Below are 55,704 nucleotides of genomic sequence, written 5' to 3'. Positions count from 1 at the left end.
GACGGCGACCCGTGGGCATCGTTCGTCACCTACGGACTGCTGGCCGGTGCACCGGTGCTCTGTGTGTCGAACATGGCCGAGCACGGCCGCAACCTCGCCGGCGACCCCCGGGCCAGCATCTCCGTCGTCGCCCCCGACAACGGGTCAGATCCGTTGGCCGGCAGCCGCATCACGCTGGCCGGTGTCGCCGAGCGACCCATCGGCGACGAGCTCGCCGCGGCCCGCCAGGCCCATCTGGACGCGGTCGCCGCCGCCCGCTACTACATCGACTTCAGCGACTTCTCGCTCTGGGTGCTGCGCGTGCAGCGCGTGCGCTGGGTGGGCGGATACGGCCGGATGGACTCGACCACCGGCGAGGCCTATGCGGCCGCCGGACCCGACCCCGTCGCACCGCACGCCGCCGGTGCGATCGAGCACCTCAACGCCGACCACGCCGATTCGCTGGCCGAGATGGCCCGTGCCCTCGGCGGCTACCCCGACACGACCGCGGCGGTGTGCACCGGCGCCGACCGCTACGGCCTGGATCTGCGGGTCACCACCGAGCGCGGGATGGCTTACACCCGAGTCGGCTACGCCGCACCGATCAGCTCCTTCGGTGAGTTGCGGGCGGCCACGGTCGAGTTGGCCCAGCGCGCTCGGGCTTGATCCGCGCACCGCGCCGGCTGGGCCCGCGACCCCGTCAGGCCGTGCAATACGATCGCGGGTATGCCTGAGCGCCCGGACACCTGGCAAGCCGCCTTCGACCTGATCCGCACCCGCGGCTACGAACACCGCGAGGAGCCGTTCCGGCTGGCCAGCGGGCAGCTGAGCCACGACTACATCGACGGCAAGTTCGCCATCGACACCGGCGAGCGGATGGCCATCGTCAGCCGCGCGGTCGCCGATCTGGCCGCCGCGAGCGGTATCGAATTCGACGCCGTCGGCGGGCTCACCATGGGCGCCGACCCGCTGGCCCACGGGGTCGCGATCGTGACCGGCAAGGCCTGGTTCTCGGTGCGCAAAGAACAGAAGTCCCGCGGCCGCGAGCAGTGGATCGAGGGCACCCGGCTCGCGCCCGGTACCCGCGTGCTGCTGGTCGACGACGTGATCAGCACCGGTGGCTCCACCGAGATCGCCTACGAACGCGTGACCGCCGTCGGCGCCGTCGTCACCGGCGTCATCCCGATGGTCGACCGCGGCGACGTCGCGACCGGGCGGTTCGCCAAGCGCGGGGTCCCGTTCGCGGCGCTGGTCACCTACCGCGATCTGGGGATCGAACCGGTCAAGGACGTTTAGGGCAGAGAACCAACCGCCGGGAGCCTCACGTTCGTAACGCCATGGCGGTCCCGGGCGGGATTTTTCGCCATGCTGTTACGAACGCGAACCAGTCGGACCGGGCACGCTAGATCACCAGGACCGGCGCCCGCTCCAGAGCAAGGTTGACGACGACGCCGGGCCCGAAGGCCCGGGCCCGCGAGCTGGGCAGCTGCGCGTGGATCAGCGAGCCGTCGGGCAGTGAGATGTACACGTGCGACGTCGGGCCCAGGAACGACACGGATTCCACCACCGCGGGCCCGTCCGGATCGGCGCGCACCCGGATCGATTCCGGCCGCACCATCGCGATACCCGACCCGGAACTGATCGATCCGGGCAGCGTCGGCAACTCGGCGCCCAGCAGTCTGGCCCGTCCGCCCGCCACCCGCGCGCGCACCTTGTTGTGCAAGCCGACGAATTCGGCGACGAACGGCGTCGACGGGCGAGCGTAGACCACGGCAGGGGTGGCGAGCTGCTCGAGTTTGCCGTGACTCATCACCCCGACCCGGTCCGCAACCCCGAGGGCCTCCTCCTGGTCATGGGTGACGAACAACGTCGTGATGCCGACTTCGAGCTGCACCCGCCGGATCTCGTCACGCAGTTGCGAGCGCACTTTCGCATCGAGTGCCGACAGCGGCTCGTCGAGCAGCAGCACCCTCGGCTCGATCGCCAGGGCCCGGGCCAACGCGACCCGCTGCTGTTCGCCCCCGGACAGCTCGCTCGCATACTTGCCCTTGTGCGCCGCCAGGCCCACCAGATCGAGCATGTCTGCAGCTCGAAACAGCCGGTCCTGCTTGGACTTTCCACGCATCTTCAAACCGAATGCGACGTTGTCCAACACGGTCAGGTGCGGGAACAGGCTGTAGGCCTGGAACACCATGCCCATATCCCGCTTGTTGGCCGGCACCGAGCTGATGTCACGGCCGCCGACGAACACGGTGCCGGCGCTGGCCTCTTCCAGCCCGGCCAGGATGCGGAGCGCCGTGGTCTTGCCGCAGCCCGACGGGCCGAGCAGCGCGACCAACTCCCCCGGCTCGATCGACAGGCTCAGCCCGTCGAGTGCGTGGACGTTGCCGTAAGTGCGGGTGAGGTCACGAAGTTCAACGCGCACACCGGCCCCGAGACTCATGTCTGAACTCCCAACCTCCGGCGGCGGCCCCGCGTGAGCGCCGCCAAGACCAACAACAGAGCGAAGCCGAGCAGCAGCGTGGCCAGCGAGGCCGCCACCGACGTCGCGCCGTCACTCTTCCCGATCGCCACGATCTGGACGGGGAGCGTCTCGAAGCCACTCAGCGAGGCCACGGTGTATTCACCGAGCACCACCGCAATGGAAATGAAGGCAGCGGACAGGATCCCAGACCAGATGTTGGGCACGATCACCCGGGTGATTGTCGAGATCCAACCGGCCCCCAACGACCGAGCTGCCTCCGACAAGGTCTGCAGGTCGATCGCGGACAGCGCGGAATCGATCGCCCGGTAGGCGAACGGCAGGACCAGCACGACGTAGACGAATGCCAGGGTGAGCGCCGACTCGCCGAGAAGATAAGTGACCCACAGGTACACGTTGCGCAGGCCGACCACGATCACCAGCGCCGGAATGGTCAGCGGCAGCAGGCACAGAAACTCCACCAGCGGTGCGGCCCAGCGGACCCGCACGCGCACCCAGATCATCGTCGGCACCAGCAACACCAGCATCGCGATGACGGTGAACACCGCGAGCAGCAATGAGATCAGGATGGCGTGATACAGCGCCTCGTCGGCGACCAGATTGCGCCATGCCGCGCCGGTGCGCCCGCCGGCGATGAGATTCCGGGTCGAGAAGTCGGCCATCGCGTACAGCGGAAACAGGAAGAACAGGCCGAACAGCACCCAGAGCGCCACGCGGGCAGCGCGGTTCATTTGAGCCACCTCGCCGTGCGCCGGACCAGGGCGTTGTAGGCGATCATCACCACGGCCACCACCACGATCATCTCGCAGGCCAGCGCATAGGCGAAGCCGGACTGACCCAGCACGACCTCACTTGTGAGTGCGGCGCGGATCAACAGCGGCACGATCGGACTGCCCTGACTGACCAGTGCGGCCGCAGTGGCGTAGGCGGCAAACGCGTTGGCGAACAACAACAACGCCGACCCCCAGAATGCCGGGGTCAGCAGCGGCACTGCGACCTCCCGCAGGTACTGCCACCGTGACGCGCCGAGGCTGACGGCGGCCTCGCGCCACTGCTCACGCAACCCCTCGAGGGCGGGCAGGAACACGATCACCATCAACGGGATCTGGAAGTAGCTGTACACCAGGATCAGCCCGCCGAGTCCGTACAACCAGCCGGAACCGGCCAGATCCCAGCCGAGGTTCTCCTTGACCCACAGCGTCAGCACGCCGTTGAGCCCGATGGTGGCCAGAAATGCGAAAGCCAGTGCCACACCGCCGAACTGGGCCAGCACACTGCACAGGGCCAGCACCGTGCGACGAACCATCGACGCGTGTGGGCTGCTGACGATCAGCCAGGCCAGTACCGCGCCCAGCACCGCCCCGATCAGCGCCGTACTGGCCGACAGGGCAATGCTCTTGGCCAGAGCCGCCAGGGCGGTACCGGAGAACAGCGCGGCAATCCGATCCAGTGAGAAGGATCCATCGGCGAAGAACGCCATGACGATCACCGTCGCCGTGGGGACGATCAGAAAGACTGTCACCACCGCCACGAACGGCAGCAATGGCAGCGCGTCACGGATGTCTGCGCGGAGGTCCCGACGAGTTGTACTACCCGGCACTGGCGACCTAGCCGATCGCTTTGGCCCAGTTGTCGGCCAGATACTGGTTGGCTACGTCGGTTTGGGCCTGGCTCGCGACCGTCACCGGACCGTCGATGGGAGGCAACTGACCGAAGGCCGCGCGGTCGGCGGTCCCGGCCAGGATCATCTTGTCGGCGCGCACCGGGCGAACCCCGCCCTTGGCGTACAGGTTCTGCCCCTCGTCGCTGAACAGGAATTCCTGCCACAATCGGGCCGCCGCCGGATGCGGTGCATCCTTGTTGATCGCCTGATAGTAGTACCCCGCGACCAGTGCCTCGTGCGGAACGATCACCTGCCATCCCGGGACCTTCTGACTCTCGGTGCCGTTGAGGTAGTTCCAGTCGATCACCACCGGGGTCTGCCCTGATTCGATGGTGGCCGGGGTCGGATCCAGCGGCAGGAAGTTGCCTGCCTCGTTGAGCTTTTCGAAGAACGCGACGCCGGGGGCGATGTCGTCGGCCGACCCGCCCTGTGCCACCGCTGCCATCAGGACCCCGGCGAACGCCGCGCCGGCCTGGGTCGGGTCTCCGTTGAGCGCGACCTTGCCGTGGTACTCAGGCTTGAGCAGGTCTTCGACGGAGGTGATCGGTGGAACCTTCGTGGAATCGAAGCCGATGGACATGAAGCCGCCGTAATCGTTGACCCAGGTGCCGTCCGGGTCCTTGAGGTTCTCCTGGATGTCATCGAAGGTGGCCACCTTGTACGGAGCGAACATCGAGGTGTTCGCGAGCGCGACCGACTGCCCCAGGTCGAACACGTCGGGTGCGGTGCTCTTGCCCTTCTGCTGGTTCGCCGCGTTGATCTCTTCCTGACTGGAACCGTCGGGCAGCGCCGAGTTCACCTTGATGCCGTACTTCTCCTCGAAGGCCTTGATGATGGCGCCGTAGTTGGCCCAATCCGGCGGCAGCGCAATGACATTGAGCTCACCTTCGGCCTTGGCCGCCGCGATGAGCTTGTCCATCCCGCCGAAGTCGGCCGCAGACTTGGCCTCGGCGACCTTGACGCCGGTATCGGTGTCACCACCGGCAGCGCCCTTCTGGGGCGGCGCGCACGCCGCCAGACCCACCGCGACGAGTGCCGATGCGGCCAGAGCCGCAGATGCTGTCACGATCCGGGACGTCATCATTACCAAACCCTCCGTTGGCCACCAAGCGCGCGCACCGGCACCCTATCGTGACCTCGCCGAACGTGAGAGGCATCGCAAGCCGCCCGGTGGTGGACGATGGCAACACCGGCTGACTAGGGTTGGCGCCCATGACGCCCGTCCGCACGACCCTCGCACGTCGGCGGCGTCTGCTCGCCACATCTGCCGCGTTCGTCGGCATCTGCGCCGCAGGTCAGTTCACGATCCCACCCGCCTCGGCGGCGTTCGACGTGCAGGGATATGAGACCTGTACCGCGACGGCGGCACCCGGTCCCGACCAGAACATCGACTCCGTCGCCACGACCTGCTGTGTCGACAACGCCGGAGTCCCTGCCACCACCACCTACGGCGTCGGTTGCGTCGCGCCGGTCGAGAATCCGCCAGAGGACTACCGGCCCACGATCATCATGCCGACCCGGCCCATGCCACCGGGTGCGGGCGACCCGACCTATGACGAGCTCATGAAGCTCCCGCCACTCCCGGACGAGAGCGCGCCCCCCGGCGATGTCCCGCCGCCCTGAGACGCAGACGGTGTCATCCACATAATCTCGACTGATGGCTGATCTCGCTGATCTCGAAGCCGCAACTCGATTCGCCGCTGCACCCACTGCCGTCCTGGCGACACTGCGACCGGACGGCGCGCCGCACCTGGTCCCGGTGGTCTTTGCCGTGCACCGATCCGCCGAGGGCGACACCATCTACTCCGCTGTGGACGCCAAACCCAAGTCCACCCAGCGACTGCGCCGGCTGGCCAACATCGAGGGCGATTCCCGGGTCAGCCTGCTGGTCGACCACTACACCGACGAGTGGGAACACCTGTGGTGGGTCCGTGCGGACGGACGGGCCACGGTCCACCGCGGCGGTGACGCGATGGCCACCGGCTACGGGCTGCTGCGCGCGAAGTATCCGCAGTACGAGCGAATTGCACTGAACGGCCCGGTCGTCACTGTCGAGGTCACGCGCTGGTCGTCCTGGCAGGTGTGACAGCGCCCGGAGCAGCCAAATTGGTGATCAGCGGGCCCACCGACCTGCCCTAACATCGTTGATGATGCAACGAACCAACGGCTGAACGGAGCTGTCATGGAGGTCGACCCCGAGGTCCTGCGCGCCTTTGCCGGTCAGGTGGAGATCGCGTCGGGGCTGATCCGCGAAGCCGACGTCGGCACCAAGGTCGCCACCGCAGCCGACGGACTGGACGGATCGACCACGCAGTGGGCGGCCCGACTGGTCGGCACGCATGTCAAACGGGTCGCCGAGAAGATCGCCACCAATGTCAACAACATGGGTACCGCGGTCCGAGGCGCGGCCGGCACTTACGAGGTGAGCGACGCTGATCTGGCGGGCAGCTTCAAGGGAATCTTCTGACCCGTGTTGCCCTCACGCCCACGTCTCCAAGGCTGGAACCCGGACTCGCTGACTCCCGCGGGACAAGCCATCAAGAATTCCGGCACGGCCGTTGGTGAGGCCGTATCCCGGATCAACAGCAACCTCAAGACCATGCCGGAGACCAAGGCGTGGTCAGGTGATGCGCACAACGCAGCCACGGCGATGTTCGACCGAGCCAAAACACAGACCGATGACTTCTCGAAATACACCACGGCCGTGGGTGATGCGCTCAGCGGCGCCGCCGGCCCGATCGGTAGCGCCCGAACAGCTCTACTGAACAAGGCCGACGAGATCGACAACAGCGGCCAGTTGCACGTCAGCGACCAGTGGGTGGTCCTGGTCAAAGGCGGCCAGATGACCGTCGAACAGGCGGCTGCGCTGGAGAAGCGTGCTCAGACCGAACAGGCCAACGTCAACTTGTTGCTGGTGAAGGTGGGTGCGGCCGATGAGGATGCGGCCGGGAAAGTGACGAGCGCGGCGCAGCAGCATGGATTTGAGGTGCCCAACCCTGGCGGTCTGGGCAGCCTGGTTCCCGGGATCCAGAAACCCGGCGACGAGGTGCCGAACCCGCTGTCGACAATCGGAATGCTGCAGCAGGGCATGCTCCGCGACACCGACATGTCGCAAACCGTCCGGGAAACGAAAGTAGAGACGCAGTACAACCCGAACACCGGAGAAGCGGTAGCAACGACCACGACCAGATACATGATGGACGGCAGCAAGCACATCGAGACGGTCGATGCCAAACCAAATTTCTCTGATCGAGGGCCGCTCACCACCAACGTGCATATCGACAAGAACGGGAACGAGGTTTCCAGGACAACAACTGTCACTTTCGCCGACTGGGCTCAGTACGGGATGGCCGGCAAGACCATCAGCACCACCCAATACGCGAATGGCACGATCGCCGAAGTGACCAAGTGGCCGGACGGTAAGGAAACCGCCTACGTCCGCACACCGGATGGTCGTCAGGCAGATGTTCCCATCAATCTCATCGACCACCCCATTTTGAGTCCGCTCGGCGCGACGGGAAAATACTTCGGTCCGGGGGTGAGTATTGCCACCTCGTTGTGGGACATAGCCGTGGCAGAGACGAGTTTCCAGAAGTGCGTCGCCACAGCTGAGGGTGTCACCTCGGTCACCGCCGGTACGCTCGCGGGAATCGCGGCGTCGGAGACGGGTCCGCTGGCCATACCAATCGGCCTGACCGCGGCGCTCGGCGGCGAAGCCCTCGGCAACTGGATCGGCAATACGTTTTGTCCTCGATGAAGACCTCCGGTTATCTGCGCCTGGCGTTGGTCTGCGCCATTTTGGTCGGCGGCGCCGGCTTCAGCATGGTCTGGACTGTCATTTGGTTCACCCGCGGCAGTTATTTGACCGCAGCTCTCTGTCTTGGCGCATCACTGCTACTTTTCAGCTTGCTGTTTCACCTTGCTTACCCGGTCTCGGGGGCAGCCCATCCAAGGGTGGATTCCGGACTCGGAGGCACAAAAATACGTCCACAGAGATATGCCGATCTGATATTCAGCGGCGGTCTCTTGCTGGGCGTTCTATCTGCGGGTGCATTTCTCCTATTTGCACAGTTCGATATGGTCGATTTCATCCCATCCGGCACCAATCGGCTGATTCTGCCGGCCGGTTGCATTTTCTACGTCATCTACGGCGTGCCGGTCCTCTACCGGATTTACAGACACCGGGACGGAAAGCACCTGCGATTGGATCCCGGCGGTTTCGAGGTGTGGGATGGTCAGTGGAATTCATTCGCACATGGAACGTGGGAAGATGTCGAACAGATTCTGGATCACCCACTCAAGGGCAAGGTGTCATTCACCGATCTGATCGTTTTCGTGCTCCCCGCAGGCCGCAGCGCAAAGCTGGGCTCCGGCACCATCACCGCCAACAGCCACGCACTGCGCGAGTGGGTGCGGTTCTACTGGCAGCACCCCGACTGTCGTGACGAACTGACCGATGGTCGTGCGCTACAGCGGCTCGACGATGAGAAGTTCACCATCCGGTGACTCCGGGGATCCGGTCTCGGCATCACTCGTCCCACCCGACTGACTCGTCCCACTGGCCTGACATCTCGCCGCCCATATCGACAATGGCATGGGCGACAGGTCCATCGAGGCACGCACGCAGTGTCTCGGCATCAAGCGGTTCGGCATAACCGGCACCGTCGGGCGCGTACAGGTAGTCGCCATCAGCGTCGACCGTGACCCAGTAGCGAGTCGAACCGGAGAGCGACTGCACTGTCCCGATCGCTGCGACATCACGCCCGTCCACCACGTGGACGGGCGGACCTTCCGACTCGGCATGTGGAATCAGGAAGCCGAAGTCGTCATATTCGTCGACCGCCTCAGGTGGTGGTGCCGGAAGTCGATCGTCCAGGCCTGCCACCGCGATACGCGGATGGGAGCCGGCGCCGGCCAAGCCGACCGAATCGGCGATCACCGCGCCCACGGCCCCCGGCGATACCGCATAGACGTCGACGGCGTCGACGCCATCGGGGTCACTGCGCTGCACCGCGACAAACCCTGACTCGCCGGCCAGCAGGCCGTTCAACCGAAGATCGGGAGTGTCCCCGTCGGAGGCGCTGACCCGGCATCCGACGCAAACATCAGCCCGCACAAAGGCTTCCACCCACGCGCGTACGCGAGCAAGATCGCCGCCGTTGAGACGATCTTCGATCGGTCCCACGTCTCTGGTGAGCAGCCATACCGACCCCACCGGTCGGCTACGGCCCAACGGGTATGGCAACGTGTCGCGGCCGTACAGCTCGCACGCCGCCTCAAGATCGACCACCGCGACAGTGCCCACCGCATCCAGCGCATGCGTCATGACCACATTCTGACAGCTTGCTGTGCACTTCCTCGGAACGTTCACCTGCGGCCCGGGCCGGCAGCCCTTGTGCTCCAGATCACATCGGGGAATGGTGGAGAGCAGGTCCGGCGGGCCGCAGGGGGCGCCCCGGGGACACCAGGAGGAGTGCCATGGCGGACAAGACCCATTCGGCCGGCAACGGGGCTGTTCCCACCGCGGACAGCCCCGCCGCCATTCGCAACGTGGCGCTCGTCGGCCCGTCGGGTGGCGGCAAGACCACCCTCGTCGAGGCGCTCCTGGTCGCCGCCGGTGTGCTGACCCGGGCGGGTTCGGTGGTCGACGGATCGACGGTCTGCGATTTCGACGAGGCCGAGATCGGCCAGCAGCGCTCGGTCGGGCTGGCACTTGCCCCGTTGCAGCACAACGGGATCAAGGTCAATCTGATCGACACCCCCGGATACGCGGATTTCGTCGGGGAACTCCGCGCCGGGTTGCGCGCCGCCGACTGCGCACTGTTCGTGATCGCGGCCAACGAGGACATCGACGAGCCGACCAAGGCGTTGTGGCAGGAATGCGCGGCGGTGGGGATGCCGCGGGCGGTGGTCATCACCAAGCTCAATCACGCCCGCGCCAACTACGCCAATGCCCTGGCCGGCGCCCGGCAGGCGTTCGGTGACAAAGTCGCGCCGCTGTACTTCCCTGCGGGAGAGGGAGTCATCGGGCTTCTCACCCGCACTTATTACTGCTACAGCGACGGCACCCGCACCACCCGGCCGCCCGACGGCGCCTATGACGACGAGATCGCCGAGCTCCGCGGCTCCCTGATCGAGGGAATCATCGAGGAGTCGGAGGACGAGACGCTGATGGAGCGCTACCTCGGCGGCGAGGAGATCGACGAGGCGGTGTTGATCGCCGACCTCGAGAAGGCGGTGGCCCGCGGCTCGTTCTTCCCGGTGATCCCGGTGTGCAGTGGATCCGGGGTCGGCACGCTGGAGCTGCTGGAGATCGCCACCCGCGGCTTCCCGTCGCCGCCCGAGCACCGTCTGCCGGAGGTGTTCGCGGCGAGCGGCGCGGCCCGCAAGCCGATGGCCTGCGACCCGTCCGGGCCGCTGCTGGCCGAGGTGGTGAAGACGATGTCGGATCCCTATGTCGGCAGGGTCAGCCTGGTCCGGGTGTTCTCCGGCACCATCAGGCCCGACGCCACCGTGCATGTGTCGGGCCATTTTTCTGCCTTCAACGACGCTGTGGCACCTGAGGGATCCCACGGCCACGCAGATCATGATGAGGACGAGCGCATCGGCACCCTGTCCTTCCCGCTCGGCAAGCAGCAGCGCCCGGCCCCGTCGGTGGTGGCCGGGGACATCTGTGCGATCGGGCGACTGAGCCGAGCCGAGACCGGTGACACGCTCAGCGACAAGGCCGATCCGCTGGTGCTGCGGCCGTGGACCATGCCCGACCCGCTGCTGCCGATCGCGGTGCAGCCACGCGCCAAGACCGACGAGGACAAGCTCTCGGTCGGGTTGCAGCGGCTGGCGGCCGAGGACCCCACGCTGCGCATCGAGCAGAATCCCGAAACGCACCAGATCGTGCTGTGGTGCATGGGTGAGGCGCACGCCGGGGTGGTGCTCGACGGATTGTCGCGGCGCTACGGAGTGTCGGTGGATACGGTCGAGCTGCGGGTACCGCTGCGAGAGACGCTCGGCGGCAAGGCAAAAGGACACGGCAGGCACGTCAAGCAGTCCGGCGGGCACGGACAGTACGCGGTCTGCGACATCGAGGTCGAGCCGCTGCCGGAGGGCACCGGGTTCGAGTTCGTCGACAAGGTCGTCGGCGGATCCGTACCGCGCCAGTTCATCCCGAGCGTCGAGAAAGGCGTCCGCGCGCAGATGGATAAGGGGGTCGGTTCCGAGGTCGGGTATCCCGTCGTCGACATTCGGGTGACGCTGGTCGACGGCAAGGCACACAGCGTCGACTCTTCTGACTTCGCCTTCCAGATGGCCGGCGGCCTGGCGTTGCGGGAGGCGGCCGAAGCTGCCGGAGTGAACCTGCTCGAGCCCATCGACGACGTGACCGTGGCGGTGCCCGACGATCTCGTGGGCGCGGTGATGAGCGATCTTGCCGCCCGGCGCGGCCGCGTACTCGGCACGGACAAGGCCGACGAGGACCGGACCGTGGTGAAGGCGGAAATTCCAGAGGTCGAGCTGACCCGGTATGCGATCGACCTGCGGTCACTGTCGCATGGCGCCGGGACGTTCACCCGACAGTTCGCCCGCTATGAGCCGATGCCAGAATCGGCCGCCGCCCGGATACGCCGCTCCGCGTAGTCCTCAGTCAGCTCCCCATCGTGGCGTAGAACTCGTCGCTGCCTGCGCCGTCCTCAAGCTGGACGTCAAAGGTGTTCAGGGCGAAGGCAAGTGTGCTGTAGCCGCCGAAGGTGAACATCAGGTCCATCCGCTGCCGGTCGTCCAGCCGCTCCCCCAGGCGCTCCCAGACCCCGGCCGATATCCGGGATCCGGCGTGCAGTTCATCGATCGCGTCCAGCACGGCCTGGTCGAATTCGTCTGCCGCTGAGCCGCTTTGGGCCGAATCGATATCGGCCTCGGTGAGCCCGGCCGGTAGGGCCATTGCACTGTGATGACCCCACTCGTACACACAGCCGTGGTGAAAGGCCGTACGCAGGATCACCAACTCCCTGATGCGCTCGGGCAACGTGGAGTCCTTTTGCAGGTAGGTGTTGAACGGCAAAAAAGCCCCCGCCAGCACGGGATGGCGCACCAGCGTCGACAACGCGTTGCCCACCTTGTCCGGGCGGCGACGCTCCGGCGGCACCGTGGAGGCCAGCGCCTCGCGTGCCTGATCGTCCCAGTCCTCGGCCGGCAACGGCGTCAACATCCATGGCCCCACTTTACGATCGACTAGTAATCTCCTTTACGATCGTAAAGGAATTTTTGCCGCAGCGCACACGAGGGGAAGCACCGATGGACGCCGCCACGGCCGAACCGGCCGGCTCGAGCACCACCCGCGAACGCCTCGTCGAGGCTGCGGTCCGGCTGTTCACCCGACACGGCTTCGCGGGTACGTCGCTGCAGATGATCGCCGACGAACTCGGCTTCACCAAGGCCGCCATCTACTACCACTTCCGTACCCGCGAACAGCTGCTGACGGCCGCGCTGGACCCGCTCCTGCGGCAGATGCAGCAGATCGTCGAAGAGGCCGAGAACCTCCGCGGCGTACACAACCGGGCCGATCGCATGGTTCGCGGCTATGCCGACCTGGCCGTGCACAACCGCGCCGTGGTCTCGGTGCTGGGCACCGACCCGAGCGTGAACGAGGCCCTGCGCACCCGGACCGAGTGGGACACGGTCATCGACCGCCAGATGGCTCTTCTGGCCGATGTCGATCCCGGGCCGGCAGGCACCGTCAAGGCGGCGCTGGTGTTCTCAGGGATCGCCGGGGCCGCAGGCATCGCCTCGGCAGGACTCACCGATGAGCAGCTCTACCACCATCTGACCGAGGCGGCTCGCCGCGCCCTCGGCCTGCGCATCACCCGCACAGTCCACCGAAAGGAACAGGGATGACAGTCAAGACAGCATTGGTCACCGGGGGCGCCTCCGGAATCGGCAAGGCGATCGCCGACCGGCTGGCGGCCGACGGTTACCAGGTGGCCACCCTCGACCTCAACGCCACCGACGACCCGCACTCCTACGCGGCCGACGTCACCGATCGAGCCCAGGTCGACGCGGTCTTCAAGGCGGTCCGCGAGCAGTTGGGCCCCGTCACGATCCTGGTGAACTCGGCCGGTCTCAGCGATTTCACACCATTCACCGAACTCACCTTCGAGCGTTGGCAGAAGGTCGTCGACGTCAACCTCAACGGCGTATTCCATGTCGTACAGGCGGCACTGCCCGACATGATCGGCGCCGGCTGGGGCCGCATCGTCAACATCTCCTCGTCCAGCACCCATTCCGGCGTGCCGTACATGTCGGACTACGTGGCCGCCAAGTCCGCGGTCAACGGGCTGACCAAGTCGCTGGCCCTGGAATTCGGCCCGGCCGGCATCACGGTCAACGCCGTTCCGCCGGGTTTCATCGACACGCCGATGCTGCGCGCCGCCGAATCTCGTGGCGAGCTGGGCGACATCCAGAACACCATCGACGCCACCCCGGTACGGCGGATAGGGCGGCCGGAGGACATTGCAGCAACGTGTTCGTTCCTCGTCTCGGAGGAGGCCGGCTACATCACGGGCCAGGTCGTCGGCGTGAACGGCGGCAGAAATACCTGATCAGCGCTTACGCTGTGACGGGGGTCTCCCAGAGTTGGCAATTTGATGTTCGCCGCACTGGACGGCCTGTAGTTGCAGTTGTCTCTGGTTGTTTGCGACAGTTTTGCTCACTTACTAGCTGGCTGCGTCAATATGTCGGAGGTTTGCGCGTGGCCTCATCCACCGCGACAGTGCGGGACCGCTTCCAGCAGCGGTTCAAGCACTGGCGGTACGACCCGCCGTACAAGTCCGCATGCGCGGGCATGGTCATCCTGCTGATCGCGGTGCTGGTGTTGACGTGGATGCAGTTCCGCGGCGTATTCGAGGAAAAGACGCAGCTCACGGTTTTGTCCAACCGTTCCGGTCTGTCGATGGATCCGGGCTCGAAGGTCACGTTCAACGGGGTACCGATCGGCAGGTTGACGGCCGTGGACGTGGCGGACGTCGACGGCGAGCAGCAGGCCCAACTGACGCTGGACATCAAGCCCAAATACCTCAAGCTGATCCCCGAGAACGTCACCGCCGAACTGAAGGCCACCACGGTGTTCGGCAACAAGTACATCTCGTTCGTCGCGCCGGACAATCCGTCGTCGGCACGGGTCGACCCGGCCCATCCGATTCGCGCCAAGGGCGTCACGACGGAGTTCAACACGCTGTTCGAGACGATCACCGCGATCTCCGAGCAGATCGACCCGATCAAGCTCAACGAGACCCTGACCGCGACCGCGCAAGCTCTCGACGGCTTGGGTGACAAGTTCGGCCAGTCGATCATCAACGGCAACGACATCCTGGCCGACCTCAACCCGCGGATGCCCCAGATCCGCCGCGACATCTCCGGCCTGGCCGACCTCGGCGAGGTCTACGCCGAGGCCGCCCCCGACCTGTTCGACGGCCTGACCAACGCCGTCACCACCGCCCGCACCCTCAACGAGCAGCGTGGCAACCTCGACCAGGCGTTGGTGGCCGCGGTCGGCTTCGGCAACACCGGCGGCGACATCTTCGAGCGCGGCGGCCCGTACCTCGTCCGCGGCGCCCAGGACCTGCTGCCGGTCAGCGCGATGCTGGACCGCAACAGCCCGGCGCTGTACTGCATGATCCACAACTACGCCGAGGCTGCGCCGAAGTTCGCCCAGCAGACCCGTAACGGCTATGGATTCGAGCTTCAGGACTTCCTCGTCGGTGCACCCAACCCGTGGGTCTATCCGGACAACCTGCCCCGGGTGAACGCCACCGGCGGCCCCGAAGGGCGGCCCGGCTGCTGGCAGCCGATCACCAAGGACCTGTGGCCGGCTCCCTACCTGGTCATGGACATCGGTGCCTCGATCGCGCCGTACAACCACTTCGAACTCGGCCAGCCGCTCGTGTCCGAGTACGTGTGGGGCCGCCAGATCGGCGAGAACACGATCAACCCGTAGCGCGTCAGCCGTTACGGACCTTGGTCACCTGCTCGGTGAACACCGCGTTGAGCATCTCGACATCCGGCATGACGCTGCGGCTGCTCGACTCGCCGCCCACCGCGATGCACATGACGACGATGTCACCGACCTGTGCCGTGTAGCCCTTGATCATCATCTTCATGGTCTCGCCGACGACGCCTGCGGTCGACGTCATGTCGAAGCCGACCTGGGCATCGGCCTTGCTGGCCGGCGGTTCGAGGCGGTGCACCGCCGCTTCGGCTTTCACACCGTCCTTCTCGACGCTGAACGCCTGGCACTGGCTCAGCCATTTCTCGGTCTCCGCCACCAGTCCGGAGCCCGGTTCACGGCTGAGGGTGGCGATCACCCCCGGGGTGCCCTGCCGTTCGGTGACCATGGCGGCCACCCCGCTGGACAGCGAGGTCTTGTCCGAGGAATCGCACTCCGGAGGGTCGGCCGGGCCGGTGCCGGACTTGCCCGACTCCTCGGCCATCTTCTGGCTGACGTCCTCCACATGCCAACCGGCCGGGAAGTCACTACCGGTGACCAAGAGTCCGGTCAATGACGAGTCGACCGTCACGGTCGGTTCATCGGTGCATCCGGCCAACACCACCGTGGCGGCCAGCAGTGCCCCCGCCACTTTGCTGAGCTTCCGGGTGATTCGCTGCATAGCGGTACGGTAACCGGCCCACAAGGCCGCTCGGCGCACCAATTTCAGACGGGCCGAGTGGTCTTGACCTCCAGTTGGGCCTCGAGCTTCTCCTCGTACGCGCCCTCGTCCCGGCCGAGCGCGATGGTGGCGGCGGCCATCGCCCCGATTGCCACCGCGAGTACGACGGGCTCCCACCCGGTGATCGACAGGTGCTCCCCCAGCACCACGGAACCGAGGACGACGGCCACGACCGGCTCGAGCACCAGCATGGTCGGCACCGAGGTCTGCAGCGAGCCGGCGTGAAATGCCGACTGCTGCAACAGCGTCGCAACCACCCCGAGGGTCACCACGAGGTACAGGGCCGGCGTGGTCAGCACGGCGAGCACACCGTCGACTGCGATCGTGTGCATCACGATCTTGGTCAGTACGGCGACCACGCCGAACATCACGCCCACGGCCAGTGCCAACAGCACCGCGCGGCGCCAGTTGGTGCTCCGCGTGGCGGCCAGGACACACAGGCCGACGGCCGCGGCGCACACCACGACGACGGTGACCGTGGTGGCCACCGACACCCCATAGGTTCCGGTGCTGGCCCTGGCCAGCGCCACGAACACGGTCAGCGCGCCGGTCAGCAGCAGGGCCCACAGCCATTCGGCGCGGCTGACCTTGCGGTGGGCCAGGCGGGCACTGAGCGGAAGCGCGAACAACAGTGCCGAAACCAGCACCGGTTGGACAAGGAGCAGCGAGCCGAATCCGAGTGCCAGCGCCTGGAACACGTACCCGGCCACCGCCGATGCGGTCCCGGCCCACCACAGCCTGCGGCGCAGCAGGGTCCGCAGCATGACGGTGCTGACGCCCTTTTCGGGCGGAACGTCCATGGTGGCGCGCTGCCGCACCACAATGCCGACAGCCGCGAAAACCGCTGCGCACAGGGCGAACAGCACCGCAAGACTGTTGCCGAGCAAGCCTCGTCAACCCCTCCCGGGCCGATGTGTCGACCTCTCGAGAAGAGAAGGCCAGTGCCCTTCAACCGTAGAGCGCGGACGCGCTGCGCGCTGCTCCGGGCTAGACGACCTGCAGATGCCGCTTCGGGGGCTCGTCGGCAGAGTCTGTGGGAGCGGTCGGCGGGGCGGGAGCGATCTTGTCGTTGACGCTGGCCACGGCCAGGTCGACGCGGTTCACCGCGTTGTCGCACATGTCGCGGACCCGGCCGCTGGCGGTCTCGACCTCGTCGGCGGCACTACGCAGGTAGGCCCTGAGATTGATCCGGAGCCGCTCACCGGCCCGGCGTGCCCGCAGCCGTACCCGGTCGTCGACCTCGACGGTCACGTAGGGCAACAACCGAAACCTCATGACAGAAACCTCATAGCCGCGCTCCCATCTCCGCTTGCCTTGGCACACAGTAACCGCGCCCGGCCGGTGTTCGAGCCAGACGTGATCGGCGCCGCATTCCGCCAGTTTATGGCGGGTAGATCACTTCGTCAGCTAGCTTCCCGCGCCGTCCCAGTCGGTCAGGGTCCAGCCGTCGGTCGGATTGCCCTTGATGACGACGTATCCGGTGTTGTCGAGCGGGTGCTGCATCAGCAGCTGAGGATTGGGATTGCGGACGTTCATCTGCACCCACAACATGATCGCCGCGCCGTGCGAGTACGCGACCGGATCGTCGTCGCCGCTGTCGTAGATCTGCTGCACCGCCCCGTCGAACCGGGCGTCGAACTCGTTGCCGTCGATCGAGCCGGGGACCCGGGCGGTCCGGTCACCACGCAGCCACTGCTCGGGGGCGGTGAAGTACGTCTGGACCGCGCTCGCCTCGGGCTGGCCCTCGTAGATGCCTGCCTCGACTTCGTGGAGCCCGGGCAGCACGGTGATCGGCTCGTGCAGGGTGTCGGCCATCGGCTGTGCGGTCTGTTGGGTGCGGATCATGGTCGAGGCGAAGATGCCGTCATAGTGGTTCGGCGCCAGGCGTCCTGCGCTGGCGACGGCTTGCTGCCGGCCCAGGTCGGTCAGCGGCGGCCCCGGCGTGGAGCTGTCGATCAGGCCTGAGGCGTTCCCGGCCGACTGGGCGTGCCGGACGAAGGTCAGGGTGATGGAGCGGTAGCCGCCCGCCGCCGCGGCCGGCGCCAGCAGCGTGGCGAGGACAAGAACGATGGCGGCTGACAGCGGGAGTGCTCGTAGTTTTCGCACACCGGCCATAATTCACCCTCCGGCGTAGGTTCGTCAGGGTGACTACCACTCTCGATGACGCCCGCGTCGCGGACGCGCTGGACCGGATGTACGCCGCCTCCGACGAGCAGTTCAAGAAGATGCGCGAGGGCGGGTCGGGCCGGTTCGCCGATCTGTCCGGTGCCACTGCGCAGGAACGTGCGGACGCCCTCAGCGACATCTACATGCCGGTGACGCGGGAGGCCGGCCGGTTGCTCTATTCGCTGGTTCGGGCCACCAGGCCCGCGATCGTGGTCGAGTTCGGGATGTCGTTCGGTCTCTCGGCGCTACACCTGGCATCGGCGGTGCGCGACAACGGAACCGGGCGGGTCTTCACCACCGAGCTCAGTGCCGCGAAGATCGCCGCGGCCAAGCAGACCTTCGCCGAGAGCGGCCTCGACGACGTCATCACCGTGCTGGAGGGCGACGCGCTGGAGACGCTCAAGACGGTGACGGGTGACATCGGCTTCGTCTTGCTCGACGGCTGGAAGGAGCTCTATCTGCCGGTTCTCAAGCTCGTCGAGCCCCAGCTCGCCACGGGGGCACTGCTGGTCGCGGACAACACGTCGATGGCTGACACCCAGCCGTATCTGGACCACGTCCGCGAGCCCGCCAACGGGTACGTCAGCGTGAACTTCCTGGCCCGCGACAGCGACAGCATGGAGCTCAGCTGCCGCGCTTAGCCGGTTCGGCCGGGCTACGGTGCTGACATGGTGGATTTCGCGCTGCGGTCATGCGGGCTGCGCGGTCACGCCACGTTTGCCCCGGATGAACCGGAACTACGCGACCGGTTGCGCGTAGACACCCCTGTCGGCGAGGCGTGGCGTTGTCTGCGCTGCGAGACGTTCGTGGTCGGCCCTCCCCGAGGTCACGGGCCCGCCGACACCGCACCGGAGATCCCCCGCGGCCGGCTGCTGCGAGACCGCACCATCATGCGACTGCTCGCCACCGAGCGGGCGGTGCGCGGGATCGTGTTCACGCTGCTGGCAGTGGGCATCCTCAAGGTGCGCGCATCCCGCAGTGAGCTGCAGGACGCGTTCGAGAAGGACATTCCGCTGATGCGGCCGCTGGCCGACCAAATCGGTTGGAACATCGACGATTCCAAGATCGTGCGGCACATCGGCGAGGCGTTCACCTTGTCGTCGACCACCCTGCTGTGGATCGCCGTCGGTGTCGCCGCCTATGCCCTGGTCGAGTTCACCGAGGCCGCCGGCCTGTGGCTGATGAAGCGATGGGGCGAGTACTTCGCGGTGATCGCCACCGGCGTCTTCCTGCCGCTGGAAATCTACGAGCTCACCGAGAAGGTGACCGCCCTGCGTCTCGGCGCACTCGTGATCAACCTGGCCGCAGTGGTCTGGTTGCTCTGGAGCAAGAGGCTTTTCGGGATCAACGGTGGCGGCGAGGCGTACCGCACCGAGCATCACACCGAGAGCCTGCTCAGTGTCGAACGGGCCGGGTTGGCCACGCCTGATGCTCCTCACGCGAGCGGTTCCGATACGCCGACGGTGTCTGACCACAAAACTGGGTGAAGCACCGGGTGAACGAGCTGAGATTCTCGAACCCCACCGCCGTGGCGGTCGCCTGCACCGACTGATCGGGCCCGGCCAGCAATGCCATCGCCCGCAGCATCCGAGCATGCAGAAGATATGTCCGCCAAGAGATTCCGATCGTGTCGGCGAACAAGCGGCGCAGCGTCCGTTCGGACACCGCCACCGCCCGGCTGACGTCCTCGGCGGTCACCGAGGCGAGGTGTTCCTTGGTGTACGCCAACGCGGCAGCGACGATCGGATGATCGGTGGTCGGCAGGCTCAGCGGCGCTTCGTGATCGAGCGCCTCGACGACGAGGTTGGCCAACGTTCGGAAAAACGTGTCGGATGTGTCATCGCCATGGGCCCGGTCCACCGGCCAGCGCAACCCGTAGATCATCATCTCGCGGATCAGCGGGGACACGGCGATGATCCGAGCCCGGTCGCCGCCATCGGCGATCATCTCCGCATCGAACATCACCGCGACGGTCTTGACATCGGGGTTCATCACGGCCTGGTGTTGCAGGCCGGCGGGAATCCACGCGGCCTGCTGCGGCGGAAGGAGATAGTGCGCGGCGTCCGTCTCGACCTCGACCACACCGTGCAGCGCGTACTCGATCTGGTGCACCTCATGGGAGTGCCAGCCGGTGATCAGCCCGTCGCCTTGGTAGAGGTAGCTGCCGGCCAGCGCATGTCCGCCACGGCGCAGTTCGATGACCGGCCTCGACATGTTGGCCGGTTCAGTCAAACCTCTGTCCGAAAGTGCAGAGACGGTCACACCGTCCGAGGGTACTAGTTGATTTATGCAGACCGACGACCTGATCCTCATCAGCATCGACGACCACGTCGTCGAGCCTCCCGACATGTTCCTCAACCATGTCCCGGCGAAGTACAAGCCCGAGGCACCCATCGTCGTCACCGACGACAAGGGCGTCGATCAGTGGATGTACCAGGGCCGCCCGCAGGGTGTGTCCGGTCTCAACGCGGTGGTGTCCTGGCCTGCCGAGGAGTGGGGCCGTGATCCAGCCGGCTTCGCCGAGATGCGGCCGGGCGTCTACGACGTCCACGAGCGGGTCCGCGACATGGACCGCAACGGCATCCTGGCCTCGATGTGCTTCCCGACCTTCACCGGGTTCTCCGCGCGTCACCTCAACATGACCCGTGAGGACGTCACGCTGGTGATGGTGTCGGCCTACAACGACTGGCACATCGACGAGTGGGCCGGTTCGGCGCCCGGGCGCTTCATCCCGATCGCGATCCTGCCGACGTGGACTCCCGAGGGGATGTGCGCCGAGATCCGCCGCGTGGCCGCCAAGGGTTGCCGCGCGGTGACGATGCCCGAACTGCCCCACCTCGAGGGTCTGCCGAGCTACCACGACGAGGAGTACTGGGGCCCGGTGTTCCGCACCCTGTCGGAGGAGAACGTGGTGATGTGCCTGCACATCGGCACGGGCTTCGGGGCGATCAGCATGGCGCCCAACGCGCCGATCGACAACCTGATCATCCTTGCCACCCAGGTCTCGGCGATGTGCGCCCAGGACCTGCTGTGGGGACCGGCGATGCGCAACTACCCCGACCTCAAGTTCGCCTTCTCCGAGGGCGGAATCGGTTGGATTCCTTTCTATCTGGACCGCAGCGACCGCCACTACACCAACCAGAAGTGGCTGCGCCGCGACTTCGGCGACAAGCTGCCGTCAGACGTGTTCCGCGAGCACTCACTGGCCTGCTACGTCACCGACAAGACCTCACTCAAGCTGCGCCATGAGATCGGTATCGACAACATCGCGTGGGAGTGCGACTACCCGCACAGCGACTGCTTCTGGCCCGATGCCCCCGAGCAGGTGCTGGCCGAGCTGAATGCCGCCGGCGCAAGCGATTCCGACATCAACAAGATCACCTGGGAGAACTCGGCACGGTTCTTCGGCTGGGATCCGTTCGCGCTGACCCCGCGCGATCAGGCCACCGTCGGCGCACTGCGCGCCAAGGCCACTGACGTCGACACCTCGATCCGTCCGCGCGCGGAGTGGGCCCGCCTCTACGAGCAGAAGCAGCTCGCCAAGGCCTGAGTCGTTCGATCTGCCGTTGGCTCTGCGGTGAGGGCGCGAAAGTTCGAGTAACCCACGCCCTCACCGCAGACTCAACGTTTGGTGCTTCGGCGACCCCGCTCGGTGAGTGACAATGTGACCACTCACGCGAACGAGGGGTCGTCACGTGCCGTACACGGTGTCACAAGTGCTGGGGTCGAACCCTGAGTCCCTGCTGACCGCCTCCCTCGACGCACGAGCAGCTGCGCAGCGCGTCAATGCCCAGATCGAGAAGTCCAAGAGCGAGTTCGCTCAGCTGAAAAATGATTGGCTCGGCACGGCCGCCGACGCGGCCCAGAAGCAGGCCCGCGAGATGTTCGAGGATCAGACGGCTTACCGGGACAAGCTGTACGAGGTGGCGAAGCCGCTCGCTACCGGCGGCAAGGACCTTTCCGAGCTCCGCGGCAGCCTGAAGTCCGCAGTCGATTCGGCTGAGGACCTATGGGATGTCGCGGACAACGGTTCGGTGACGCCAGGCTTCTGGCTCCGTAGGCTGGCCGCCATGTCGAAGGTGACTGCGATGGTGATTGAGTCCAAGCGGATCACAGTCGAGTGCGACATCAAGTTGAAGCTCGCACAGTTCGAGGCCGCCGACCGCAACACCGCCTACAAGGTCCGCAAAATCGGATGGGACTTGACGTGACCGTGCCGCTGGGCGTGACCGTCGGGTCGCTGCGCGATACCTCCACGGGTTTGGAGAACCTATCGAGTGGGTTCTACAACGACGGCGCCGGCCCACAGCTAACTACCGCAGCCGGGTCCGTCGCGGGTTTGGATACCGGGTCCGCGTGCCGGGAAGTCGGGGATGCATTTCTGCGGCGGGCACAGGCACTCGGCGACGCAGCGTCGACGTTCGCAGGCAAATTGGATTCCGCAGCGTTCCTGTATGAACACGGGGACAGTGCCGCGGCCGGACGCATCGACTTCGACCCACCGGAAGAGGAAGAGGAACGCGTCGGCGACGACCCGGGCGAGCCAGGATACGACCCGGTCAACGAGTACTTGGACGCGTTGCATGACGCCGGCTTGCTCAGCGGCCCGTCAGACGGCTTCTACCGCGAGTGGTTGGCCAACGCCGCGAAAAACGATGTCCCACCAGAGGTGATCGTGGACATCGCCCGGCGTCACAACATCACGCCCCAGAGCTTCGACGTGCTCAAGGACCTGGAGCGGATCACCGACAACAACGGCACAGCGGATGTCAGCGACGACAAGACGCACTTTCTGCTGCCGAAGGGTGTCAGCGCTGAGGACGCCAAGAACGCAGCCCTGATGACATACATCCTCAATGCTGGAACTGGCTACGGCAGTTCAGATCCCAAGAACAGCAATCCGAGCGGTCCCGATGAAAACGACTTCGCCGAAACGCCGTACACAGCCGAAGAGGTACAGCGCATCATCGACAGGCAGAACACAAATGGATGGAGCTATGCGGCGGCCGAACACTTCACCGGGCGCCTCACCACTACACCGAATGGCATGTTGATGGGATTGGGCGGCAATTTGATCGAAGATCCGCTGAGCCAACAAGGCGGTTCCACGTACGGCGACGTCTTCGTGGTGAACATCGACAACCCCGAGGATCCTGCGGAACAACTCCGCACCATCATCAAGTCGGGACGTATGTGGTACGACGGCGACGATGGACCGTTCAGGGGCGCACTCGATCTTGATCGGATCTTGCATCACGAGGAGCGCCATTCCCAGCAGTGGGCTCAGCTCGGCTTCAAAAACTTTGTCGAACAGTACGGGCAGAAGATGCTGGAGGAGCCGGTTACCGGTAGCCGCAACCCATTCGAGGACAATGCCGGCGCCTCCGACGGTGGTTATCACGAATGATCTGCCGGACCCGCGCGGTACTCATCCTGCTCATGACTTGGATTGCCGTCTGCGGCTGTGACCCGCTGGGAAAGCCGTCGCTGGAACCGAGTTTCGGAGTTCGTGTGACGGACGGAAAACTCCGGATCTGGACTGGTTCGCTGTGTAACGGCACTACGGGTGTCGATCTCACTTTCGATATGTCCCAAGACAGCGAGGCGACGCTGCAACTCCGAACACCCGCGACTGCACTGAAGCAGACGTCCCAGGCTGCCGGCTCGGAACCCGCCCTTGGGCCAGACCCCGGCGTCGCAGTCGAGTACATCACGGTCGGCGGACCATACCCCGGCCTCGAGATCACAAAAGCACTGCCGCCCGATTTCGATTGGCACCGTATGACATCTCTCTTTGTCGGCATCGAGGGCCCACCCACCGCGTGGGGGACTACAACCGATCTCACGAAGGTGCTCGCCGAGTCCGCACAGCACCCCTCTGATGCCTACTGGTTCCAGGGCGTCGGTTGGCTGACTTCAACCGATGTCGTGGCCCAAAATGGCAAGACTTTCATGACGTTGTGCACGCCCGACCCGTCCTGACCACTTGCGCAAAGAAGATGAGGTCAGGCGCGGAGACTGGTGCCGATGGCCTTCGCATTCATCGATGTGAACGTCTCGGCAGCGGTCACAATGCTGATGGATTCGGCGGCATTGGGTCGAGACCAGTTGGGACACCAGGGCGGTTCCACCATCGGCGACATCTTTCTGGTCGACATCGACAACCCAGCTGATCCCGCTCAACAGCTCCGCGACGTCATCGGCCGGACAAGCTTGGTACAGCGAACAGCGTCCCCCATCGGGTTCGATGACCGATCTCGAGCCGTCGCTACCCCGGGCATTTGGCGCCCGCATCACGGCAGGGAAGCTTCAGATCTGGACCGGATCGCTGTGTATGCGCGTCAACACGATCAAGTTCCAGTTCGACTGGGACGAAGACGCCAGAGCAGAACTGGCTCTACAAACACCGGTCAAGTCGCTTCAGCTACATCCGCCACCAGGCCAAATCCAAGGCGGCATCGGGCCGCCGGAGTAGACGTCGAGCACCTCACCTTCGGTAGTCCGTATCCCGGCTTCAATGTCCTCAAACCTCTTCCCCCCGAGTTTGATTGGCGCAAGGCCAAGTCGCTGGGTGTCCTGACCGAGGTGTTCGAACAGTCCGCACATCACCCGGACGACACCTACTGGTTCCAGGGAGTCGGCTGGCTCAACCCGGCCGATGTCGCCGAGCACGACGGCAAAGACTTCCTGACCGTCTGCGCCCAGGTGAAATGAATTTCAAGCGTGCAGGGTGACGCCGCGGCCCTTGGCGTTCATCGAGGTGAAGGCCTCGGAGATCGCGATCTCACCAGCCGGAACGTGGGCCGCGACGACCGCCTGGGATTTGAATGCCACTGCGGCGGCACTCAAGCTGTGTCCGAATACGTGGTTCTGGTCCGGGGATTCACCCCAGACCAGAATCTCGGCACACCCGGCGGGAAGCTGTCGGCCGTCATCCGAGACCACCTGGGCATAGGCGTCGGGTCCCATGACCAGGACGCATTGCTCCTCGTCCGGTAGGCCCGGCGCTCCCCCCGCATCGACCAACTCGGCACCGAGGATCTGCACCGGCCGAACGTCGACCGCATCGGACAGCGCCACGCTGACCCGCCAACCACTCATCGTCCTGTCGACGATCAGTCCCCCGGCGTTGACAGCCAGTTCCGCGGCGTCCCGTGCCACCACGTGCATACGGTATCCGACTGCACCGCCGCCTTTTTCGCCCTTCATCGCAGTACTCGCACCGGGACGTGGGCCCATCCCGCGACGTTCTGCATACTCACTCGCTCGCAGCGGTCCCACGCCACCTCGTAGCGGGGCATGAAGTCCAGGAGCTTGTCCAGGGCGATGCTGCATTCCAATCTGGCCAGTGCAGCACCGAGGCAGCTGTGGATCCCGTATCCGAATCCGAGGTTCTGAGCCTCGGTCCGGTCTCGGTCGATGTCGAACACGTCGGGATCCGTCCAGGCATCGGGGTCACGGTTGGCCGAACCGCCGACCAGGAACACCGGCTTGCCCGCCGGAATCGTCACACCGTGCAGCTGGATCTCACGTTGCGAACGCCGAACGTTGTACTGGGCCGGAGCCTCGTACCGCAGCAGCTCTTCGATCGCGGCCGGTATCTTGCTGCGGTCCTCACGCAGACGCTGCCACTGTTCCGGGTGGCGGGCGAACATCACGGTGGCCGCACCGACCAGCTTGGTCACCGTCTCGGCCCCGGCACCGCCGAGAAGTGTGGCGAATCCCGCGATCTCGGAGTTGCGCAGGCGGGTCAGCTCGCCGTCCTCGCGTTCGATCTCGGCCGAGATCAGCCGGCTGATCATGTCGTCGCGCGGCTCGACCTGGCGCTGTTTGATCAGGTCGTAGTACAACAGCCAGGACTGGGACATCGCTTCGATCCCGGATTCCGACATCTCGATCTGGCCCGGCTCCCGGTGCAGCGAGGCATCGATCCACAGCCGTACCTGCTGGCGTGATTCCGGCGGGACCCCGAGCATGGTGGTGATGACCTCGACCGGGAAGTACGCCGAGAAGTCGGACACCACATCGAATTCCGCCGGATCGACAGCCGCGAGGTAGCGATCGATCTGCTGGGACACCATGTCCTGCAACGCGGTGATCGCCCTCGGGGTGAAGACCTTGTTCACCAGGCTGCGCATGTGCCGGTGCTCGGGCGGATCCAGCGAGATGATCATCTTCGCCGGTGCCTTCTGTCCTGTCCGGACCATGGCGAGGTCGACGCCGTACGCCGACGAGTACGTCTCGAAGTCCTTGAATGCGGCCGCCACGTCGACGTGCCGGGTCAGCGCGTAGAAGTCGTATTCGGCGCTGTAGTAGACCGGAGCTTCGGACCGCATGCGCCGATACGTCTCGTACGGACCGTTGAAGAAATCCGCCGAGAACGGGTCGAACACCACCTGCGCCGTCGTCAACATGGCCTCCCGCCGGAACACCCAACCCGCCCCGACATCATTGCGGGACGCCCAACTGTAATAGTTACAGTAGGTCTTTTTCAAGTATCCGATCGGCTAGTACCTCGGCTGGCGAGCTGGTGGCACCCCACTACGCCTGGTCAGCACCGGCCTTCGAGTTACCGCTGGAGTCACCTGGTCGGCGGTACCAGCGCGGTGAACTCGGCGCTCTGCGGCAGTAGCTGCACAAGGGTTGATCCGACCGCCCACATGGCAGGCGGATCGGCGATCTGCCATAGCGTCTCGCAGGTATTGGTGTCGACTGCCGTCAATGCCCCGTCACGTTCGAATCGACCGATCACCACCGTGCCGTCGGAGCCGACGAAGTCCATCGCACCCAGCGGTACCCCGGAACACGCCGAGACCTGGTCTCCAGTCGTCAGGTCGAACTTCTTCCACACCACGTCACGTCCGTGGACACCGAGATCGTGGTTGATGAAGAGGTGTTCGCCGATGAATCGGTCCGCTACGGCGTTCTCGGTCCTGACCACCGACATCGGAGTGCCGTGATTGTCGAGCACCAGCTGCGCATCGTCGAGGTTGATCGCCAACACCGGCAGCTCACCTTCGCCGGAGGGCACAGCCGATGCCCCCTTCGGTGGGCGATACTCGCCGACCTTGGTGCCCTTCTCGTCGTAGAACCCGAACACCTGGGAACCACGGCCGCGCCGCTCATCCACCATGAAGCCGCCGATGACCGGTTCGACTTGCCGGTCGACGTTTTCGGCCAGCACCGCCCCGTCGACGACAGAGAACACGGTCTCCGGACCGTCGGCATTCATGGTCGCCGCTACCGTTGCCGGTGGGTCGCCCGGGAATCGGCTTCGGTCGAACGTCGACAGCAGGTCACCGTCGCCCGCCACCGACCACGTCAGCTGTCCCTGGTCGCCGATACCGTGCGCTCCGACACCGGTTTCCAACGCGACCGCATAGTTGCCGACCTGCTTCACTTCAAGAGCTCGCGCGCCTTCCTGTTGTGGACGAAGTCCGGTCGGAACGTGCGCGATGATTGCACCTGCGTCACTGTCGACGACCCACACATCGTCGCGATCATCGCTCAACAGATCGTTGACACACACCAGCCGTCGCGGGCCGTTGAGAAAGCAGTCGGCGGATCGGGCATCGGGAATGTCCACCGGAGGAAAGAGCGTCGTACCGTTCGAGACATCGATGCCCAGCACCGCGGTCTTCCTCAGTCCCTTTGTGCGGACAAGATACTCGACAGTGAAGTAGGCGCGGTTGCCGTCGTTGCCGATGAATTCCGGGTTGATCCTGACCGGTTCGGAAAGGATCTTGTTGAGATCCACCCGCCACCCTGGTATCGGCTCCGATTGCAGCGACGGCAACAACACCTGACCTGGTACGCCGACCCGGCCGGGGTAACTGACCGGATCGAGTTCAACCGCGGACGGAAATGGGAGCCAACAGCCGCTGACGAGGCCTGCGATGCCGACGAGCGTCGCCGGCCACCACTTCCGACAGTGCCCACCGGATTCCGCCTCCGACCCACGCATGCGATACCCCCAAATCTCGTCTGCCTGGACACCGGTGACATTAGCAACGGTGCGACGCCGGCCCGGACATCAATTTGTGTTCAAGGGATAACGCACTCCGTCAGTGGGTGATCTGCCAGTCGGCGGCCTCGCGCTGCTGATTCCAGAACTCGTCAAAACGTCCGCGCGCAGCCAGCAGTTCGTCGATACTGCCGTCCTCGACGATCTTTCCGCCGTCGAGGAACAGCACCCGGTCCGCATGCCGGATGCTGGCCAGACGGTGCGCGACGATGACGCGGGTGCGCGACTTCTCATCAGCGGTCAGGGCATCGACCACGGCGGCCTCGTTCTCGGTGTCCAGCGCGCTGGTCGCCTCGTCCACCAGCAGCACCGGCGCCGGCTTGACCAGGGCACGCGCGATGCTGACCCGCTGACGTTCGCCACCCGACAGTGCCGTCCCGGCTTCACCGACCTTGGCACCGTCACCGTCGGGCAGCCGCGCAGTCAGCTCGTCCACACGGGCCAGTCGCGCCGCGGTGGCGAGCTGCCCGGCGTCGGCGTTCGGATCGCCGACCAGAATGTTCTCCCGGATCGTGCCGTCGAACAGATAGGGATGCTGGAACACCACACTTGTTGCCGCCCTGCGGGTTTCAGCGTCCATCTGGGCCGTGTCGACACCGTCGATCAGCACTCGCCCCGCGGTCGGCTGGTGCAGGCCCGCGATCAGCGAGAGGATCGTGCTCTTCCCCGAACCGGACGGGCCGACAATCGCGGTGGTACCGCCGGGCTCCAGGACGAAGCTGATGTCCTGCAGCACCGGGGTGGTTCCGTAGCCGAAACTCACGCCTTCGAATTCGATACGCGGTGCGGCGGTCGTGTCCAGCGTGGCGCTGCCGGTGGCCATGACGGGGGCATCGAGGACGGCCCGGATCCGGCCGAGGGAAGCCCGGGTGGTTTCGATCGCCGGGGCCAGCTCCGACAGCGAGGTGAACGGCTCGAGGTAGCGCGCAGCGACGACGATCATCGCGATCGCCTCGGGCACGCCGAGAGCGCCGCGCACCGTCAGAACCGTGGCCATGCCGGCCAGGATCAACAGTGCCAGTTGGCTGGCCAGGCTGAACAGCAACTGTCCGGGCACCTGCATGAGCAGCAGCCGCATGCTCGCGCCGTGCTGGGCAGCCAGGGCGTCGCCGACCATGCTGCGGGCCGGCTCCACCCGCCGGGCGGAGCGCAGCGCCTGCTGGGTGCGGGCGAACTCGATGATGCGTTCGGTGAATGCCCGGTTGGTCTCGTCGGCCACTGTGTCCGCCTTGCGGCTCAGCCGGCCCGAAGCCCAGAACGCACCGAGCAGGATCACGACACCGGCAAGCGCGGCCAACCCGAGCGGGACCGAAATGAACAGCAGCGCAATACCGATGGCTGCGGGCAGCAGAATCGCCCCGATCAACGGCGTCAGGAGGTTGACCACCATGCCGACCAGTTCGGGGCCGGTCGCCGCGATCGCCTGACGGGCGTTGGCGGTGTTCGCCCCGTTGTCACCCCCCAGCCAGTCCATCCGGATGCCGGGCAGCCGGTCGGCCACATCGTGTTGAGTGTTGTCGAGCAGGGCGAAGCCCAGATCGAATCCGAGCCGTGACGTTGCGGTGTCGATGATCCAGCCGATGACCGTGGCGGCGGTGAGCCAGCCCAGCCACGGTAGCGCGTCACGTGGCACATCGCTGAACAACGCTGCCACAAGGGGAATCAGCAGCACGGTGCCGGCCGCGCGGATCACCACCGAAACGAGGGTCAGCGTGGCGTAGACGCCGACCCGCCCGCGGCGGTCTGCCGGGATGAGAGCGATCAGGGTGCGGATCATCGTGCGGCCTCTCCTGCGGTGACGGCGTCGCCGGGATGCAGTGACTGACCGGTCTGCCAGAGCTGGTGGTAACGCCCACCCGCGGCGAGCAGTTCTTCATGGGTGCCGGTTTCGGCGATACGGCCGCCGTCGAGTACCACGATCTGATCGGCATGGGTGATGGTGTGCAACCGGTGCGCGATCACCAGCACGGTCCGGTCCTTGGTCAACCGATTGAGCGCCTGCTGCACAAGGTATTCCGATTCCGGATCGGCGAAGGCCGTCGCTTCGTCCAGGATCAGGACCGGGGTGTCGGCCAGGATGGCCCTGGCGATGGTCAGACGTTGCCGCTCACCGCCCGAGAGTGCCGACGACGCCCCGAGCACCGTCTGATATCCGTCGGGCAGGCGCAGGATCCGGTCGTGGATCTGGGCGTCGCGGGCGGCCTGCTCGATCCGGGTCTGGTCGGCTTCCGGATCGGCCAGCGCGATGTTCTCGGCAACGGTACCCGCCACCAGCTGGGTCTCTTGCAGCACGAACCCGACCCGACGGTACAGCTCGTCAGCCGGTAGGGACCGGATGTCCTTGCCGTCCAGCCGGATCGACCCCGTACCCACGTCATGGAACCGGGCCAGCAGCGCGGCCAGGGTGGACTTGCCCGAGCCCGAGGGACCGACGAGCGCGGTGACAGTGCCCGGACGTAAGGTCAGCGAGACATCCTGGATCACCGGCACGCTCGGCCGGTACCCGAAGGTCACCTCGTCGAACACCACTGCGGCCGCCGCACCCGCCTCGTCCGGTTGCTCGAGCAGCGCCAGGTCCGCCTCGTCGAGCGCGTTCTGGATGCGGCGGGCGGCCAGCATGCCGCCGCGGATTCCACCCAGCCCGTAGCCCACACCGAGCAGCCGGACGCCGAATGTGGTGCCCAACAACAGGAACGGCAGCAGATCGACGGGGTCCATCGAGCCGCCGATGATCATCGGGGTGCCGACGGCGGCGATCAGCCACAGGAACGTACCGGGCCTGGTGACCAGGTCCATCAGCGACTTCTTGCCGGTGAACGGGCGCTGCCAGCCGACCAGGAAGCCGATGTACTCGTCGAGGCGGCGACGGAAACTCGACGATGCCGCACCGCCGAACACCCGGACGACGGGCTGGCCCTCGAGGTAGGCGCCGGCCTCTCCACTCATCCGGTCGGCCCAGCGTTGCGCCTGGCCGATCTTGGCGCCGGACTGGATGGTCATCACCGACATCAGCACCAGATAGGTGAGCACCGGGATGAACAGCACCAGCGCCAAGCGCCAGTCGACGGTGAACAGGTAGACCAGCACGGCCACCGGAGCAACCACCGCCGCAACGGCATCCGGGATCGCGTGGGTGACCAGGTAGTGCAGTGACAGGGTGTCGTCCTGCACCAGCTGTTTGATCGATCCCGAACCCCGGGCGGTGAACCAGCCGAGCGGCAATCGGGCCATCTTGGTCAACAGCCGGGTCCGCAACTCACGTGCGAACTTCGCGTCGAGCCGGTGCAGCCACAAGGTCAGGCCGGCACCCAGCAGCGCGCCCAGACCCAACAGCCAGACCGCAGTCAAACCCAGTGTCCACAACCGGGATTCATCAGCACCGGACAACAGCAGCCGGGCCAACTCGACCAGCAGGACGAAGGGCGCCAGCTGGACCAGGGTGATGATCGCCTGCAACACACCCGACACGATCAGCGGGGTTTTCAGTGGGGCCAGCAGCCGTCCCGCACCCTGAGCGCGCCAGGTGCCGCGTGCGGGCGCAGCCGTGGCTGCGGCGGCAACAGGCTCGGCCACAACAGCTTCGGGGCCGGCGGTTACGGACTCGGCCTCAGGGCCGGGCTCGGCTTCGGTGCGATCGGTACCCATTGCCCGGCCCTCGGTCCAGTAGGCCTGGGCGTGCAGTTCTGATTTGGGGAAGCCGAACTCATCCTTCAGCCGCGCACGCAGATGTTTGAGCGAGCCGGCCTCCGGTGTCACCCAGCAGTACCAGTCCGACCAGTCCCTGGCCTCGATCGCGGCGGCCAGTGAGGTCGTGTCGTGGCGCTTGACCCAGTGCACCTGTAGCCGTGGGTGCTCGGCGATCGGGATCAGCAGGTCGTTCTCGTCGTGCTGTTCGAGATAGGCCTCGATCGGGATGTCGCGCGGCAGGGCGCCGATGATCCCGTTGATGGCGGGTATGGCCGCCGCGTCGCCGATCAGCAGGTAGCCGGCGGGCAGGTCGTCCGGCACGGTGAACCCCGTGGAGCCCAGGGCCATCACCGGGATCGTGTCGCCCGGCTTGGCAGCGCGCGCCCACTTCGACGCCGGTCCCGACGGCTCGTGCAGCACCACGTCCACCGCGAAATGTCCGGTGTCGGGATCCATTTCGGACATGGTGTAGCCGCGCTGGAATTCGGTCTTCGAGCCGTCGGGATCCGGAACCCAGAACCGCAGGTACGACGTCGGCTCGGCGATGGCGTCCTCGAACACCGTCGGCGACACCAGGCGCAGGCGCAGCATGTTCGGTGTCAGATAGGTCGTCTCGACCACGGTCGCCTGGTGATCACGCGCGCCGAAGCCGCGCATCATCACTCCCTGAAATCCGCGTGCCATCAGCGGTCCTCTCCCTGGGCGGTCAGATCCGCCACGATGTCGGTCATCGGCCTGCCGGGGGCCACGGACATCAGCAGTCCCCGGATCAGCGCGTTCATCAGAAGTTCCAGATACTGCGGGCCACTGAGTTGCATACCCGCCGTGTGCACCGGCCCGAGCGCCGCGTCACCGGCCAGTCGTTGGGCGGCGGCATCGCGTTCCACAACGAACTCGTCGCCGCCGCTGGCCTCGGCCTTGAGTTCGTGCTGGGCCGCGAGCCCGATCGCGAGCACGGCCACCGAACTGCTGAGCAGCGCTGCCCCCTCGGCCGTGTAGCCGCGCCTACCCAGTGCGGCGATCTCGTCGGTCAGCAGCTGGGCGCCGGCTTCCCCGCGCGGGAACAGCACCTGCATGTAGGTGGCCAGGCCCGGATTGTCCAGGGTGAACCGGTGCAGGCTGACCCCGAACGCCAGCAGATGGTCTTCGACGGAGCGGGTCGGATCGTCGACGAACTCCAGCTCGGCGAGCAGGCTCTCCCCGACCAGGCGCTCGAGTTCCCAGCGGCCGCTGATGTGGCGGTACAGCGCGGTCGCGGAGACCCCGAGTCGGGCCGCGACGGCATTGATGCTCAGGTTGCGCATGCCGAGCTCGCGACCGGCGGAGACGATGTCGGACACCGCGATCAGCGGCGGGCGCCCACCCACGCGCGCGGGGACACCGGTTCCGGCCACGACTACCTCCACAGGAAAGTTACCCCCACAAACTAAGGGTCACCTTAGTGCGCGTCAACCCCGCGCTTGCATAACAGAGCGATTGCTCTGTTATCGTGACCGAGTGCCCCGCCCTCGCGTCTACGATCCGGATTCGGTGCTCGACGCCGCCGAAGCCCTGGCCGTGCACTCGGGACCCGCCTCGGTGACCATCCGCGCGATCAGCGAGGCCGTCGGCGTTTCCAACGGCGCGCTGTATCACTCGTTCGGGTCCCGGGCCGGACTGCTCGGCCAGGTCTGGCTCCGGGCCGGGCGTCGGTTCCTGGCCCTGCAGCGTGAGCTGGTCACCGCGGCGCACCGCGGCGCCGACGCGATCGCCGCGGCCGCCTACGCGCCGGTGATATTCGCCGAACGACACCGAGCCTCCGCGCGATTGCTGCTGCAGGTCGGTCGCGACCAGGTGCTCGGCCATGATCTCCCCGCCGAGCTGGTCGAACAGATACGCGAGCTCGAAAGACAGCTGGTGGACTTGATGATCGAACTCTCGATGGCCACGTGGGACCGGCGCGACCGGGCCGCGGTGGACACCGTGACGACCTGCATCGTCGACCTACCGACCGCGATCCTGTTGCACCGCAACCGACTCGACGACCAGACTTCCCGCCACCACCTCAGTGCCGCCGTGGCGGCCGTGCTGGCGGTAGGACCCGCCCCCAACCCCAGAAGGAAGGAATCCCATGGCCACAAATCTTGATTACGACGGCGAGATCGCCATCCTCGACCTCGGCGACGACGAGAACCGGTTTTCCCCGGAATTCCTCGACGAAGTCGATGCGCAACTCGACGCGGTCCTCGCCAGGGGCGCACACGGCCTGGTGACGACCGCGGACAGCAAGTTCTATTCCAACGGTCTCGATCTGGATTGGCTTGGCGCCCACAGTGATCAGGGCGATTGGTATGTCGGCCGGGTACAGGGCCTGTTGGCCCGCATGCTGACCCTGCCCATTCCGACGGTCGCGGCCGTGGTCGGACACGCCTTCGGGGCGGGCGCGATGCTCGCCATCGCCCACGACTTTCGCGTGATGCGCGACGACCGCGGTTTCTTCTGCTTCCCCGAGGTGGACATCCGGATTCCGTTCACACCGGGCATGGCCGCACTGATCCAGGCCAAGCTGAGCCCGCAGGCCGCGGTCGCGTCGATGACCACGGGCCGGCGGTTCGGCGGCGTCGATGCCAAGGCGTACGGCCTGGTCGACGCCACGGCCACCGAGGGTTCGGTGACCATCACGGCCACCGAACTGCTGCGGCCGTTGGGCGCCAAGGACTCCGGCACCCTGGGTGCGATCAAGCAGGGCATGTTCGGCCCGGCGGTCCAGGCCCTGACCCGGGCCGGGCAGGCCGGCTAGACCGGGATGGCCGTGCCGGTCTCACGTTCGGCGAATTCGACGACGCGGGCGGCGATTTCGTAGTCGCACGCCACCGCGGAACGTCCGATCAGTACAGGACCGCCACGGAGCCCGAAACGGCCGTCCACCCCGACATAGCTTCCGGGCGGGATCGGTTCGCTCAGGCAGTACAGCGTGGGCGCCGCCCCCGCGTCGATGTCGTTGGCCAACACATCGGCCACCGCCTTGACGCCGCGCTGTACCGCGCTCATCAACGGTTTGTCGGAGACGTTCGGCAGATTGGACGCGACCCAGCCGGGATGCGTGAGTTGGGTGACCACCGGCGAATTCGCCGTACGCAAGCGGCGGTCGAGTTCGAGGCCCCACAACATGACGGCCAGCTTCGACCGGCCGTAGGCACCCATCACCGTCCACTTGTGGTGGCGCAGGTGCATGTCATCGAGGTGCAGCGTCGCGGACTTGTGCGCTTCGGAGCCGACGTTGACGATCTGCCTCCGGACCCTGCCGAACAACAGATTGGTCAACGCGAACGGTCCGAGCAGGTTGGTGCCGATGGTCGTCTCGAAACCGTCGACCGTGTCCGTGCGGTGCTGGCTCAGTGCCCCGGCGTTGTTGATCAGGATGTCGACGTCACCTTCGAGGCGCCCCGGAAAGGCTTGCACCGAGGACAGATCGGCGAGGTCGAGTTCGATCACCTCGGTGGACCCGCCGATCTCCGCCGCGCGTTCGGCGCCCAGCGCAGTGTTACGGACTGCGAGGACCACGTGCGCGCCTGCGCGCGCCAGCGCCCTGGTCGTACCGAGGCCCACCCCATTGGTCGCGCCGGTCACGATGATGCGGGTGCCGGTGAGGTCGCCGAGACGACTCGGCGTCCAATGTGTGGTCATGGCAGGGTGATCCATCCCGGCAGGCTCAGGCCGGGATGGTCACCTCGGGGTGTCAGTTGCCCCAACCGCGCTGGCCGTCCCAGCCACCGCAGATGCCGTTCAAGCAGCCGTGGCCCCAGCCACCCTGGGCCGGGTTCCAACCACCGCAACCGTTCCAGCCGGGGCCGCTGTCGCAGCCACCGCCACCGCCGGCGTCACCGCCGCCGCTGGGTTGAGCACTGATCGTCGTCGCGGGCGCGTCAGTCATAAGTGCGGCGGTCGGTCCTGCTGCAATCGCCACCGCGGCTCCCGCTACGAACACTGACCCCATGAGTTTTCGTATGGTTAGCATGACTCCATACTCCACTCCTGTGAGCCTCCTGCCAAGTGATGTGATCAAGCCCGCGTGTAGCGCAGCATTGTCACACCGGTCCCAGCAAAGGCGTCCGGGTAGTCGCAGAAAACGGGCTTGACCCGCATACCGACACAGATTTCCTCGGGTGCGGCGTCAACGAGTTCTGTCGAGAACCGCGGACCCTCATCCCATTCCACGATACCCAGAATTTGCGGAACGGCATCGGCGAAGTGCGGGCCCACCGGACGGCGGGCCACGGTGAACGAATACAACGTGCCCATCCCCGAGATCTCCCGCCACTCCAGGTCACCGGCGAGGGTGCGGGGCGCCAGCACGCGGGGGTAGAACACATAGGCCTGCGTCGACGGCGAGTACTGGATGACGATGCGGTGCTGCGCGAGCGCATCCCAGAAGGGCGCGCTGGTAGGGGTTTTCACCGGCATCGGCCGGGTGAATCCGGTCATCGGTTTCAGTCGCCTTCCAGGATCAGAGTGGTTTGCTCGGACAGGATGCCGCCGTTACCGGACACGAACGCGCGATTGCAATCGCTGACCTGGGCCGCGCCGGCACGGCCCATGATCTGGCGGGTGGCATCACACACGTGGTGCATGCCGCCAGCCAATCCTGCTTGCCCGAAACCGAGTTGGCCGCCTGCGGTGTTGAGCGGGAAATCACCGCGGAAGGTCAGGTCGTGATCGGACACGAAGGACATGCCCTTGCCCTTCTCGCAGAATCCGGCGTCCTCCAGGCTGAGCAGCACGGTGATCGTGTAGCAGTCGTAGATCGACACCATGTCCATCTGGTCGCGCGTCAGCTCGGTCATCCCGAACGCGGTATCGGCAGCCTTGCGCATCGGCGTGTCCAACAGATTCTCGGCGTAGGTAGGGGTCTTGAAGGGCACGTGTTCACCAAAACCCTTGATCCACACCGGCCGGTTGCGGGAACGAGCCGCCACCTCGGCGCTGGCCACGACGACCGCGGCCCCACCGAGGCACGGCATCACGATCTCCAGCATGTGCAGCGGATCGGCGATCACCGGGCTGGCCAGCACATCCTCGATGCTCAGCGGGGTGTCTTTCCAGATGGCACCGTCGGTGTGGTTGGCATTGACCCGTTGGTCCACCACGATCTTGGCCATCGCCCGCTCGTCGTAGCCGTACTCGTGGGAATAACGTTGGGCCACCTGCCCGTATGGCCCATTCTGACCGAGGTTGCCGTAGGGAATCTCGAATTCGGCCTGCGGCGAGCCGAATTGGTTGCTGGACGATCCGAAGAACACCGCATCGGTCAGCGTCTTGGGCTTCAGCTCGGAGGACGGTGTGATGTAACGCGCAGGCAGGGCACACAGCACCACGTCGCACAGGCCGAGTTCGATTGCGGCGGCCGCCCGCCACACCATTCCTGCGGCGCTCGCCCCGCCGAGATCCAGCAACTCTGCGAAGTTCGCTCGTACGCCGAGGTATTCGGCCACGGTGGACGGTACGAAGATCTCCGACTCGCCCAGATGAGAGGTGACGATGCCGTCGACCTCCTCGGCGGACAGACCGGCATCCTCCAGTGCCGCTGCTGCCAGCAGTGCCCATTGTTCGAGGGTGAACGGAGCCGGTGCGGCCTTCGACAGACGTTCGGGCGGCAACTCGACGTAGCCGACGATCGCGGCGTCGCCCTGTAATCCCCTACGCGGTCTCATACTCACTCCTCACTTACGGGGTAGTCCCAGGATCAGCTGGGCGATGATGTTGAGCTGGATCTCGGTGGTGCCGCCGCCGATCAACTCGGCGGGAAGGTCCAGGTAAGGCGCCACCACGGCCGGTTGGCTGTCCTGTTCCAGGGCAAGCGGTCCGGTGAGGCCGAGGGTGAGTTCGGCCGCACGGCGCAGCATCACGTTGGTGGCCACCTTGGCGATGCTCGACGCCGGACCGGGGGGCTGCCCGTCGAGCAGGCGCAACGTCTCGCGGACCCCCAGTGCCTTGAGCGCGTTGGTGTAGGCGTCGATCTCGCCGATGGCGTGCAGGACAGGGTCGGGATCGGGGCTGACCGCGACGAGTTCACGCAGTGCGCCCATCCGGTCGATGTGGACGTAGCCGCTGATCGCCACCCGTTCGTGGGCCATGGTGCTGATCGCCAACTGCCAGCCCGAAACCGGGTCCCCGAGCAGCATCTCGTCGGGCACGAACACGTCGGTCAGGAACACCTCGTTGAACTCGGCGCGCCCGCTGGACTGGGTGATCTGCTTGAATTCGACTCCGGGTGAACGCATGTCGAGGATGAAGTAGCCGATGCCGCGGTGCTTGGGGGCGTCGGGGTCGGTGCGGGCCAGCAGCGCACCGTAGTCGGCCCGATGTGCGAGCGACGTCCAGATCTTGTGCCCGTTGATGCGCCAGCCGCCCTCGACCCGCACGGCCCGGGTGCTCAGGGCGGCCAGGTCGGAGCCGGCACCCGGCTCACTGAACAGCTGGCACCAGGACAGGTCGCCCCGCAGCGTCGCGGGCACGAAACGCTCCTGCAGTTCGGCAGATCCGGCCGCGATGACGCTCGGCAGGATCCATTCGGCGATACCGATCGAGGGTCGCGCCAGGCCGGTGCGCTTGCCGAACTCCTCGTCCACGATGAGCTGCTGGCGCACGCTGGCATCGCATCCCCACGGCGCGGGCCAGTGCGGTGTGATCAGTCCGGCGTCGGCCAGCAGGTTGCGCCGGTCGCCGACGGGGGACTCACCGCGATCGTCCTGTAATCCGAAGCCCTTGTCGGACAACGACAGTGCGCGGTCCAGGATCTCGGCGACGCGCGCCCGGAAGTCGGCATCGGAGTCGCCGAGTTTCACCGTCAGGTCGCGGGTGACGGTGGCCGACAGCTCGCCGAGTTCGCGGGTCCAGCGCGACACCGGACCGATCGAGGCGGCCAGACTGGTGGCTCGCCGCCAGTACAGATGCAGGTCGTGTTCCCAGGTGAAGCCGATCGCCCCGAGCATGGTGAGTGCCTCAAGGACGAGGCCGGGAACCGGCATGACCGCTCTCACCGCGGCCGAGCAGGCGGTCAGCCGGTGCTGGTCGGTGTCCGCGGACCCGTTGAGGGCACGCACCGTATCCCAGGCCGCGGCTGTCGCCAGCGCACCGTTCACGAGCAGCATCGCCGCCTTGTGTTGCAGCGCCTGGAACGTCCCGATCGGCTTGCCGAACTGTTCTCGCGTGCGCAGATGCTCGGTCACGGTGTCCACACACCACTGGGTGATGCCGGCTGCTGTCGCCGCGGTGAAGGCGACGGTCAGATCGCTGAGCCGGCCGGCGTCGAGCCCGGGCAGGACCGCACCGGCAGGCACCGCCAGATCGTGCAGATGCAGGATGCCCAGATCGGTGGTCAGATCGGTGCCCCGACGCGATTCGACCTGCGCCTCAGCCGGATTCAGCACTGCCCAGGTCAGGCCGTCCGTCTCGTCGGTGAAGGGCACCACGACACGCTGTGCCGAGCAGATCCCCAGGGCCGGCCCGGACGACCCGGTCAGGCGCCAGCCGTCACCGTCACGCCGGGCCGCGAAGGCACAGTGCTCACCGGACAGCACGACCGCGCGGGCGCCCGCGGCGATCTCTTTGAGGAGGGTTGATGCGGCCGCGCCGTCCAGGGCAGCCACCGCAGCCCCGGCGATCGCGGTGGTGAGCAGCGGCCCCGGCAGCAGCGCCGAGCCCGCAGCCTCCAGTACGCAGGCCATGTCCTCCAGTCCGCCGCCCTGACCGCCGACCGATTCCGGTAGATGAACAGCATGGAAGCCGTTGTCCACAAATATGTCCCACCAGGCTGGTGGTCGGCCCGCTGCCAGATCGTCCAACTCGGCCCGGGTGACATCGATCGGCGCGTGCCGGGCCGCGAACTGCTCGACGGCCTGACGGAGCTGCTGTTGCTCCGGGGTCAGAGCGATGGACACGTGGGTCATGCGCGCCTCCTGGCGGCGAAGAATCGGGCGCCTTCGACGATGGACTCCGTCGTCGGCCTCGGCTGCCAGCCGAGTTCGCGGACCGCCTTGCCGTGATCCATCGGCGACATCACGTGCATGAGCCGCACGGTCAGCGGGCTGAGCTGGTTCTCCTTCTTGCGCAGCCGGGCCAGGGGATCGACCGCCGCGCCTGCGGCGGCCAGCACACGGACCGGAATCCCACGCCGGGGCGGCTCGACATCGACCGCCGCGCAGGCGGTCTGGTAGATCTCCTGAGCGGTCATGAAGCGTTCGGACACGATGTAACGCTCGCCGACGCGGCCCCGTTCGCCGGCCAGGACCAGTGCCTCGGCGGCGTCCGCGATGCCGACGGTCTCGGCTGCCGCGCCCTTGACGTAGAACGGCATCTTGCCCCGTACCGCGGCGGCGACCAGACCCCCGTGGGGCGTCGGCAACCAGTCGCCAGGTCCGTAGGTGTTGGACACACACATCGCGACCGCGGGCAGACCGTGCTCGCGGGCATAGCGCAGCACCATCTGTTCGGCGAGCACCCTGGTGTGCACGTAGTCGCCGCCCACGTCGAGCCAGTTGTTCGGCAGATCCTCGGTGGCAAGCCCGGATTCGGCGATGCCGATGGTGGCGATCGAGCTGGTGAAGACGAACTTCCGTAGACCAGCCTCGACCGCGACGTCCAGAACCTCTTGCAGCCCTTCGATGTTGGTTCGCCACAGCGGGGCCGGGTCGCTGAGCCAGGCCCTGGCGTCGACGACGCAGTAGTACACGACGTCGCAGTCGTCCATCGCGGAACGCACCGACTCAGGGTCGAAGATGTCCCCGTAGACCCGCTCCACGTCGAGGTCGTCGATCCCGCGGGTGGAGCTGGTGCTGCGGATGAGCACCCGAACATCCTCGCCGCGCTCGACGAGTCGCCTGGCGACATGCGACCCGAGGAAACCGCTGGCCCCGATGACCAGTTTCTTTGTTGCCATGCGCCCTTGCGTTCGTTGCTCTCCGAATTCACGAGACGCTACGTCTCGTCTTGTGGGAGACTACGGTGGGTAGCTTTCCGTGTAAAGATCCCTGCAAAGGACCAACGAGGACATGCCGAGAACCCCTACCACCGAGGAAGCGACGGCTCCGCGACGACGGAGCGAGAAGTCGCGGGTCGCCATCATCGAGGCCACCCGAGCACTTCTGCTGGAGCGGGGTTTTGACGGGCTGAGCATCGAGGCCGTCGCCGCCCGAGCCGGGGTCGGCAAGCAGACCATCTACCGCTGGTGGCCGAGCCGGCCCGCGCTGGTCGCCGACGTGCTCCTGGAAGACGCCGACAAGATCCTGGCCACCATGCCGCGCACCGACGACGTCACCGCGGACCTGGTCTCCTGGGCCCGCACGCTCGCGTCCGCCCTGACCACGGAACGCGGCAACGCCATGCTGCGCATCCTGACCGCCGCCTCACTGGAACACGAGGACACCGCTGCGCGGCTGCGGGCAGGTTTCAGCCGTCCACTACTCGACTCGGTGCGCACCCGGCTGCTCGCCGAGCAGATCGATCCCGACCTGGCGTCAGCGGCCGCCGATGCGCTGCTCGGCGGGGTGGTCTATCCGGTGCTTTCCGAAGGACAGAGCTACTCGCGACAGCGCGCCGAAACCATGGCCCACACCATCGTCGCGAGCCTGCTCCGCCCGCCTTCCGCCTGACCTCAGACGGGTCAGACGGGTCAGGCCCGGGGTGCGGCCCCCGGGGCCCGCACCACCATCGGCACAGCAGGAAAGTACGTCGCCATCTCCGAGCGGCACTTGCGCAGGGCGGCGGTACCGTAGCCGCGCTTGCGGAAGTCCGGATGGATCCAGATCCGGACGTTGACTTCTCCGTGCGTCAGCTCACCGAACACCATGCCGACCTTCTCGTTGCCCTCCAACGCCACGAACCAGACGGCCTCTTCGGCGTCCACCCGGCGCAGCGCCGCGCGGATCTCGTCGTCGACATCGGCCGCCGGGGCACCCGATCCGTCGCCGGAAGCACCCACGTCAGTGGTCCGGGCGACGAAGATGTCGCGGTCGGTGTCGGCGGCGAACGCCCGCAACTCCAGCGATTCACCCGAGGCCGCCGGACGCTCGGACACCGTGAAGCTGAGCTGGCTGTTCAAGTCGTCGAGTTCGGCGGCGATCCCCCGCCGCGAATCCTTCGTGATCTGCGCGAACGACAGCCCCACCACCGCCTCCGACGCCAGGTGTGAGGTGCCGAGAAGCTGGGCAACCGCCTCGACGGCGGCAGCCCGATCGTCGGCATCCACGATCACGTCGAGCACCTCGTGGCGCCGGTTCAGGGCGTTGAGCAGAGCGTCGGCAATTTCGCGCCGCGCCGCGGCTTTGTCGTGATCGGTCATACCGCGAGCGTAGATCAGCGGTCTGTGCTCTGTGGAGTGCAATCGTCAGCTCAGAGTCGGTCCATTTCTCGCACCAGGTGGCCTGAACTCAGCCGACCAACTCCTGCCCCAGGTAATCGTCGGGTGTCCGCACTCCACCGGGCACCACGAACACCGCCGAGCCGATTGCGGTGGTCCACTGGTTCAGCGCATCGAACTGCGCAAGACGCCGTTGCACCGGCAAGAACTGCTCGTCGATGTCGCGTTGGAAAGTCGCGAAGATCAACCCGCTGTTCGACGTCTGGCCGGGTTCTGCCGGATCGTCGTAGTTGTAGGGCCTGCGCAGGAACCGCTCGCGGGTGCCCCGATGGTGGGCCAGCGCGACGTGCGAGTTCTGCGGGATGACCGGAATCCCGTTATGTGTCAACGCGAAATCTGGCTCGTCATGCTCGCGGCTGCCGGTCAGGGGAGCACCTGAATCCAGGGTGCGCCCGACGGTGAACTCCTTGCTCCGGCGGTCCAGCTCATCCCAGGTGTCCAGGTGCATCGCGATGCGTCGGATGACCAACAACGTGCCGCCGACCAGTCCCGGGTGTGCCGGTCCCGACATCCAGACCAGATCGTCGAAGTCGGCGGCCGCCAGATTCGCGGTGCCGTCGACCTGCCCCATCAGGTTGCGCATGGTGGTGCCGCCGGCGTCGGCCCCGCGGGCATTGCGGAATCCGGCCTGCCGCCACCGCGGCGCCGCCATCGACCGGACGTTCTTGGTCAGTACCCGGTTGGCATGGGCCACCGTCACCGGATCGTCGGCACAGATCTGCAACAGCAGGTCGCCCCCGGACCACCGCTGTTCGAGCCGGTCCACGTCGAACAACGGCAACTCACGCGCCGACGGTGGCCGGGCACCGGTCGCGCCGATCCGGTCGAGCAGCCCGACCCCCAGGCCGACCGTGATGGTTAATCTGGCTGGGCGGGTGGCGAGTTCGGGCTCGGTGTCGGCCAATGCGGGCGCGCCCTGCGTCAACCGGGCCGCATCCGTCGTCCACAACCGCAGGATCGCGGCGACGGTCTCCCGCTCGGTGCGCCCTGCGGGAGGCCTTCCGCCGTCGCTCAGATCGAACGCCACGAACAGCCCGTGTGACTGCGGCGCGGTGGCGATCCCCCCTTGATGCGGTCCGTAGAACGGTTCGACGTCGACTCCGAAACCGTTGCGCACGGTGGCGGAATGGGCTGCACCGGATTGGTTCAGCACCGCACCGCCGGCCAGGGCGGCGGCGCCTCCGGCGAGGAGTCGGCGCCGGTTGACCGACAGACGCGACCGATCAGCCATGTCCGTGAGGTGACGGCGGCTGATAGTTCTCGTCACCCCCGGCGAAATCACGCACCTGGGCCGTGACCGGAAGCGACGAGCCGTCCTCGAACACCAGCGAGACCGGGACGTCCGCACCGGGTTGCAGCGGGGCCTTCAGGTCCATCAGCATCAGGTGGTCCCCGCCCGGCGCCAACTCGTGCGTGGCCCCGGCCCCGATGGCGAGCCCGCCTTCCTTGGGCCGCATGGTTTTCGAACCGCTGTCGTCGCCGACGACCTCGTGTAATTCCACCGTGCCCGCTGCGGGCGAGGTCGCCGAGACGATGCGGGCGTCGTGGTGCCCGGTGTTCGTGAGCCTGCCGAAGACCGCGGTCATTCCACCGTCTGCCGCACTGGCCCACTGCTCACTCACCTGAACCGTCTCGGCCATCTTCTCCTCGTGATGGCTCTCGGTGCAGGCCGCCAACCCGACCGCCAAGGTCAACGCGGTCGCCGTCAGAACAGCTGCAACCCTAGACATTTGATCTTCCTTTCCACCACGCCACGGCGACATCGACCAACAGGAAAGCCAGCAGGCTCAGCCCGAACAACGGCAGGGCCCACCCGATGCCGACGGCGACGGCAACCACCGCCACGCCGGCCCAGGGCGGCAATTGGCGCAGCGTGCCGCGCAGCGGTGCGCGACCCACCGCCCAGGCCGAACCCCGGGTAGGCCGGCGCTGCCACCACATCCGATAACCGCGCACGATGACCGAGATCAGGCCGACCATGGTGAGCGCCAACACGATCTGGTTGGCAACCCCGAACAACAGGCCCATGTGGGCGTCGATCGTCCAGTCGGTGAGCTTGGCCAGCAGGGGCCACTGTGACAGGTTGACCCGATCAGTGACCTTGCCGGTATCGGGGTCGACCGCGATCGCGTCGGCGCGCGTGGGCCAATCACGTTTGCGCTCGGCCACTTTCCAGGCCTGACCGGCTTCGGCCGGCGGGTACATCCACATCGGACCACGCAGCCCGGCCTGTTCGGCGGTGCGCAGCACGGTGTCCGCGCCGCCCAACTCGGACCTGCCGCCGTGGTGGCCGTGATGTGCCGGTTGGGCGGCCGGGGCTCCGGAGAGCGCGGTGTCCACGGCAGGTGCCGTGGTGTTCAGCTGCGCCTGGATGCCGTTGACCGTCTCGCCGCCGTACCGGGACCAGGTGATACCCGAAATCGACAGCGCCAGCAGCACCGCCACTATCCACACGCCGACCGCGCCGTGCCAGGACAGCGTGCGTCGTCGCCCCGAGGTCGTCCGGTCGGGCAGGACCAGGTCGCGCATCGCGCGGTTCTCCCGACGCCGCATGATCCACAGCGCCAACCCGGCCAGCACGATCACCCACATCCAGCTGGCCGCCAGCTCGCTGTAGTTGCGGCCGACTGCCCCCAGATGCAGGTTGCGGTGCAGCTCGTCGAACCAGGCCCGCACCGGCATCCATTGCCCGTAGGTGGTCAGCGCCCCGCGCACCTCGCCGGTGTACGGGTCGACGAACACCGTGCGGGAGTAGTCCGGCGGAACGTCCTTGAACTCCGGGCCCACCAGCAGGCTGATCTGGGTGGTCTCGTCAGGCGCGGCCGGCGGGCGGATGCTGTCCACCGTACCCTCGGGATGGGCATGGCGGGCCGCGGCGAGTTGGTCCGCCAGTGGCAGGCGCTCGGTCCCCACCTGCGCGACCGTCAGCTCGTGCCGGTTGACGAATGTGTCGATCTGCGGGATCAGCGCATAAAGCAGGCCGGTGACAGCCGCGATCAGGATGAACGGTCCGACGAATACGCCGGCGTAGAAGTGCAACCGCACCAGAAGGGGGCGGATCGAATGGCGTTTGACGGGCGGAGGTGATTCCTCGCGTAGTTGATCGTCAGGGGTGATGGTCATGGTGACGCTTTCGCTCAGGAGAACCCGTGGAGAGGTGCGCACGGGGCACAACGCGGAACAGCCCGTCACCGACGGGCTCAGCTCAAGGAGTGGGCGTTAGCTGCCCATGGCGGGCGCCGCCGGCGGTGCCCGCATCCCCAGCCCGGTGTGCAGCAGAACAGGCCGCGCCACAACCACATTCGAAGGCCACCAGAGCGCACGAACCGACGGCCGGATCCTGGCGGCAGCGAAGATCCGCAGCCAGGACAGCACCGAGGCGCAGACCACGTAGAGGTACTCGGCCAGACCGATGACCAGGCCCAGACCCACCGCGGCAGCGGCGTGCAGACCGACCATGGGGGCGCTGAGCAACGATGCCGCGTGATGGTGCCCGCCGGCCGTTGCCAAAGCGAAGTGACCGAGCAACTGCCCGGCGCCCAGGCCGGCAATGAGCAGGCCGCTCTTGGCCCGGCGCGTCTGCGGGTTCACGCCACCGACTGCGGCACCGAGTGCCGCACACAGCAACAACAGCACGATCAACGGACTGCTCGCCGGAGCCATGCCCCCGGCCGCAGTATGGGCGACCGTCGCGGTCAGTGCGGAGCACGCGCCGACAAGACCACCGCGCAGGCGCGCGGCATGCTCGACAGACGTGCTCACCTGCGGAACCCTACCGTGCAGTCTGAGCAGGGCATCTGCCATGGCGCCCTAGGGTGACCCTGTGGGTAGCCCGGCATACGACCAGTACGAGTTGATCGCCCCCGAGTACGCCCGGACCTTTGCCGGCGAATTCGAATCCCGGCCCTTCGACCGTGCGGTTCTGCGGTCCTTCGCCGACCTGGTGGCGCGGGCCGGCGGGCGAACCGCCCTCGATGTGGGCTGTGGGCCCGGTGAGGCCGCCGCCGAGCTCGCCGGGTGCGGATTGCAGACCGATGGAATCGACGGCTCGGCTGCGATGGTGTCTCTTGCCGAGCAGCAGTGGCCGGAGGTGCGGTTTCGGACCGCCGACATGTTCGACCTCCCATACGTGCCGGGAACCTTCGATGCGGTGTGCGCCTGGTACTCGATCATCCACACCCCCGCCGCGGCGCTGCCGGAACTGTTCACCGAGTACCGCCGGGTCCTGAGCGATCCCGGCTGGGTGTTGCTCGGCTTCCAGACCGACGGCGAGCCCGCGGTCTATGACCACGCCTTCGGCCGGGACGTGGAGCTGACGTTCCTGCGTCACGACACGGCCGCGGTGTGCGCTGCCCTGGAGGCCACGGGGTTCATCGTGTACGCGACCACCAAGCGGGCGCGTCAGGCGCAGCTCGATGAGCCCACAGCGCAGGCCATGGTCATCGCGCACACCTCTTGATTATCACCCTTGACTTATATAAGTAATAACTTTTAGATTGGTCACGTGCAGGCCTTCGACATCCTCGGAGACCCGGTGCGCAGGCGGATCCTGGAGCTCATCCAGGCGGATGAGCTGTCGTCCGGCGCCATCACCGAGGTGATCCGGGCCGAGTTCGATATCAGCCAGCCTGCGGTCTCGCAACATCTCAAGGTGTTGCGAGACAACGGCTTCGCCAATGTTCGCGCCGAAGGCACGCGTCGGCTGTACAGCGTCGACACCGCGCCACTGCGTGAGGTCGACCAGTGGCTGGAGCGGTTCCGGCGCAACTGGACACCGCACCTCGATGCGCTGGCGACCGAGATCGCGCGCGGCAAGCGGGACCGAAGAACAACCACGAACAAGGGGGCTTCCCAGTGATCGACGTCCAACATCAGCTCAACGAGGTCCGCCGCAGTGTGGGCCGCACGACGTTCGAGGCCCGGGAGGCACGGGTCGTGAGCGTCAGCCAGACCTATCCCACCGATGCCGCCGATCTGTGGGATGCCTGCACCAACATCGAGCGGATCCCCCGGTGGTTCCTGCCGATCACCGGCGACCTGCAGGTGGGCGGCCGTTTCCAGCTGGAAGGCAACGCCTCGGGAGAGGTACTGACCTGCGAACCGCCCCGCTCCTTCACGACCACGTGGGAGGCCATGGGCGCCACCAGTTGGGTCGAGGTCACCATCAACGAGGCCGGCGAGGGCCGGGCCAATTTCACGCTGGATCACATCATGCACTCCGGCGACGACGACGAGTTCTGGTTGCAGTTCGGCCCCGGGGCGGTCGGAGTCGGTTGGGACTCCGCACTTCTCGGACTCGCCGGATACCTCAGCGGCGGCGACCGCATCACGCCGGAGGAGGGTGCCGCCTGGGCGGCCGGCGACGAGGGCCGCGGTTTCATGACCTCTGCGAGTGAACTCTGGTACCAGGCCGACCTGGCGGCCGGAGAAGATCCGGCGCAGGCACGCGCTGCGGCAGATCGCACCGCCGCCGCCTACACCGGCGGCTGACCTGGGCGGACGCGACGTGATGGGGTGCGGCCGGACCACCGCCGTACCCTGTCGGTGTGCCTGACCTCCACCCGAACCTGACCGTGCTGGCTCCCCTGCTCGGCACCTGGTCCGGTCCCGGCGCCGGTGAATATCCGACGATCGAGTCGTTCGAGTACCTCGAAGAAATCACCTTCGGCCACGTCGGCAAGCCGTTCTTGACCTACAGTCAGCGCACCAAGGCCCGCGATGACGGCCGACCGCTGCACGCCGAGACCGGATACCTGCGGATCCCGGCGCCGGGGCGGGTCGAATGGGTACTGGCGCATCCGACCGGCATCACCGAGATCCAGGAAGGCACCGTGCGGGTCGTCGACGGGCGCATCGGCATGGAGCTGGCGGCGACCACCATCGGACTGACCGCCTCGGCCAAAAACGTTGCGGCACTGTCGCGTTCCATCCAGGTGGCGGGCGACGAACTCACGTACAACCTGCAGATGGGCGCGGTCGGACAACCACTGCAGCACCACCTGTCCGCCTCCCTGACCAGGAAGACCGAATGAACCAACAAGCCCCGACGGGCAAGATCGCCCTGCCCTCCGACCTCGACGCGGTCACCGACATCGGCGACGAGGACCATTCGGACATCGACCCGTCCGCCGTCGAGCGCGTCTGGGAATCGGTCCGGTACTGGTACGGATCCGGCATGCACCCGGCCATCCAGGTGTGCCTGCGCCGCAACGGAAAAACCGTGCTGAACCGGGCCATCGGCCACGGCTGGGGCAACGGCCCCGACGACGCACCGGACGCCGAGAAGATCCCCGTCACCACGCAGACCCCGTTCTGCGTCTACTCGGCCGCCAAGGCGATCAGCACCACCGTCGTGCACATGCTCGTCGAACAGGGGCACTTCTCCCTCGACGACCGGGTCTGCGACTATCTGCCCAGCTACACCAGTCACGGCAAGGACCGCACCACCATCCGGCATGTGGTGACCCACAGCGCCGGAGTCCCGATCCACACCGGTCCGCGTCCCGACGTCACCCGCGTCGACGACAGCGAGTACACCCGGGAGCAACTGGCCCTGCTCAAGCCCGTGTACCGGCCGGGCCTGGTGCACATCTACCACGGACTGACCTGGGGCCCACTGATCCGCGAGATCGTCTCGGCGGCCACCGGGCGCAACATCCGCGACATCCTGGCCGACGAGATCCTGGATCCGCTGGGTTTCCGGTGGACGAATTACGGCGTTGCCCCAGAAGAGGTTCCGCTGGTCGCGCCGAGCCACGTGACCGGCAAACCGCTGCCCGCGCCGATCGCCGCGGCGTTCCGCGCGGCAGTGGGCGGGACACTGGACCGGATCATCCCGCTCAGCAACACCCCGTTGTTCCTCACCAGCGTGATCCCGTCGTCGACCACCGTCTCGAACGCCGACGAACTGTCGCGATTCGCCGAGATCCTTCGTCGCGGAGGCGAACTCGACGGGGTCCGGATCATGAAGCCGGAAACCCTGCAGGCCGCCACCACGCCGTGCCGGCGAATGCGGCCCGACGTGGCGACCGGACTCAAGCCGATGCGCTGGGGTACGGGGTACATGCTCGGCGGAAAACGCTTCGGGCCGTTCGGCCGCAACACTCCCTCGGCGTTCGGCCACACCGGGCTCGTCGACATCGCGGTGTGGGCCGATCCGCAGCGCAGCCTGTCCGCCGCGATCGTCAGCAGCGGCAAGCCCGGCGCGCACCGCGAGGCCAACCGCTATCCCGCGGTGCTGGACCGCATCGCGGCCGAGATGCCGGTCGGCTGAGTCCCTCAGGTCAGCGCAGCTTCTCCCCGTACACCCGCTCCACGGTCAGCTTCATCAGGACCCGCCGATCGGAGACCATCACCGACCGGTACTCGTCCCAGTCGGGGTGCTCCCCTGCCGCGCTGCGGTAGTAGTCGACGAGCGCCTCGACCTCAGGGCCGTGCGGATCGGTCCCCGGCCCGGTGAGCGTCACCGGCCCTTCGGCCGTGGCCCAGGCCCAGCCGTCCGGGCTGGTCACCTCGAGCGCGGCCCGGGGATCACGGCGCAGGTTGACCGTCTTGGCCCGGCCTTCGGTCATCGACACGTAGATGACGCCGGCGGCCCGGTCGTAGAACGGTGTCACCGGCGACAGCTGCGGAATGCCCGAGGCCTTGATGGTGGCCAACACGCCGAGGCCGGCCTCGGCCAACAGTTCGTGCGGATCGAACGACGGGTTAGATGAGGTGGCGGTCACATCTGTGCGCAACCGCGGACCGCACGCCCGCTATTCCAGGAGCCTGCCGATGCCCGACGACGCTGTCCGCGACGATCTCGCCGAACTGCTGCGCCGGAGGGCGCTGACGGAGGATGCCGGCCGGCCCGACGCGGTCGGCCGCCGTCACGCCGCCGGTGGCCGCACCGCCCGGGAGAACATCGCCGACCTGATCGATGACGGTTCGTTCGTCGAGTACGGGCGGTTCGCGATCGCGGCGCAGAAACAACGTCGCAGCCTGGACGACCTCATCGAACGCACCCCCGGCGATGGCCTACTGGCCGGAACCGCGCGGATCGACGGCGCCGCATGCGCGGTGCTCTCGTACGACTACACCGTGCTGGCCGGAACCCAGGGCGCCATCGGCCATCGCAAGAAGGACCGGCTGTTCGAGATCATCGAGCGGCTCAAGTTGCCGACGGTGTTCTTCGCCGAGGGCGGGGGCGGCCGCCCAGGTGACACCGACATCCCGACGGTCTCGTCGCTGGAGATCCGGGCGTTCGCGTTGTGGGCCGGACTGTCCGGCCTGGTGCCCCGCATCGCCGTGGTCAAGGGCCGGTGCTTCGCGGGCAACGCGGTGATCGCGGGGGCCGCCGACCTGATCGTCGCCACCCAGGACAGCTCGATCGGGATGGGCGGACCGGCGATGATCGCCGGCGGTGGCCTCGGCGAGGTCGCCCCCGACGACGTCGGCCCGATCTCGGTGCAGGCTCCCAACGGCGTCGTCGACGTCGTGGTCGCGGACGAGGCACAGGCCGTCGCTGCCACCCGGAAGTTGATGGGCTACTTCACCGGACCGACCGGACCTGGCCCCGTGGCCGATCAAACCGACCTGCGCACAATGATTCCCGAACGAGCCCGGCGCGCCTACCCGGTGGCGCCCATCGTCGAGACACTGGCCGACGCCGACTCGGTGACGTTTCTGCGCGAGAAGTTCGCCCCGGAGATGGTGACCGCGCTGGCCCGCATCGACGGCAGACCCGTGGGCATTATCGCCAACAACACCATGGTGATGGCCGGTGCCATCACCGCCGCGGCCTCCGACAAGGCCGCCCGGTTCCTGCAACTGTGCAACGCATTCGGCCTGCCGGTGGTGTCACTGGTGGACTGTCCCGGATACATGGTCGGCCCGGCGGCCGAAGCCGAAGCCCTGGTACGGCGCGGTTCCCGGATGTTGGTGGCTGGGGCAGCGCTCACGGTGCCCCTGGTCGCGGTGATCCTGCGACGCGGTTACGGCCTTGGGGCACAGGCGATGTGCGGCGGAAGCCTTCATGAACCGCTGCTCACCGTGGCCTGGCCCGGCGCGCACCTCGGCCCGATGGGATTGGAGGGTGCCGTCCGCCTGGGTCTACGCAAGGAACTGGAGGCTATCGCCGACGACGACGAACGCGAGCAGGCCGTGCGGGCGGCCACCGCGGCCGCCGAAGAGAACGCCCGGGCGCTCAACTCCGCATCGTTGTTCGAGATCGACGACGTCGTCGACCCGGCCGAAACCCGGTGGCTGATCGCGGCCACGCTGGCCGCGGCCGCGCAGCATGAACGCCCTGCACCTCGTGCACGGTTCATCGACACCTGGTGACCGCCCCGCCCCTACGACCGAACCGTTGACTACACGCTGTAGTAGACGTAACGTCCGGACTGTGTCCAACAGTCCTCCTCGCGTGCGGGGTCGGCAGTGGAGTTTCGCGCAATGGGGACTGCTGATCATCTCGCTGTTCCACGTCGTCCAGGCAATCATCGGATTCATTGCCGAGCCGAGTTTCGCCATCGGACCGGATGCGCCGACCACACCGATTCTGGGCATGGATTACAACGGTTGGCATGCGGTGGCCGGCCTGGCGTTGTTCGGCCCCGGCCTGGTGCTGTGTTGGCGAAAATCGTGGGCCGTGCTCTATCTCCTGCTGGCCGCGGTGGCTGGGGCGCTGCCCGGAATCTGGGCGTTCTTCTCCAATCAGGTGGCCCTGATATTCGCCTTCCCCAACAACACCACGGATGCGATCGTGCACCTGGCAACCGCTGCGGTGATGCTGGCCGTGGCAGGCGTGCAGATCTACCGCGATGGAGGGCTGCGAAACTCGCTTGCCGGGCTAACGCTCAAACGGTAGACCACAGCGGTTTGCTGAAGGTCGGCCGGATAACGATTCGGTTACTACGCCCGTAGCCGCACATCACGATCAATTAAGAATGACGCCCGGTCTCTGAGACATTTCAAGATCATCGGCCCGAATTGGGCGAGACTGAGGCGCAATTCACGGTCGCCCGGCGTAACACATCCACACCCGTCACAGCTGTTTCACAGTGCAGAGGTTTTGCTCGACGACGATGCGGTTACTTTCGAATTCGGGCCGGGGAAAGCGATCACGGATCGCGACCCAATGAGAATCCCAGAATCCCGAAGGAAAATGATCATGAAATTCACTGGTATCACCGCGCGCCGTGGAATTGCCGGCGCTTGTGCCGCGGGCCTGCTCGGCGGCGTCGCCGCCGCGATGATCGGCGCACCGAGCGCAGCTGCCGCACCCGACTGCAGCGCCAGCGGGGTGGCGGGCACCGTCAGCAGCACCACCGGTGCCGCTCGCGCGTACCTCGACAGTCACCCCGGTGCCAACCAGGCAGTGACCACCGCGTTCACCCAGCCGCGTCCGCAGGCCGCGGCCACGCTGCGCGGTTACTTCACCGCCAACCCGCAGGAGTACAACGACCTGCGCGGCATCCTGGCCCCCATCGGGGACACGCAGCGTACGTGCAACGTGACGGCGCTCTCCCCCGAGCTGGCCTCGGCCTACTCGGAGTTCATGGCCGGGTAGTCCACTGGATAGCGTGGAGGTAAGCCGACACACGTCAAGGAGGACGGATGGCGAACCCGTGGCAGGTGGTCCGAGGAAACCGGGGCAAGAAGGTGGCCGGGCAAACGGCGACCCGCGTCCGTAAGCGCAACCCGTCTCCGCTGGAACCGGCCTGGACACCACCGCCGGCTCGCTATGGGATCGGCGTCCACCACAACGTCGCGATCCGCGCCTCCGACGGCACCGTGCTGCGGGCCGACATCCACTACCCGACAGTTCCCGAGACCGGGGCGCCGGCACCGGGACCGTTCCCGGTGCTGTTGTCCATCACCCCCTACGGCAAGAAGGCCCCGCCGCCGGCCGCCCAGATCGGCGGCGGGGCCACCCCGTACCTGATCCGGCGCGGCTACATCGAGGTGATGGCCGACGTCCGGGGCACCGGAGCCTCGGGCGGATCGTTCGAGATGCTGGGCGCCGTGCAGGTCCAGGACGGCGTCGACCTGGTGAATTGGGCTGCAACGCTGCCGAATTCCAATGGCAGGGTCGGAATGTTCGGCATCTCGTACCTGGCCATCAACCAGCTCCTCACCGCCGCCGCGGTCGGCCCCGACTCACCGTTGAAGGCGATCTTCCCGGTGATGGCAGGCAATGACTTCTACCGCGATGTCGTCACGATGGGCGGGGTGCCGCACATGCGCACGGTGCGCGCCTACGGGGCTGTCTACTCACTGCTGAACGTGGTCAACCCGGTGCTGGAGTTCGCCAAACGCGGCACTCACGAACGGCCTCGCGCCGGAGGCCTGGCCGCGGTGCGCCAACGCGGACGTGATCAGCGGCAGTACTTCAAGACCATGATCGGCGACGCCACCGCCGGTGGGGACACCGCGTTCGACGGGCCGTTCTGGGACACCATGCGGGCGTCGGACGTATTGCCCGACATCGCGAAGAACAAGGTCGCCGTGTTCCTGATCGGCGGCTGGCACGACGCTTTCCAGCGCGGCGCTCCGCTGAACTACACCGCGCTGCAGAACGCCTACACCGGCCGGCCGCCCAACGCTCCCATGGAGCCCGGCCAGCCGCTCTCGGACCGGGTCCAATTGATGATGGGGCCTTGGTACCACGTCTCGGACATGGACGGGTTGCACGTCCATGCGTTGCAGCTCCGCTGGTTCGACCGCTGGCTCAAGGACGACACCGACGCCGCAGTCACCGGCCCGCCCATCCGCTTCCAGGCCATCGGCAGCTCGAAATGGTTTCAGGCAGAGGATTACCCGTTCCCTGAGGCCACGCCAACCCGGCTGTACCTGGCCGAGGGCGGGCAACTCGTCACCGAGCCGACTGCCGAGCAGACCGACGCCGTCCTGCGCTATGCGGTACGTGGGCCCATCTCCGGCCGCAGCCTCGAACAGTGGACGCTGGGCATGGGCAGTTTCATGGCCGCCCAGACCGGACGGCGCATCCGCTACGACCTGGACAACCGTCGCCTGCAGCGTGAGGCCCTGACCTACACCACAGAAGAGTTCACCGAAACCCGACTGATCGCAGGTCCGATCACTCTGACCGTGCACGCAACGGCTGACACGACCGAGACCCTGTGGGTGGCCCATCTCGACGATGTCGCCCCGGACGGGGCCAGTCGGCCGCTGACCCAGGGTGCGCTGCTCGGCTCACATCGGGCCCTGGATCCGGACAAGACGTGGTACCTGCCGGATGGGCCAGAAGGAGAGGTGCTGCGGGCACATCACATCAGTACCCGCGCCGCCGCCGAACCGGTCGTGCGTGGCGAGCTCACCCGCTATGACCTGGAGATCTTCCCCACCGCCGCGTCGATCGCACCGGGCCACCGGTTGCGGCTGACCCTGACCACCTATGACTTCCCGCACCTCGTCCCCACGCAGCCCGCGCGGGAGGCACTGGTCGCGGGAACGTACCGAATCCGTCAGGGCGGAGACGCACCGTCGAGACTGCTCATCCCGTTGGCTGAGCCCGCCGCGTTCACGCCGGACGAGTAGCGCGGAGGTACGTAAGCTTGCCGGCCAGCCGGATGTTCCCGTAACCCACTACCGCGCAATCGAATCCGGCCTTCTCCAACAGCTGCGGCAGAGCGTCGCCGCGAACGTCGACGACGTGTAATACGCCGCCGGGCTGCAGGACCCGAAACACTTCGGCGGCGGCGGCCGCCTTGGTCGCCTCGTCGAGGTGGTGCAGCATCATCGAAGACAGCGCCACGTCGAACCCACCGTCATCGAACGGCAATTCCTGCGCGTAGGCACGTTCGAAGCGGACACCGGTCATCCCCTTGGTCTTTCGCTGCGCCCGCTGTAGTGCCCGTGGGTCGGGGTCGGTGGCGACGATATCGGCCGTGGCACAAGCCTTCTTTACGCGCACAGTCAGATTTCCGGTACCGCAACCTATTTCGATCACCCGCTGGCCGGCTGTCAGCCCGGCCTGGGTGACCAGTTCGCGATAGGCGGGGTTCATCCCCAAGACCCGCGTCAGCAGGTCGTAGCCGGGCAGGAAGGCGTCGTGGCCTGCGGCAGGCAGGTAGTCATGCCGGCTCTTCAGAAGATGTGGACGATGTTCTGTCATGAAATCCATGATCCAGCCTTCTGGGCAGGGTTAGTTGGGTGAAGGTTGGCGATATCAGGATTATCTTTGGCGCTATGTCCGATGCGTCCCGATTGGTTCGCCACCGCGATGGTGTCCCGGTCTACCGATATTGGACCGACCGCGACGCGCCGCCGGTGTCGGTGACCCGCGGCCGGCGTGCGGAATTCCCCGAACACCGGCCACACATACACGACTTTCCGGTGCTCTGGTACGTACCGACCGACGGGGTCATCTACGTGGTCGCGGCAGGCGAGGTGATCGACCCACGGCCGCTGACCGCCGACGCCGACGGCGTCGGCGTGTTCTTCGACCCCGCTGCGCTGGGGCACGACGCCGCCTCGCCCTGGCCCACCTGGCAGGCTCATCCCCTGCTGTTCCCGTTCCTCCACGGCCGGTCCGGCGGGCTGCTGCAACTGCACGTTCCGGCGGATCGACAGCCACTGTGGGACAAC

General features: G+C 66.6%; 62 protein-coding genes (2 of these 62 only partly in view). 32 read left to right on the top strand and 30 right to left on the bottom strand.

Annotation, left to right across the window (positions count from 1 at the left end; genetic code table 11):
* Both AC4ELH_RS14025 and pyrE read left to right on the top strand, forming a co-directional pair.
* Nucleotides 1–645, top strand: partial view of a HugZ family pyridoxamine 5'-phosphate oxidase gene (locus AC4ELH_RS14025; protein ID WP_064958536.1) — the 3' portion only. 150 nt of this gene lie to the left of the window's left edge; 645 of the gene's 795 nt are visible here — the last part of the coding sequence; the start codon falls outside the window, past its left edge; it ends in the stop codon at nt 643–645.
* Between the two features lie 60 nt (nt 646–705).
* A complete protein-coding gene (pyrE, locus tag AC4ELH_RS14020; RefSeq protein WP_498884979.1) occupies nt 706–1,275 on the top strand; it encodes an orotate phosphoribosyltransferase in 570 nt (189 codons plus the stop codon).
* Between the two features lie 106 nt (nt 1,276–1,381).
* Here the strand turns inward: pyrE and AC4ELH_RS14015 are convergent, their stop codons facing one another.
* From AC4ELH_RS14015 to AC4ELH_RS14000, 4 genes are read right to left on the bottom strand one after another with little or no spacing between them, the layout of a single operon-like run.
* The gene (locus AC4ELH_RS14015; protein ID WP_064958537.1) at nt 1,382–2,422 is read right to left on the bottom strand and encodes an ABC transporter ATP-binding protein; all 1,041 of its coding nucleotides are present in this window, start codon (nt 2,420–2,422) and stop codon (nt 1,382–1,384) included.
* Nucleotides 2,419–3,192, bottom strand: coding sequence for an ABC transporter permease (locus AC4ELH_RS14010; RefSeq protein WP_498884977.1), 774 nt, complete (start codon nt 3,190–3,192; stop codon nt 2,419–2,421). The genes AC4ELH_RS14015 and AC4ELH_RS14010 overlap by 4 nt, the downstream gene beginning before the upstream one ends.
* Nucleotides 3,189–4,061 (bottom strand): ABC transporter permease, encoded by an 873-nt coding sequence (locus AC4ELH_RS14005; RefSeq protein WP_165609164.1) that lies wholly within the window; start codon nt 4,059–4,061, stop codon nt 3,189–3,191. The genes AC4ELH_RS14010 and AC4ELH_RS14005 overlap by 4 nt, the downstream gene beginning before the upstream one ends.
* 7 nt (nt 4,062–4,068) lie before the next feature.
* Complete coding sequence (locus AC4ELH_RS14000) at nt 4,069–5,208, bottom strand: ABC transporter substrate-binding protein (RefSeq protein ID WP_064958539.1); 1,140 nt, start codon at nt 5,206–5,208, stop codon at nt 4,069–4,071.
* A gap of 128 nt (nt 5,209–5,336) precedes the next feature.
* Between AC4ELH_RS14000 and AC4ELH_RS13995 the strand changes: the two genes are divergently transcribed.
* The 5 genes from AC4ELH_RS13995 (at nt 5,337) to AC4ELH_RS13975 (ending at nt 8,630) form a co-directional block, all read left to right on the top strand.
* Complete coding sequence (locus AC4ELH_RS13995) at nt 5,337–5,747, top strand: hypothetical protein (protein WP_448444712.1); 411 nt, start codon at nt 5,337–5,339, stop codon at nt 5,745–5,747.
* Nucleotides 5,748–5,781: 34 nt separating this feature from the next.
* On the top strand, nt 5,782–6,210 hold the full coding sequence (locus AC4ELH_RS13990) for a TIGR03668 family PPOX class F420-dependent oxidoreductase (RefSeq protein ID WP_064958541.1): 429 nt from the start codon (nt 5,782–5,784) through the stop codon (nt 6,208–6,210).
* A gap of 96 nt (nt 6,211–6,306) precedes the next feature.
* Nucleotides 6,307–6,591 (top strand): type VII secretion target, encoded by a 285-nt coding sequence (locus tag AC4ELH_RS13985; RefSeq protein ID WP_498884974.1) that lies wholly within the window; start codon nt 6,307–6,309, stop codon nt 6,589–6,591.
* A gap of 132 nt (nt 6,592–6,723) precedes the next feature.
* Nucleotides 6,724–7,881 (top strand): hypothetical protein, encoded by a 1,158-nt coding sequence (locus tag AC4ELH_RS13980; RefSeq protein WP_064887504.1) that lies wholly within the window; start codon nt 6,724–6,726, stop codon nt 7,879–7,881.
* Nucleotides 7,878–8,630: a hypothetical protein gene (locus AC4ELH_RS13975; protein ID WP_498884972.1), complete on the top strand. Its 753-nt coding sequence runs from the start codon at nt 7,878–7,880 to the stop codon at nt 8,628–8,630. Before AC4ELH_RS13980 ends, AC4ELH_RS13975 begins: the two co-directional genes overlap by 4 nt.
* A 22-nt stretch (nt 8,631–8,652) precedes the next feature.
* Here the strand turns inward: AC4ELH_RS13975 and AC4ELH_RS13970 are convergent, their stop codons facing one another.
* Nucleotides 8,653–9,450, bottom strand: a complete 798-nt coding sequence (locus AC4ELH_RS13970) for a hypothetical protein (protein ID WP_498884971.1) — start codon at nt 9,448–9,450, stop codon at nt 8,653–8,655.
* 152 nt (nt 9,451–9,602) lie between these two features.
* Between AC4ELH_RS13970 and AC4ELH_RS13965 the strand changes: the two genes are divergently transcribed.
* Entirely contained in the window at nt 9,603–11,756 is a 2,154-nt protein-coding gene (locus AC4ELH_RS13965; RefSeq protein WP_498884970.1) for an elongation factor G-like protein EF-G2, read from the top strand.
* Nucleotides 11,757–11,763: 7 nt separating this feature from the next.
* Here the strand turns inward: AC4ELH_RS13965 and AC4ELH_RS13960 are convergent, their stop codons facing one another.
* Entirely contained in the window at nt 11,764–12,324 is a 561-nt protein-coding gene (locus tag AC4ELH_RS13960) for a carboxymuconolactone decarboxylase family protein (RefSeq protein ID WP_064887420.1), read from the bottom strand.
* Nucleotides 12,325–12,410: 86 nt separating this feature from the next.
* Between AC4ELH_RS13960 and AC4ELH_RS13955 the strand changes: the two genes are divergently transcribed.
* The 3 genes from AC4ELH_RS13955 to AC4ELH_RS13945 all read left to right on the top strand — a co-directional run bounded on the left by AC4ELH_RS13955 (nt 12,411) and on the right by AC4ELH_RS13945 (nt 15,108).
* Nucleotides 12,411–13,010 (top strand): TetR/AcrR family transcriptional regulator, encoded by a 600-nt coding sequence (locus AC4ELH_RS13955; protein WP_498884968.1) that lies wholly within the window; start codon nt 12,411–12,413, stop codon nt 13,008–13,010.
* Nucleotides 13,007–13,714, top strand: coding sequence for an SDR family NAD(P)-dependent oxidoreductase (locus tag AC4ELH_RS13950; RefSeq protein WP_448444700.1), 708 nt, complete (start codon nt 13,007–13,009; stop codon nt 13,712–13,714). Before AC4ELH_RS13955 ends, AC4ELH_RS13950 begins: the two co-directional genes overlap by 4 nt.
* 242 nt (nt 13,715–13,956) lie before the next feature.
* Nucleotides 13,957–15,108: an MCE family protein gene (locus AC4ELH_RS13945; protein ID WP_082941918.1), complete on the top strand. Its 1,152-nt coding sequence runs from the start codon at nt 13,957–13,959 to the stop codon at nt 15,106–15,108.
* 4 nt (nt 15,109–15,112) lie between these two features.
* On the opposite strand, the gene AC4ELH_RS13940 is transcribed toward AC4ELH_RS13945, so the two are convergent.
* The 4 genes from AC4ELH_RS13940 to AC4ELH_RS13925 all read right to left on the bottom strand — a co-directional run bounded on the left by AC4ELH_RS13940 (nt 15,113) and on the right by AC4ELH_RS13925 (nt 17,953).
* Nucleotides 15,113–15,778 (bottom strand): hypothetical protein, encoded by a 666-nt coding sequence (locus AC4ELH_RS13940; protein ID WP_498884966.1) that lies wholly within the window; start codon nt 15,776–15,778, stop codon nt 15,113–15,115.
* A 44-nt stretch (nt 15,779–15,822) separates the two neighbouring features.
* Complete coding sequence (locus AC4ELH_RS13935; protein ID WP_064887426.1) at nt 15,823–16,725, bottom strand: DMT family transporter; 903 nt, start codon at nt 16,723–16,725, stop codon at nt 15,823–15,825.
* Nucleotides 16,726–16,825: 100 nt separating this feature from the next.
* Entirely contained in the window at nt 16,826–17,113 is a 288-nt protein-coding gene (locus AC4ELH_RS13930) for a hypothetical protein (protein WP_055118876.1), read from the bottom strand.
* A gap of 132 nt (nt 17,114–17,245) precedes the next feature.
* Nucleotides 17,246–17,953 carry a histidine phosphatase family protein gene (locus AC4ELH_RS13925; protein WP_498884964.1) on the bottom strand — a complete coding sequence of 236 codons (708 nt, stop codon included), beginning with the start codon at nt 17,951–17,953 and terminating at the stop codon, nt 17,246–17,248.
* Between the two features lie 29 nt (nt 17,954–17,982).
* Here AC4ELH_RS13925 and AC4ELH_RS13920 point away from each other — a divergent pair, with 29 nt between their 5' ends.
* A complete protein-coding gene (locus AC4ELH_RS13920; RefSeq protein ID WP_448444694.1) occupies nt 17,983–18,645 on the top strand; it encodes an O-methyltransferase in 663 nt (220 codons plus the stop codon).
* A gap of 27 nt (nt 18,646–18,672) precedes the next feature.
* Nucleotides 18,673–19,491 carry a DUF2127 domain-containing protein gene (locus tag AC4ELH_RS13915; RefSeq protein WP_463791762.1) on the top strand — a complete coding sequence of 273 codons (819 nt, stop codon included), beginning with the start codon at nt 18,673–18,675 and terminating at the stop codon, nt 19,489–19,491.
* On the opposite strand, the gene AC4ELH_RS13910 is transcribed toward AC4ELH_RS13915, so the two are convergent.
* Complete coding sequence (locus tag AC4ELH_RS13910) at nt 19,400–20,266, bottom strand: AraC family transcriptional regulator (protein ID WP_165609165.1); 867 nt, start codon at nt 20,264–20,266, stop codon at nt 19,400–19,402. The genes AC4ELH_RS13915 and AC4ELH_RS13910 overlap by 92 nt on opposite strands.
* A 25-nt stretch (nt 20,267–20,291) precedes the next feature.
* Here AC4ELH_RS13910 and AC4ELH_RS13905 point away from each other — a divergent pair, with 25 nt between their 5' ends.
* The 6 genes from AC4ELH_RS13905 to AC4ELH_RS13880 all read left to right on the top strand — a co-directional run bounded on the left by AC4ELH_RS13905 (nt 20,292) and on the right by AC4ELH_RS13880 (nt 24,718).
* Complete coding sequence (locus AC4ELH_RS13905) at nt 20,292–21,554, top strand: amidohydrolase family protein (protein WP_064958549.1); 1,263 nt, start codon at nt 20,292–20,294, stop codon at nt 21,552–21,554.
* A gap of 166 nt (nt 21,555–21,720) precedes the next feature.
* The gene (locus tag AC4ELH_RS13900; protein ID WP_448444687.1) at nt 21,721–22,215 is read left to right on the top strand and encodes a WXG100 family type VII secretion target; all 495 of its coding nucleotides are present in this window, start codon (nt 21,721–21,723) and stop codon (nt 22,213–22,215) included.
* Nucleotides 22,200–23,411, top strand: coding sequence for a WXG100 family type VII secretion target (locus tag AC4ELH_RS13895; protein ID WP_448444685.1), 1,212 nt, complete (start codon nt 22,200–22,202; stop codon nt 23,409–23,411). The genes AC4ELH_RS13900 and AC4ELH_RS13895 overlap by 16 nt, the downstream gene beginning before the upstream one ends.
* A 104-nt stretch (nt 23,412–23,515) precedes the next feature.
* Complete coding sequence (locus tag AC4ELH_RS13890; RefSeq protein ID WP_498884960.1) at nt 23,516–23,986, top strand: hypothetical protein; 471 nt, start codon at nt 23,516–23,518, stop codon at nt 23,984–23,986.
* Nucleotides 23,987–24,251: 265 nt separating this feature from the next.
* Nucleotides 24,252–24,479: a hypothetical protein gene (locus AC4ELH_RS13885; protein ID WP_498884959.1), complete on the top strand. Its 228-nt coding sequence runs from the start codon at nt 24,252–24,254 to the stop codon at nt 24,477–24,479.
* A 110-nt stretch (nt 24,480–24,589) separates the two neighbouring features.
* Entirely contained in the window at nt 24,590–24,718 is a 129-nt protein-coding gene (locus AC4ELH_RS13880) for a hypothetical protein (protein WP_498884957.1), read from the top strand.
* 3 nt (nt 24,719–24,721) lie between these two features.
* Here AC4ELH_RS13880 and AC4ELH_RS13875 read toward each other — a convergent pair whose 3' ends face one another.
* The 6 genes from AC4ELH_RS13875 to AC4ELH_RS13850 form a co-directional block, all read right to left on the bottom strand.
* The gene (locus tag AC4ELH_RS13875) at nt 24,722–25,168 is read right to left on the bottom strand and encodes a hypothetical protein (protein ID WP_498884955.1); all 447 of its coding nucleotides are present in this window, start codon (nt 25,166–25,168) and stop codon (nt 24,722–24,724) included.
* A gap of 41 nt (nt 25,169–25,209) precedes the next feature.
* Complete coding sequence (locus AC4ELH_RS13870; RefSeq protein ID WP_498884953.1) at nt 25,210–26,418, bottom strand: cytochrome P450; 1,209 nt, start codon at nt 26,416–26,418, stop codon at nt 25,210–25,212.
* Nucleotides 26,419–26,585: 167 nt separating this feature from the next.
* Nucleotides 26,586–27,968, bottom strand: a complete 1,383-nt coding sequence (locus tag AC4ELH_RS13865; RefSeq protein WP_498884952.1) for a 9-bladed beta-propeller domain-containing protein — start codon at nt 27,966–27,968, stop codon at nt 26,586–26,588.
* A gap of 100 nt (nt 27,969–28,068) precedes the next feature.
* Entirely contained in the window at nt 28,069–29,805 is a 1,737-nt protein-coding gene (locus tag AC4ELH_RS13860; RefSeq protein ID WP_498884950.1) for an ABC transporter ATP-binding protein, read from the bottom strand.
* Nucleotides 29,802–32,399: an ABC transporter ATP-binding protein/permease gene (locus AC4ELH_RS13855; RefSeq protein WP_498884948.1), complete on the bottom strand. Its 2,598-nt coding sequence runs from the start codon at nt 32,397–32,399 to the stop codon at nt 29,802–29,804. Before AC4ELH_RS13855 ends, AC4ELH_RS13860 begins: the two co-directional genes overlap by 4 nt.
* Complete coding sequence (locus tag AC4ELH_RS13850) at nt 32,399–33,109, bottom strand: TetR/AcrR family transcriptional regulator (protein WP_498884946.1); 711 nt, start codon at nt 33,107–33,109, stop codon at nt 32,399–32,401. Before AC4ELH_RS13850 ends, AC4ELH_RS13855 begins: the two co-directional genes overlap by 1 nt.
* Nucleotides 33,110–33,212: 103 nt before the next feature.
* Between AC4ELH_RS13850 and AC4ELH_RS13845 the strand changes: the two genes are divergently transcribed.
* Both AC4ELH_RS13845 and AC4ELH_RS13840 read left to right on the top strand, forming a co-directional pair.
* On the top strand, nt 33,213–33,842 hold the full coding sequence (locus AC4ELH_RS13845; protein WP_498884944.1) for a TetR/AcrR family transcriptional regulator: 630 nt from the start codon (nt 33,213–33,215) through the stop codon (nt 33,840–33,842).
* Nucleotides 33,826–34,494, top strand: coding sequence for an enoyl-CoA hydratase-related protein (locus tag AC4ELH_RS13840; RefSeq protein WP_064887443.1), 669 nt, complete (start codon nt 33,826–33,828; stop codon nt 34,492–34,494). Before AC4ELH_RS13845 ends, AC4ELH_RS13840 begins: the two co-directional genes overlap by 17 nt.
* Here the strand turns inward: AC4ELH_RS13840 and AC4ELH_RS13835 are convergent.
* From AC4ELH_RS13835 to AC4ELH_RS13810, 6 genes are read right to left on the bottom strand one after another with little or no spacing between them, the layout of a single operon-like run.
* Nucleotides 34,491–35,381: an SDR family NAD(P)-dependent oxidoreductase gene (locus AC4ELH_RS13835; protein WP_064958589.1), complete on the bottom strand. Its 891-nt coding sequence runs from the start codon at nt 35,379–35,381 to the stop codon at nt 34,491–34,493. The genes AC4ELH_RS13840 and AC4ELH_RS13835 overlap by 4 nt on opposite strands.
* A gap of 52 nt (nt 35,382–35,433) precedes the next feature.
* A complete protein-coding gene (locus AC4ELH_RS13830; protein ID WP_082449148.1) occupies nt 35,434–35,712 on the bottom strand; it encodes a hypothetical protein in 279 nt (92 codons plus the stop codon).
* A 44-nt stretch (nt 35,713–35,756) separates the two neighbouring features.
* A complete protein-coding gene (locus tag AC4ELH_RS13825) occupies nt 35,757–36,179 on the bottom strand; it encodes a Zn-ribbon domain-containing OB-fold protein (RefSeq protein ID WP_498884942.1) in 423 nt (140 codons plus the stop codon).
* 5 nt (nt 36,180–36,184) lie between these two features.
* Nucleotides 36,185–37,405 (bottom strand): thiolase family protein, encoded by a 1,221-nt coding sequence (locus AC4ELH_RS13820; RefSeq protein ID WP_064958556.1) that lies wholly within the window; start codon nt 37,403–37,405, stop codon nt 36,185–36,187.
* 9 nt (nt 37,406–37,414) lie between these two features.
* Nucleotides 37,415–39,634, bottom strand: coding sequence for an acyl-CoA dehydrogenase family protein (locus AC4ELH_RS13815; RefSeq protein WP_498885050.1), 2,220 nt, complete (start codon nt 39,632–39,634; stop codon nt 37,415–37,417).
* A gap of 5 nt (nt 39,635–39,639) precedes the next feature.
* Nucleotides 39,640–40,632, bottom strand: a complete 993-nt coding sequence (locus tag AC4ELH_RS13810; RefSeq protein ID WP_498884939.1) for an NAD-dependent epimerase/dehydratase family protein — start codon at nt 40,630–40,632, stop codon at nt 39,640–39,642.
* 112 nt (nt 40,633–40,744) lie between these two features.
* Here AC4ELH_RS13810 and AC4ELH_RS13805 point away from each other — a divergent pair, with 112 nt between their 5' ends.
* Nucleotides 40,745–41,344 (top strand): TetR/AcrR family transcriptional regulator, encoded by a 600-nt coding sequence (locus tag AC4ELH_RS13805; protein WP_498884938.1) that lies wholly within the window; start codon nt 40,745–40,747, stop codon nt 41,342–41,344.
* A 20-nt stretch (nt 41,345–41,364) separates the two neighbouring features.
* Here AC4ELH_RS13805 and AC4ELH_RS13800 read toward each other — a convergent pair whose 3' ends face one another.
* From AC4ELH_RS13800 to AC4ELH_RS13780, 5 genes are all read right to left on the bottom strand, one after another.
* Nucleotides 41,365–42,033 (bottom strand): GNAT family N-acetyltransferase, encoded by a 669-nt coding sequence (locus tag AC4ELH_RS13800; protein WP_064958559.1) that lies wholly within the window; start codon nt 42,031–42,033, stop codon nt 41,365–41,367.
* Nucleotides 42,034–42,121: 88 nt separating this feature from the next.
* Complete coding sequence (locus tag AC4ELH_RS13795; RefSeq protein ID WP_498884935.1) at nt 42,122–43,342, bottom strand: Dyp-type peroxidase; 1,221 nt, start codon at nt 43,340–43,342, stop codon at nt 42,122–42,124.
* Complete coding sequence (locus AC4ELH_RS13790) at nt 43,335–43,841, bottom strand: copper chaperone PCu(A)C (protein ID WP_064887458.1); 507 nt, start codon at nt 43,839–43,841, stop codon at nt 43,335–43,337. Before AC4ELH_RS13790 ends, AC4ELH_RS13795 begins: the two co-directional genes overlap by 8 nt.
* Nucleotides 43,834–45,234, bottom strand: a complete 1,401-nt coding sequence (locus tag AC4ELH_RS13785; protein WP_498884933.1) for a PepSY-associated TM helix domain-containing protein — start codon at nt 45,232–45,234, stop codon at nt 43,834–43,836. Before AC4ELH_RS13785 ends, AC4ELH_RS13790 begins: the two co-directional genes overlap by 8 nt.
* A gap of 96 nt (nt 45,235–45,330) precedes the next feature.
* The gene (locus AC4ELH_RS13780; RefSeq protein WP_498884931.1) at nt 45,331–45,873 is read right to left on the bottom strand and encodes a hypothetical protein; all 543 of its coding nucleotides are present in this window, start codon (nt 45,871–45,873) and stop codon (nt 45,331–45,333) included.
* A gap of 61 nt (nt 45,874–45,934) precedes the next feature.
* Between AC4ELH_RS13780 and AC4ELH_RS13775 the strand changes: the two genes are divergently transcribed.
* The 5 genes from AC4ELH_RS13775 to lipE are packed head-to-tail and all read left to right on the top strand — an operon-like array spanning nt 45,935 to nt 49,384.
* Nucleotides 45,935–46,570, top strand: coding sequence for a class I SAM-dependent methyltransferase (locus AC4ELH_RS13775; RefSeq protein ID WP_498884930.1), 636 nt, complete (start codon nt 45,935–45,937; stop codon nt 46,568–46,570).
* Between the two features lie 45 nt (nt 46,571–46,615).
* Nucleotides 46,616–46,969, top strand: coding sequence for an ArsR/SmtB family transcription factor (locus AC4ELH_RS13770; RefSeq protein WP_498884929.1), 354 nt, complete (start codon nt 46,616–46,618; stop codon nt 46,967–46,969).
* On the top strand, nt 46,966–47,601 hold the full coding sequence (locus tag AC4ELH_RS13765) for an SRPBCC family protein (RefSeq protein WP_498884928.1): 636 nt from the start codon (nt 46,966–46,968) through the stop codon (nt 47,599–47,601). Before AC4ELH_RS13770 ends, AC4ELH_RS13765 begins: the two co-directional genes overlap by 4 nt.
* 56 nt (nt 47,602–47,657) lie before the next feature.
* A complete protein-coding gene (locus AC4ELH_RS13760; protein WP_448444651.1) occupies nt 47,658–48,143 on the top strand; it encodes a peroxynitrite isomerase in 486 nt (161 codons plus the stop codon).
* The gene (lipE, locus tag AC4ELH_RS13755; RefSeq protein WP_064887469.1) at nt 48,140–49,384 is read left to right on the top strand and encodes a lipase LipE; all 1,245 of its coding nucleotides are present in this window, start codon (nt 48,140–48,142) and stop codon (nt 49,382–49,384) included. The genes AC4ELH_RS13760 and lipE overlap by 4 nt, the downstream gene beginning before the upstream one ends.
* A gap of 10 nt (nt 49,385–49,394) precedes the next feature.
* Here the strand turns inward: lipE and AC4ELH_RS13750 are convergent, their stop codons facing one another.
* Complete coding sequence (locus AC4ELH_RS13750) at nt 49,395–49,838, bottom strand: PPOX class F420-dependent oxidoreductase (protein WP_064958566.1); 444 nt, start codon at nt 49,836–49,838, stop codon at nt 49,395–49,397.
* Between the two features lie 49 nt (nt 49,839–49,887).
* On the opposite strand from AC4ELH_RS13750, the gene AC4ELH_RS13745 reads away from it, so the two are divergent.
* From AC4ELH_RS13745 to AC4ELH_RS13730, 4 genes are all read left to right on the top strand, one after another.
* Nucleotides 49,888–51,435, top strand: a complete 1,548-nt coding sequence (locus AC4ELH_RS13745; RefSeq protein ID WP_498884926.1) for an acyl-CoA carboxylase subunit beta — start codon at nt 49,888–49,890, stop codon at nt 51,433–51,435.
* A 61-nt stretch (nt 51,436–51,496) separates the two neighbouring features.
* Nucleotides 51,497–51,961: a DUF4383 domain-containing protein gene (locus AC4ELH_RS13740; protein WP_236734931.1), complete on the top strand. Its 465-nt coding sequence runs from the start codon at nt 51,497–51,499 to the stop codon at nt 51,959–51,961.
* A gap of 303 nt (nt 51,962–52,264) precedes the next feature.
* Nucleotides 52,265–52,663 carry a heme-binding protein gene (locus AC4ELH_RS13735; RefSeq protein WP_064887517.1) on the top strand — a complete coding sequence of 133 codons (399 nt, stop codon included), beginning with the start codon at nt 52,265–52,267 and terminating at the stop codon, nt 52,661–52,663.
* A 179-nt stretch (nt 52,664–52,842) separates the two neighbouring features.
* Entirely contained in the window at nt 52,843–54,654 is a 1,812-nt protein-coding gene (locus AC4ELH_RS13730; RefSeq protein WP_064958593.1) for a CocE/NonD family hydrolase, read from the top strand.
* Here the strand turns inward: AC4ELH_RS13730 and AC4ELH_RS13725 are convergent.
* Nucleotides 54,638–55,231 carry a class I SAM-dependent methyltransferase gene (locus AC4ELH_RS13725; protein WP_498884923.1) on the bottom strand — a complete coding sequence of 198 codons (594 nt, stop codon included), beginning with the start codon at nt 55,229–55,231 and terminating at the stop codon, nt 54,638–54,640. The genes AC4ELH_RS13730 and AC4ELH_RS13725 overlap by 17 nt on opposite strands.
* Nucleotides 55,232–55,305: 74 nt before the next feature.
* Between AC4ELH_RS13725 and AC4ELH_RS13720 the strand changes: the two genes are divergently transcribed.
* Nucleotides 55,306–55,704 carry the 5' end (the start) of a helix-turn-helix domain-containing protein gene (locus AC4ELH_RS13720; protein ID WP_498884921.1) on the top strand. 468 nt of this gene lie beyond the right edge of the window, so 399 of the gene's 867 nt are visible here — the first part of the coding sequence; it begins with the start codon at nt 55,306–55,308; its stop codon lies off the right edge, out of view.

This window comes from Mycobacterium shunyiense, assembly GCF_058270075.1.
This window is presented reverse-complemented; position numbering and strand designations above follow the sequence as displayed.

Coding starts and splice junctions, on each gene's coding strand:
- AC4ELH_RS13855 (WP_498884948.1), bottom strand. CDS start 32,399: ATGGCACGCGGATTTCAGGGAGTGATGATGCGCGGCTTCGGCGCGCGT.
- AC4ELH_RS13960 (WP_064887420.1), bottom strand. CDS start 12,324: ATGTTGACGCCGTTGCCGGCCGAGGACTGGGACGATCAGGCACGCGAG.
- AC4ELH_RS13915 (WP_463791762.1), top strand. CDS start 18,673: ATGGTGGATTTCGCGCTGCGGTCATGCGGGCTGCGCGGTCACGCCACG.
- AC4ELH_RS13885 (WP_498884959.1), top strand. CDS start 24,252: ATGACCGATCTCGAGCCGTCGCTACCCCGGGCATTTGGCGCCCGCATC.
- AC4ELH_RS14015 (WP_064958537.1), bottom strand. CDS start 2,422: ATGAGTCTCGGGGCCGGTGTGCGCGTTGAACTTCGTGACCTCACCCGC.
- AC4ELH_RS13990 (WP_064958541.1), top strand. CDS start 5,782: ATGGCTGATCTCGCTGATCTCGAAGCCGCAACTCGATTCGCCGCTGCA.
- pyrE (WP_498884979.1), top strand. CDS start 706: ATGCCTGAGCGCCCGGACACCTGGCAAGCCGCCTTCGACCTGATCCGC.
- AC4ELH_RS13985 (WP_498884974.1), top strand. CDS start 6,307: ATGGAGGTCGACCCCGAGGTCCTGCGCGCCTTTGCCGGTCAGGTGGAG.
- AC4ELH_RS13860 (WP_498884950.1), bottom strand. CDS start 29,805: ATGATCCGCACCCTGATCGCTCTCATCCCGGCAGACCGCCGCGGGCGG.
- AC4ELH_RS13945 (WP_082941918.1), top strand. CDS start 13,957: ATGGTCATCCTGCTGATCGCGGTGCTGGTGTTGACGTGGATGCAGTTC.
- AC4ELH_RS13790 (WP_064887458.1), bottom strand. CDS start 43,841: ATGTCTAGGGTTGCAGCTGTTCTGACGGCGACCGCGTTGACCTTGGCG.
- AC4ELH_RS13970 (WP_498884971.1), bottom strand. CDS start 9,450: ATGACGCATGCGCTGGATGCGGTGGGCACTGTCGCGGTGGTCGATCTT.
- AC4ELH_RS13745 (WP_498884926.1), top strand. CDS start 49,888: ATGCCCGACGACGCTGTCCGCGACGATCTCGCCGAACTGCTGCGCCGG.
- AC4ELH_RS13975 (WP_498884972.1), top strand. CDS start 7,878: ATGAAGACCTCCGGTTATCTGCGCCTGGCGTTGGTCTGCGCCATTTTG.
- AC4ELH_RS13835 (WP_064958589.1), bottom strand. CDS start 35,381: ATGACCACACATTGGACGCCGAGTCGTCTCGGCGACCTCACCGGCACC.
- lipE (WP_064887469.1), top strand. CDS start 48,140: ATGAACCAACAAGCCCCGACGGGCAAGATCGCCCTGCCCTCCGACCTC.
- AC4ELH_RS13795 (WP_498884935.1), bottom strand. CDS start 43,342: ATGGCTGATCGGTCGCGTCTGTCGGTCAACCGGCGCCGACTCCTCGCC.
- AC4ELH_RS13735 (WP_064887517.1), top strand. CDS start 52,265: ATGAAATTCACTGGTATCACCGCGCGCCGTGGAATTGCCGGCGCTTGT.
- AC4ELH_RS13930 (WP_055118876.1), bottom strand. CDS start 17,113: ATGAGGTTTCGGTTGTTGCCCTACGTGACCGTCGAGGTCGACGACCGG.
- AC4ELH_RS13725 (WP_498884923.1), bottom strand. CDS start 55,231: ATGACAGAACATCGTCCACATCTTCTGAAGAGCCGGCATGACTACCTG.
- AC4ELH_RS13840 (WP_064887443.1), top strand. CDS start 33,826: ATGGCCACAAATCTTGATTACGACGGCGAGATCGCCATCCTCGACCTC.
- AC4ELH_RS13965 (WP_498884970.1), top strand. CDS start 9,603: ATGGCGGACAAGACCCATTCGGCCGGCAACGGGGCTGTTCCCACCGCG.
- AC4ELH_RS13980 (WP_064887504.1), top strand. CDS start 6,724: ATGCCGGAGACCAAGGCGTGGTCAGGTGATGCGCACAACGCAGCCACG.
- AC4ELH_RS13830 (WP_082449148.1), bottom strand. CDS start 35,712: ATGCTAACCATACGAAAACTCATGGGGTCAGTGTTCGTAGCGGGAGCC.
- AC4ELH_RS13995 (WP_448444712.1), top strand. CDS start 5,337: ATGACGCCCGTCCGCACGACCCTCGCACGTCGGCGGCGTCTGCTCGCC.
- AC4ELH_RS13940 (WP_498884966.1), bottom strand. CDS start 15,778: ATGCAGCGAATCACCCGGAAGCTCAGCAAAGTGGCGGGGGCACTGCTG.
- AC4ELH_RS13870 (WP_498884953.1), bottom strand. CDS start 26,418: ATGTTGACGACGGCGCAGGTGGTGTTCGACCCGTTCTCGGCGGATTTC.
- AC4ELH_RS13820 (WP_064958556.1), bottom strand. CDS start 37,405: ATGAGACCGCGTAGGGGATTACAGGGCGACGCCGCGATCGTCGGCTAC.
- AC4ELH_RS13825 (WP_498884942.1), bottom strand. CDS start 36,179: ATGACCGGATTCACCCGGCCGATGCCGGTGAAAACCCCTACCAGCGCG.
- AC4ELH_RS13800 (WP_064958559.1), bottom strand. CDS start 42,033: ATGACCGATCACGACAAAGCCGCGGCGCGGCGCGAAATTGCCGACGCT.
- AC4ELH_RS14000 (WP_064958539.1), bottom strand. CDS start 5,208: ATGATGACGTCCCGGATCGTGACAGCATCTGCGGCTCTGGCCGCATCG.
- AC4ELH_RS13805 (WP_498884938.1), top strand. CDS start 40,745: ATGCCGAGAACCCCTACCACCGAGGAAGCGACGGCTCCGCGACGACGG.
- AC4ELH_RS13865 (WP_498884952.1), bottom strand. CDS start 27,968: ATGCGTGGGTCGGAGGCGGAATCCGGTGGGCACTGTCGGAAGTGGTGG.
- AC4ELH_RS13895 (WP_448444685.1), top strand. CDS start 22,200: ATGGGACTTGACGTGACCGTGCCGCTGGGCGTGACCGTCGGGTCGCTG.
- AC4ELH_RS14010 (WP_498884977.1), bottom strand. CDS start 3,192: ATGAACCGCGCTGCCCGCGTGGCGCTCTGGGTGCTGTTCGGCCTGTTC.
- AC4ELH_RS13785 (WP_498884933.1), bottom strand. CDS start 45,234: ATGACCATCACCCCTGACGATCAACTACGCGAGGAATCACCTCCGCCC.
- AC4ELH_RS13905 (WP_064958549.1), top strand. CDS start 20,292: ATGCAGACCGACGACCTGATCCTCATCAGCATCGACGACCACGTCGTC.
- AC4ELH_RS13955 (WP_498884968.1), top strand. CDS start 12,411: ATGGACGCCGCCACGGCCGAACCGGCCGGCTCGAGCACCACCCGCGAA.
- AC4ELH_RS13950 (WP_448444700.1), top strand. CDS start 13,007: ATGACAGTCAAGACAGCATTGGTCACCGGGGGCGCCTCCGGAATCGGC.
- AC4ELH_RS13925 (WP_498884964.1), bottom strand. CDS start 17,953: ATGGCCGGTGTGCGAAAACTACGAGCACTCCCGCTGTCAGCCGCCATC.
- AC4ELH_RS13810 (WP_498884939.1), bottom strand. CDS start 40,632: ATGGCAACAAAGAAACTGGTCATCGGGGCCAGCGGTTTCCTCGGGTCG.